Raw genomic sequence first — 57671 nt, 5'->3', positions numbered from 1 at the left:
TTGAACCAGCGCCGTGGAAATCACTGGCGTCAGGCCGCCAAAAATCGCCGTCGCCAGGCTAAAGGCCAGCGAAAATCCCACTGTACGCACATATTCCGGCATCACTTCCGTCAGCGCCGCCACCATTGCGCCGTTATACATGCCAAAGAAGAACGAAAACCACAGCAGCACCAGCGTCATGCGGGTAAAATCCGGCGCCGCCGTCAGCCACGACATCGCCGGCCAGGTCGTCAACAGCGCCAGTATGGTAATTCCCATCAACACCGCGCGCCGTCCGATACGATCGGAAATCGCGCCGCCGATCGGCAGCCAGATGAAGTTGGAAATCCCTACCAGCATGGTCACCATCAGGCTCTCCCTGGCGGTCAGGTTGAGTACCGTTCTGCCGTATGTCGGGGTATAGACGGTAATAAAATAAAATGTGGTGGTGGTCATCGCTACCAGCAGAGTGCCGGCGATGATAATCCGCCAGTTCTGCACCATGGTGGTAAAAATTTCCCGGGTATCAGGACGATGTTTACGTTGCAGAAAAGCTTCCGTTTCCTGCAGCGAACGGCGCAGCACAAAAATCAGCGGAACTATCATGCAGCCAATGAAAAACGGGATCCGCCAGCCCCACTGGGCTATCTGCTGATGACCGAGGGTAGCGTTCAGACCATAGCCAATCAGCGCCGCGACGACGATAGCTACCTGCTGGCTGGCGGACTGCCAGCTGGTATAAAAGCCTTTATGTCCCGGACGGGCGATTTCCGACAGGTATACCGAAACGCCCCCCAGCTCCACCCCGGCGGAAAAGCCCTGCAACAGGCGCCCGATCAGCACCAGCACCGGAGCGACAATGCCGATAGTTTCATAACCGGGCACCAGGGCTATCAATAAAGTGCCGCAGCCCATAATCGCCAGGGTCACCATCAGCCCTTTGCGGCGCCCTATTCTGTCAATGTAGGCGCCCAGCACAATGGCCCCTACCGGACGCATCAAAAATCCGGACCCGAACACCGCAAAGGTCAGCATCAGGGAGGCGAATTCACTACCGGCCGGGAAAAAGGTCTGCGCGATATAGGTGGCATAAAAACCGAACAGAAAAAAATCGAACTGTTCAAGGAAGTTACCGCTGGTCACGCGGAGAATAGCGCCGAAGGTACCGGCGCGGGGAGTTGCGGGTGAATGATGGTTCATAGGGTTGTCTCTCCACTACAGCACAATTGCTCGTATTAAACAGAGGGTTTTCCGGGTTTATCAGTCAGTGCCAACACCCGTGTTATTTCCGCGTCGTTTCTCAATAGCCCATTTGAGTAACGCCGCACTGCGGTAAAATCCGTGGGCAAATTTGCCGTAAGGCAGGGTCAGGAACAGCGCCATCACCACACCGAGATGCACAGCCAACAGCATCCCCATCAGTGAGGTATCGCGTCCTGCCAGTAGTGCGAGACCAGTGATACTGATAAGTAACAACAGAACAATAAAACCGCGATCCATGGTTTTCTGACGCGCGTCGCCATGCAGCGGATCGCGGCGCAGATTCAGCCACAGCAACCCCGCAGGCCCGATCACCAGGCCGATACCGCCCAGCGTGCCGAGTATCACCGGCAGGCTGAACAGCGGGTAAGGCGCCGGCATACCGCCAAAATAGTGATAGGCGGTAGCGACCACCGTCGCGGCAAAACACAACATAAAACCGTAAAAAGTGAAGTGGTGAAAACGGCGGCGCCGTAGGGTAAAAGCGTCGTTTTCGTCGTTACAACCTTTGCCATGGCCGCCGTCGAGATATTTCAGCGTCAGCGCGCTGTGTGAAGCATCGATAATCTCCTGCGACCCTGGCGCGCCGGGCGAGATTTCACGCCAGAAGCGCGCCACCCCGACCATCAGCGCCGCCACCCCGGCGACAAATACACTGCCGAACATCAGCGCCAGCAGGTTATGGGGGAAAATCTGGTAAAAATCGCCGGCCAGCGGCGGATGAATCAGGGTGCCTTTCAGCGCCATCGCCAACAGCAGGAACAGCGCGATCCCGAACCCTAACGACAGCGCCAGCGTTACGCCAGCGCGCTGGTAGAGGCCGCCGAATGCCGCCGGCCAGGCATACTGCTGGTAGGTTTCCGGCCTGACGCTAGCCATCGCCTGCGGCACGTTAATCGCGAATTCATGGGGCGGCGCGTACTGGCAGGCATGGAGACAGGCGCCGCAGTTGTGGCACAGGTTCGCCAGATAATTGATATCCGCTTTGGAAAAGTCCAGACGCTGGGTCATGGCCGGAAAAACCGCGCAAAACCCTTCGCAGTAACGGCAGGCGTTACACACCTGCATCACCCGTTCTACCTCCGCTTCCGACGCGGTGAGGATTTTGACATTAATCAGCGGGGCATCAGGCAGCTTCATGGCTTACCTCCCGTCCGGCGGCGCTGGCGGCTTCCCGGCCAGCAATACGCCCAAAAGTCGTGCCGATCGACATCCCGACGCCGGCGGTATAGCCTTTCCCCAGTACGTTGCCGGCCATCATTTCACCGGCAACGAATAAATTGCGGCTTGCCACGCCGCCAAAATGCACCGCCGCCCGCTCGTTCACTTTCAACCCCAGATAGGTGAAGGTGATACCTGGCCGCAGCGCATAGCCATAATACGGCGGCGTATCGATTGGTCGCGCCCAGTGGGTTTTCGGCGGCGAAATCCCCGCGGTGGCGCAGTCGTCAAGCCGCGTATGGTTGAACGTGCCTGGCTGGCAGGCCTGGTTATACTGCTCCACCGTCGCCACAAACTGTTGCGCATCCAGCCCCAGTTGAACGGCCAGCTCATGCAGGGTATTGGCCTGGCTGCCGGGAAATACCGGCGGCATAAAATGGCCTACGGCTTTGGCGTCAATGATCGAATAGCCAATTTGCCCCGGCTGCTGCGCCACCAGTCGGCCCCAGATGGCGTAACGCTTCGGCCAGAAATCCTCGCCTTCATCATAGAAACGCTGCGCATCGCGATTCACTACCACGCCCAGCGATACACAATCCACCCGGGTACAGATACCGCCGTCATACAGCGGCGCCCGGGCGTCGATGGCCACACAGTGCGACTGGGAAGGATCGCCGATGATGTCCGCCCCGGCCTCAATCATAAATTTCAGCAGAACGCCCTGATTGAAGCGGGTACCGCGAATCAGGAAATTATCTGCCGGCCACTCGCCGTCGGCGTTTTGCCCCCAGGCTTCGCGCAGCCACTCGCGATTCGACTCAAATCCTCCGGCCGCCAGTACACAGCTTTTGGCCTCGATACGCTCTTTATCGGTCAGCGCGGCGACAAACTGCCCGTCGCGCAGTTCCAGCGCCTGAACCGGCGCGTTATAGCGGATCTGAACGCCAAGCGCCTCGGCGCTGCGATAATAGGCGTTAACCAGCGCTTTGCCGCCGCCCATAAAAAAGGCATTCGTGCGCGCCACATGCAGAGCGCCAGACAACGGCGGCTGAAAATTGACGCCGTGGCGGCGCATCCAGTCGCGGCAGGTAGAGGAAGTGCGGATCACCAGGCGCGCCAGCGCCTCATTGGTGTTGCCGCCGGTAACCCGCCATAAATCCTGCCAGAACTCCTCTTCCGGATAGCTTTCTGTCAGCACATCCTGCGGCGCGTCGTGCATACAGCGCAAATTGCGGGTGTGCTGTGAATTACCTCCCCGCCACGCCCGGGGAGCGGCTTCCAGCAGCAGTACTGAAGCCCCCGCTTCTCTTGCCGTCAGCGCCGCGCACAGTGCCGCATTGCCCCCGCCAATTACCAGAACATCAACCATTGCAAACTCCGTAGCGTTTGTTTTGTTACTTGTTTGTAATGGAAATGTATATTTGTAAAACCCCTGCCCGCTATAGGGTCTGGCTTAACGGGGGTTTAGCTATTGTAAAGGGTGGCACCGGGCCAGTGCCCGAGCGCCACCTGACGCTGCATCACATCGCGCAACACTACCCGCGCCGCCAGACCGGCCGGGGAAAGTTCATCATCAGAAAGACTCACCAGAAAGTTCGGCCGGCTGAGTACCGGGTTATGGATATCCACCACCCGCAGTTGCGGATCGTTGAACCGCGATACCACCGCCCCGGGCTGCAGGGTCGCTCCAAGACCGCTGCGTACCGCGTCCATTAACAGCGCCAGCCCATCGATTTCCGCGACAATATTGAGCTGTAGCGCATGCTGCTGGCACAACGTGTCGAGCCGCGCCCGCAGTCCGTGGCCGGGGCTGGGCATCAGCAGAGGAATCGCCGCCAGCGCGTCCGGCTCCAGTGGGCCAAACGGCAGTCCACCCGGCATACGCCGGGTGCCGATCAAAAACAGCCGCTCTTCCAGCACCGGCTGCGCGCTCCAGCGCTGAATCAGATCCTGCTGAAAGACAATCGCCAGATCGAGTTGACGCGTGTTAATCATGCGCGCCAGATTACCCGACAGGCTCTCCACCACGTGCAGACGCACATCGGCATAACGCTCGCGCATCGCTTCGATAAACGCCACGCCAAGCACCGAAGCGGTACTTGGCGCCATCCCGACGCTGACATGGCCGGAAAGCCGCGCTTCGCGGGCGGCCAGCACCGCCGCATCGGCATAGCGCAGGGCCAGTTGCGCCTGGGAATAGAACGCCAGCCCGGCGTCGGTAGGCACAATACCGCGCGAGGTGCGCTGCATCAGGCGAATCGCCAGCTCATTCTCCAGACGGCCAATCTGTTGGCTGAGGGCCGATACCCCCACGTTGAGATCTACCGCGGCGCGCCCCATGCTGCCGGTTTCCACGATTCGAACAAAATAGCGTAATTGCCGCAGTTCCATACCTGCTCCTTGGGTGTCTGCAGTCAGGCAATACGCTCATGTTCACATCAACGCAACATTTTTGCTAAAAATCGTGATCATGGTAATAATTTAACCGCCCAGGGAAGTCGCCGTCGCCAGGGTAAGCGCCGTTTGGCGATGACCTGCCGGTGGGAAAAATATTCACCACGCGAATAAAACCACCTTTCTTTGCCGGTAGACCCCTAATTGAGAGCGCAGACTGGCGCAAAGCCGACCCGGATCACAGTATTGGCTATCGGTAGCGCCGAAAATCTAAGTCAGGCACGTAATGTAAAGCCAGTTCCCTCCCGTGGATAAATACTCATTCCATTAGCATATGGCCTTACAATTCAAAGGAGTGTGCACCATGAAGACAGTCCCACCACAGCAACGTAGTGAAAAAAACGATATGGACTTCCTTGCCCGCAGTTTCGTGATGATGGAACGATCCGGGCGCGGTATCCTGGAAGAAGCGATCACCGGGAACATGACTTCTCCACAACAGCAACGTTTTGCTGAACGCGTGGCATACTGGCGCCAGCATCTCACTCTGCCGGAAGAAGCGGTTTAATTTCCCCTCACCCGATAGTCCACGCCGGTCCCGGCCGGCTGAAACACCCCTCTGACGAACGCTGCCCGGCTGATTTCCGGGAGCTCATCCCCCTGCCGCTGAATACCGCGCTGACTCAGGCCATCAGGCACCGTAAAGCAGGAATGAAAGCGCTCTCATATTAGCGCGTAATGGTTTTATTACATTCTGTAAAAATAGTTTTACGAAAGCGCGCAATCGCTGATCCGTTGCGCAACAATGCACAGCCTTGCTTAGTTCGCTATCTTCTCAATAGCCTGAAAATAGCCACATATCGGACTAAAAACCGCTGTTTTTTAGTGAATTTTCACATTACCGATACAATTTGTTGTTATTTTGCATAGATTTATTTTGAAACGCTGTTTTTATTTTATTTCCCTGATACTTTTGACATATAATGCACCCCTGACTCAACTTGAATGGTTTCAGCACATTGGACTGCCTCTTTCGACATCCCGATTCCGCATCCTTTCCAGCGGCTGAGCCTCGAGTACACATAATTCGGCAGGCATCCTATCTGTCGCCTATCCTTAGGCAAGCGGCCTGGCGCACTCAGAACCCTGATTTACGCTCCGGAGGTACACCTTACCGCCGGAGTATGCGTATACCTATCCTCCTCAACTTAAGATCATTACTGTCATGAAAAAGACCAAAATTGTTTGTACTATCGGCCCGAAAACCGAATCCGAAGAGATGTTAACCAAAATGCTCGACGCCGGCATGAACGTGATGCGTCTGAACTTCTCTCACGGCGACTACGAAGAACATGGTCAACGTATCAAAAACTTGCGCAACGTGGTGGCGAAGAGCGGCAAACAGGCGGCTATCCTGCTGGATACCAAAGGTCCGGAAATTCGCACCATTAAGCTGGAAGGCGGTAATGACGTCTCCCTGAAAGCGGGCCAGACGTTCACTTTCACCACTGACAAATCGGTGGTCGGTAACAGTGAAATGGTGGCGGTCACCTATGAAGGCTTTACTCAGGATCTGAGCGTCGGCAATACCGTTCTGGTGGATGATGGCCTGATCGGTATGGAAGTCACGGCCATCGAAGGCAACAAAGTTATCTGTAAAGTGCTCAACAACGGCGACCTGGGCGAAAACAAAGGCGTTAACCTGCCGGGCGTTTCCATCGCGCTGCCGGCGCTGGCGGAAAAAGACAAGCAGGACCTGATTTTTGGCTGCCAGCAGGGCGTGGACTTTGTCGCCGCCTCCTTTATCCGTAAGCGTTCCGATGTCGTGGAAATCCGCGAACACCTGAAAACCCACGGCGGTGAAAATATCCAGATCATCTCGAAAATCGAAAACCAGGAAGGCCTGAACAATTTCGACGAAATTCTCGATGCGTCGGACGGTATCATGGTTGCCCGCGGCGATCTGGGGGTAGAGATCCCGGTGGAAGAAGTTATCTTCGCCCAGAAGATGATGATCGAAAAATGTATCCGCGCCCGTAAAGTGGTAATCACCGCCACCCAGATGCTCGACTCCATGATCAAAAACCCGCGTCCGACCCGCGCTGAAGCCGGCGATGTGGCTAACGCCATCCTCGACGGCACGGATGCCGTGATGCTGTCCGGCGAATCCGCCAAAGGTAAATATCCGCTGGAAGCGGTCACCATTATGGCCACTATCTGCCAGCGTACCGACCGCGTAATGACCAGCCGTCTGGAATACAATAATGACAGCCGCAAGCTGCGCATTACTGAAGCCGTGTGCCGCGGCGCGGTGGAAACCGCCGAGAAACTGGAAGCCCCGCTGATTGTGGTCGCCACCCAGGGCGGTAAATCCGCCAAATCTATCCGTAAGTACTTCCCGGACGCGACCATTCTGGCCCTGACCACCAATGAAGTTACCGCCCGCCAGTTAGTGCTGAGCAAAGGCGTAGTGCCGCAGGTAGTGAAAGAGATAGTCTCTACCGATGATTTCTACCGTCTGGGCAAAGAGCTGGCGTTGCAGAGCGGCCTGGCGCAGAAAGGCGATATCGTGGTAATGGTATCCGGCGCGCTGGTGCCGAGCGGCACCACCAATACCGCCTCTGTACACGTTCTGTAAGAAATTTGTGAAAAAGTGCGGTACCAGAAAAAGCGCCTCGCGGGGCGCTTTTTTATTTTACCGTTAGTCGGAATTAATAAAAAAGCAAATCGGCTTTTGCTATTTAAGCGCCGCTACAAGCAAGATGAATCCGATGAGAGAATCCTGTTTTAACACGTTTTTTTTAGCATTTTGAGGTAAGTCGCTGGTTCTTTGAGCGAACGATCAAATTTAAGCGTATTCCCATCAAAAAAATATTCTCAACATAAAAAAGTTTGTGTAATACTTGTAACGCTACATGGAGATTAACTCAATCTAGAGGGTATTAATAATGAATCGTACTAAACTGGTACTGGGCGCGGTAATCCTGGGTTCTACTCTGCTGGCTGGTTGCTCCAGCAACGCTAAAATCGATCAGCTGTCCTCTGACGTTCAGACTCTGAACGCTAAAGTTGACCAGCTGAGCAACGACGTGAACGCAATGCGTTCTGACGTTCAGGCTGCTAAAGACGACGCAGCTCGCGCTAACCAGCGTCTGGACAACATGGCTACTAAATACCGCAAGTAATAGTACCGTGTTTAAGATGGCGCACACCGTGCGCCATTTTTTTTGCCCTGATTTTCCCCCGCTATCCCCTGGTCACTGCGACAGCATGCGCTCTGCGCCTTCAGGATTGGTCAGCGTTGTCTGCTGCGACGCAATCCCCGCGCTCTGTAACACCGGTTGCGCAGGCCCCGGCGCCACCGCCCCGGCACTCACCTCGACCGGATAACCCGCCCGTCGGGTAAGCGCTTCGTCCACCCGCGCAGCATTGCTCGCCGGACTGTCAATAAAACGCCCCAGCGCCTGGCTGATAGCTATCGGCACCGTCTGCGGGTTTTCATAGTCATTACGCGACAGCGGCTGATGTACCTCAATATAGCGCCGCCCGTCAGGCTCCACGGCATACTTCACCGGCTCATTGATAATTTGTACCCGGGTACCCCAGGCGACCTGGCTGAACAGAGCTTTGATATCCGCGGCGCGCATCCGCATACAGCCCGAACTGACGCGCAGACCAATGCTGTCCCGCGCGTTGGTACCGTGAATCAAATATTCGCCGCCCCCCTGCTCCAGGCGCAACGCATAACGCCCCAGCGGGTTGTTCGGCCCGGCGGGGACCACCGCAGGCAGTTTTATCCCCTGAGCCAGCGAGCGGGCGCGGATATTGGCGGTCGGCGTCCATGTTGGATTGGGGATTTTCTGGATGATACGCGTCACCATTACCGGCGTTTCGCGCCCCAGTTGCCCGATACCCAGCGGATATACTTCGACGCGGTTTTGCCCGGGGGGATAGTAATACAGGCGCAGCTCGGCAAGGTTAATCACGATCCCTTCGCGCGGGGTATCCGGCAGCAACATCTGTTCCGGTATCGTTAACTGGCTGCCCGGTCGGGGTAAAAAAGGATCAACAGTATTATTGGCTTCCAGTAACAGTAAAATACCGGTATTAAATTTCGCGGCAATATATTCGAGATTTTTACCGTCGTCAGGCACCGTATATATTTGGTTTTCACCAATTAAACGACTACCCGGTGGCGGTAACAGGTAATCGACAGCCTGCGCCGACGGCGCAGCGGCCAGAACGCACAGCAGACTGGCGGATATTAAAGACAGCGCGCGTTTCATACTTAATTCCTGTATTCACCGGCGGGGAGCCGGAAAGCTGAAAGACCCGCGAGGTAAAACATTACCCCGCATGACAGGATGAAAGCTGTAAATAAAACTGCTAATTAAGTATAGGCAAATTCAGCGGCTCTGGCGCGGATCGCGCGGATCATCGCCTCCAGCCCCTGGGTGCGCGAAGGGGTAAGATGTTGCGCCAGAGACATTTTTTCAAACCACGGCCGTACGTCGAACGCCGCAATATCCTGCGCCGTCATCTGGTGATAAAGAATAAATACCACCGCAATCAGCCCTTTGACAATGGCGGCATCGCTGTCGCCCTGTAAATGAATAACACCGTCATCGCCGCGCGACAGCGTTATCCATACCTGGCTCTGGCAGCCCTGAATGATATTCTGCGGATTATGCGCCTGGGCGCAGAGCGGCGGCAGGCGCTGGCCTAGTTCAATGATATACAGATACTTCTCTTCCCAGTTGGCGCAGCGGCTGAAATTCTTCAACAATTTATCTCTATCCGGCAACCCGGCCATATTATGCCTCCCTGTTAACCCAGTAAGCGGTGAATACGCTGAAGCCCGGCCACCAGCCGATCGACTTCCTGTTGCGTATTGTACATCGCCAGCGAGGCGCGACACATGGCCGGTACGCCGTAGAACGCCATCAGCGGCATCGCGCAGTGGTGGCCGGTACGCACCGCGATACCGTAGTTGTCGAGAAAGCTGCCGACATCATAGGCATGATGTTTGCCAAGATTGAACGCAATCACTCCGCGACGCCGGGCCGGGCCGTAAAGCGCCAGATCCGGTACTTCGCGCAACGCCTGCAGCGCGTAATGCATCAGCGCTGATTCATATTCGCCGATATTATCCAGCCCAAGATGCGTCACATACTCCAGCGCGGCGCCAAACCCGATAATCGCGCCGGTATCCGGGGTGCCGGCTTCAAAACGCCACGGCGCTGCGGCATAAGTGGTCCCTTGCGTCAGGCTGACAGTGGCGATCATCGACCCGCCCCCCTGCCATGGCGGCATCTGCTGTAAAATGTCATGGCGGGCATACAGCACGCCGATGCCGGTCGGCCCGTACAGCTTGTGGCCGGAAAAAACGTAAAAATCGCACCCCAGCGCCTGCACATCCACCGCATGGTGCATGACCGCCTGGGCGCCATCCACCAGTACCTTTGCCCCCGCCCGGTGAGCGGCGTCGATCAATGTCGGCAGCGGGTTTTCGGTGCCGAGAACGTTGGATACCTGAGCGATCGCCAGCAGGCGGGTGCGTTCATCCAGCAGTTGGTGAAACGCCTCCAGTTGCAGCGTGCCGTCCTGATTCAACGGAATCACCCGCAGTTGCGCGCCGCTACGCTGGCACAGCATCTGCCACGGCACGATATTGGCGTGGTGTTCCATTTCGCTGATGATGATATTATCGCCGGCGCGCAGTTGATCGTTACCCCAGCTGTTAGCCACCAGATTGATGCCCTCAGTGGTGCCGCGTACAAACACAATCTCCTCGGCCCGCGCCGCATTGAGAAAGCGCGCCGCGCTGGCCCGCACTGCCTCCATACGCGCCGTCGCTTCGGCGCTCAGGGTATGAATCCCGCGATGCACCGCCGCATACCCTTCACGGTAAAAACGCGCTTCGGCATCGATCACCGCTTCCGGTTTCTGGGCGCTGGCGGCGCTGTCAAGATAGGCCAGCGGCTGGCCGTTAACCTCACGACTGAGAACAGGAAAATCCGCCCGTACCTGCTGCACAGGAAAACTCATGCTTTACCCTCCGCGAAACGTTCGCCAATCCGCGCCATCACCCGCTGACGCAGCGCCTCATCGCCGATGCTTTCGGTCAGTTCAGCGGCGAAGGCGTAAAGAATCATCTGCCGGGCCGCCGCTTCGCCGATCCCCCGGGAGCGCAGATAGAACATCTGTTCATCGTCGATGCGCCCCACCGTCGCGCCATGGCTACATTTCACGTCATCGGCGTAGATTTCCAGTTGCGGCTTGGTATCGACTTCCGCCAGACGCCCAAGCAGCAAATTATTGTTGGTCATCTGTCCGTCGGTCTTGATGGCGTGCGGCGCCACTTTGATAAGCCCGTTGAATACCACCCGTCCGCGATCGCGGACGATGGTTTTATGCAACTGACGGCTGTTGCAGTAGCCCTGATTATGTTCCAGCCAGGTACGGGTATCGCACACTTCATTATTCACCGGCAGCGCCAGACTGTTAACCCGCAGCGTGGCGTTTTCCCCGTCGAGCCGGGTACTGGTGTTGTGGCGCAGTACCGCGGCGCCGAGCAGAAAACTGCTGCTCAGCGCGGTACAATCCTCAGCCAGCAGCAAATCGTTATGAGCGAAGTGGTAGCTGGCGGCGTTTTCGAACGCCAGTTTATAGTGCTGCAACTGGCTGTTGGCCGCCAGGCTGGCGGTGAAGCGCGCGCCGGTAAAATGGCTGGCGCTGTCGGCGCTGACATAGTGCTCAATCACCATCGCCGAGGCGCCTTCTTCCAGCGCCAGGTGGTGGCGATAATGCGCGGTATTCATCTCTCCCTGGCGGCTGCCGCTGCTGATGTGCATCAGTATCAGCGGCCGCGCCGGCACACAGCGCCGCGCCACGCGAATATGGGTTACCGTTGCCGCCAGGCTCTCCGTCAGGTGCAAAAAGACCTCCGGCTGTACCGCCGCCGGCAGCGACTGGCGCTGATTGTCCACCTGCACCGCGTAGCCGCTATCCCGGGTATCATCGCTGAGATCCGCGTTGAACAAACCGTCGACGAATACCAGCCGCACAGCGTCGATCGGCAACGTCAGCGCGTCGCGGGCATCGCTGGCAATCTCTGTCCCCGACGGCAGCACAAACTGATGATTCAGTAGCCCGTCGAGGGGGGTGTATTTCCAGTTTTCATGCTTGCGCCCCGGCAGCCCAAGACGCAGCATCTGCTGCAGGTGCTCCTGAGCCTCCCGGGAGCGCTGACCGCCCCGGGATTCAAACAGGCGGTGCCACTGCTGCAGCGCATTACTGTTGTTCAGTAAGCCAGCCATAACCCTGCTCCTCCAGCTGTTTCACCAGGCTAAAGTCCCCGGATTTGACGATTCTTCCCTGGTACAGAACATGGACCACGTCCGGTTTGATGTAGTCGAGAATACGCTGATAGTGGGTAACGATAATGAACGAGCGCTGACCATCGCGCAGCGAGTTTACCCCGTCAGAGACAATTTTCAGCGCGTCGATATCCAGCCCGGAATCCGACTCATCAAGAATGCACAACTGCGGCTCCAGCACCGCCATCTGCAAAATGTCGTTTCGCTTCTTCTCGCCGCCGGAAAAGCCGACATTTACCGAGCGGGTCAGCAAATCTTCCGGCATTTTCAGCAGGCGGATTTTCTCTTCCATCAGATCCTGAAAATCGAAGCGGTCCAGCGCTTCCTGGCCGCGATAGTCGCGCACCGCGTTCAGGGCGGTTTGCAGGAAGAACTGATTGCTGACCCCGGGAATTTCCACCGGATACTGAAACGCCATAAAGATCCCTTCGCCGGCCCGCTCTTCCGGTGACAGCTCCAGCAGATCTTTGCCGCGGAACTGTACGCTGCCGCCGGTCACTTGATACTCTTCGCGTCCGGCCAGGGTGGCGGACAAGGTGCTTTTTCCGGAACCGTTTGGCCCCATAATGGCGTGTACTTCACCGGGGCGAACGTCAAGGTTCACGCCACGCAGAATGTCATTACCTTCAACGCTTACCTGTAAATCTTTGATACTTAACATAGTCATTCCTTACCAGGCTTATCAGCCAACGCTGTGTTCCAGGCTAATAGCCAGTAATTTTTGCGCTTCCACCGCAAACTCGAGCGGCAATTCGGAGAACACATCCTTACAAAAGCCATTGACGATCATCGAAATGGCGTCATCTTCGCTAATACCGCGCTGCAGGCAGTAAAACAGTTGATCCTCGCCGATACGCGAGGTGGTCGCCTCATGTTCCAGTTGAGCGCTGTTATTCCGGCATTCCACATACGGGAATGTGTGGGCGCCGCAATCCGGACCAATCAGCATCGAATCGCATTGGGTGTAGTTACGGGCGTTAGTGGCGGTGGGCATGATCTTGACCAGACCGCGGTAGCTGTTCTGGCTGTGTCCGGCGGAAATCCCCTTCGAGATAATGGTCGAACGGGTGTTTTTACCGATATGGATCATTTTGGTGCCGGTATCCGCCTGCTGATGGCCACTGGTCAGCGCCACCGAGAAAAACTCGCCAATGGAATTATCACCGCGCAGAATACAGCTCGGGTATTTCCAGGTGATCGCCGAACCCGTTTCCGACTGGGTCCAGGACATTTTACTGTTGTCCCCTTCGCACAGCGCTCGCTTGGTGACGAAGTTGAGGATCCCGCCGCTGTTGTTATCCCCCGGGAACCAGTTCTGTACCGTGGAGTATTTCACCTCGGCGTCGCGATGGATGATCACTTCCACCACCGCGGCATGGAGTTGATAGCTGTCGCGCACCGGCGCCGAACAACCCTCAATATAGCTGACGTAGCTACCTTCATCCGCCACCAGAATGGTGCGTTCAAACTGGCCGGTTTTTTCGGCATTGATACGGAAATAGGTGGACAGCTCCATCGGGCAGCGCACCCCTTTCGGCACATAGATAAATGTCCCGTCAGACGCCACCGCGGCATTCAGCGCCGCAAAGAAATTGTCGTTGGCCGGCACCACGCTGCCGAGGTATTTTTTCACCAGCTCCGGATATTCCTGAATCGCCTCGCCGAACGAGCAGAAAATGATCCCCTGCTCCGCCAGACGTTCCCGATAGGTAGTGGCCACCGATACAGAATCGAATATCGCATCCACCGCCACCTCTTTGCCTTCGCGCACCGGCACCCCGAGCTGTTCGAAGGCGTTTTCCACCTCGCTGGTCAGGAAAGCATTGCTACCGGTTTGCTGCACCGCGCCGGGCTGGGATGCGCAGTTATCGTCGCAGTTGCCGCAGGAAGGCGCCGAATAGTAGCTGTAATCCTGATAGTTCAGCTTATCGTAGTGCGCCTTCAGCCAGTGGGGCTCTTCCATCTCCAGCCAGGCGCGATAAGCGCTGAGGCGGAATTCCAGCATCCACTCCGGCTCATTACGCCGGGCGGAGATCGCGCGCACCACCTCTTCGCTGATGCCCTTTGCCAGCTCGTCGGTCTGTAGCCGGGTGAAAAAGCCCTCTTTGTAATTCAGGCTCCCGGTCCAGGTTTTTACATCGTCAGTGGTTTCTGTATTACGAGACATAGCACCGCCTAAACCCCAAAACTTTCGCCGCAGCCACATTCGTGGCGCGCTTTCGGGTTATTGAATTTAAAGATCTGGTTTAATCCTTCGCGGACATAATCCACTTCCGTTCCATCGATAAACGGCATGGCCTGCAAAGGTACCCACAGGCGCGCGCCCTGTGATTCAAACAATAGGTCGTCTGACGCCGCTTCCGTCACGCTATCCAGCACGTAGCCAAAACCGGCGCAACCGGTCTGTTTGATGCCCAGCCGTACGCCGAGCAGACCGGGCTGCCTGGCGACCAGTTCGCGGATATGCGCCGCCGCCGCTGGCGTCAGGGTTACCCCCTGCCAGGCCACCACATCATGCGGATTAAAGGTTTCTGCCTGCATATTGAACTTCCTCCCCTGGCGATGTCCGGGCCATTAAAGGCCAATAACAGTATGTTAGTGATAATAATTCTCACTTCAACCTCTGTCCGGTAAGGGTATTGGTGATAAGGAACGCTTTTATTAAGGATAGACCTTCCCGGCAGCCCCTGCGGGTCGCCCGTACTTTTTCTAATATGCTGAATTTAAAACTCTATTTGCGTGATGGGCAAAAGCGCGCCGCGAAAACAAAAGATGCATAGGCAATGCCTATTTATGAAACAGGAAACCTCGAAGCTGACTCAGGGGATTAAACGACAACGGGGGAATAATATTCCCCCGTCCGGTGTGGTAGTGAAGTTTTAAATAACCGACGTTGTCAGGCGCGATGTACAGCATAGCCGCTGCCGATCATCATAGATGTCAATCTGCCACACCTGATGACGACGCCCGGTATGCAGCGCCCGGCACACGCCTCTGACCAGTCCCTCGCGCACCGATCGCAGATGGTTAGCGTTAACCTCCACGCCCACCACCTTTTGCTCGCCCTCAGTACACAGGTAGCCCGCCACCGATCCCAGCGTTTCCGCCAGCACCACCGAGGCGCCGCCGTGCAACAGACCAAACGGCTGCTGCGTACGACCATCGACAGGCATGGTCGCCTCCAGAGCGTTATCATCAAGACGCACGAAGCGGATACCCACGTGCTCCACCATATTACCGGCGCCCATTGCATTGAGCGCCTCCAGGGTCACTGCCCGGCGCCAGATCATCCGAGGATCTCCAGCAGCGCCTGCAGGGGATGGCGCACGCCGTTGCCTTCAATACGCTTCACCTGGCTGCGGCAGGAGTAGCCGGTGGCCAGGCAGCGGTTGCGCGGCAGCGTTTGCAGCGCCTGATGCCAGGAGAGCTCATAGATGCCCAGCGAATTGTCGAGGTTTTTCACCTCATGGCCGTAAGTCCCCGCCATCCCGCAGCAACCGACACTGACATTTTCCAGCGTCGCGCCCAGCCGGGCGAAGATATCCTTCCACTGCGCCACCGCCGCCGGCAGCGCGGTGGTTTCGGTACAGTGGCCGAACAGATACCAGGCTTCGCCGCCGGCCGCCTGCGCCGCGCGCTGCGCCAGCGCGCCGGGCAACCACTCGTGGACCAGTTGTACGTGGAACTCGCCGCGCTCATCCCCCAGCGTCTGTTTATATTCATCGCGATAGCACAATACCAGCGCCGGATCGACTCCGACCATCGGCATACCGAGCCGGGCGATACGGTTAAGGAAATCCGACGTTTTGCGGGCGGTACGGGCAAAGCGGGTTAAGAATCCTTTAATATGCTGCGCCTTACCGTTCGGTGAGAACGGCAGCAGCACGGGTCGATAGCCGAGCTTATCCACCAGCCGCACAAAGTCCGCCACCACCTGGGCATCGTAATAGCTGGTAAACGGATCCTGGACCACCAGCACCGTTTTCGCCTGTTCATCAGCCGTGAGTTTTTCCAGATCTTCCAGCGTGGTATGGGCCGTCGCGTGACCCACCAGTTGTTGCTGCAAAGAAGGCACCGACAGGAGCGGTAAATCCACCATGCCGATATGTTTTGCCGACAGCTTTTTCACCAGCGGCTGACTGAGGAAGAAGTTAAAAGTCTTCGGCGCCCGGGCCATCAGCGGCGCATAACTTTCCACGCTCGCTACCAGATGATCGCGCACCGGGCGCAGGTAGCGGGTATGGTAAAGTTGCAGGAAGCGCGAACGAAACTCCGGCACGTCGATCTTGATCGGGCACTGGGTGGAGCAGGCCTTGCACGCCAGGCAGCCAGACATCGCTTCTTTGACCTCATGCGAGAAGTCATATTCGCCTTTACGGGCATGCCAGCTGTTGCGAGTGCGTTCCACCAGCGTCTTCAGGCTGGCGCGCCGCTCCGGCAGGGCTTCTTCCAGCTTCAGCGGATCGACGCCGCGATCGGCCAGCAGGCGCAGCCATTCGCGCACCAGCGTCGCCCGTCCTTTCGGCGAATGAATGCGGTTTTGGCTGATCTTCATCGACGGGCACATCGGGCTTTTCACGTCGAAGTTAAAGCACAGGCCGTTGCCATTACACTCCATGGCGCCGCGCCAGGCGCCGCGCACCGCAATCGGGATCTGGCGATCGAAGGTGCCGCGCTTTTCCGCATCCACTTTCATCATCGGCGCATCGCGACCCGCCGGTGGGCAAATCTTGCCCGGGTTAAGGCGGTTATCCGGGTCGAAGGCCGCTTTCACCAGCCGTAGTTCGTGATACAGCGTTTCGCCAAAGAATGCCGGGCTGTATTCAGCGCGGAATCCCTTACCGTGTTCCCCCCACAGCAGACCGCCATATTTCGCGGTCAGCGCCACCACCTCATCGGAGATCTGCTTCATCAGCACTTCCTGGTGGGGATCGCACATATCCAGCGCCGGACGCACATGCAGCACGCCGGCGTCCACATGGCCGAACATGCCATAGCTCAGCCCGTGACCGTCGAGCAGCGCGCGGAATTCGGCGATGTAATCCGCCAGGTGAGCGGGCGGCACGCAGGTGTCTTCGGCAAAAGGAATTGGTTTGGCCTGGCCTTTGGCATTGCCGAGCAGCCCCACCGCCTTTTTGCGCATTGCATAGATACGCTCAACCCCCGCCAGATCGCGGCACACCTGCCAGCCGATCACCCCTGCCGCCCCCTGCGCTATCAGCGCATCAAGCCGCTGGCACAGGGCGTCGACCTGGCCGTCAATAAAGGCTTCATCGTCGCCGGCGAACTCGACAATGTTGAGTCCCAGCATCTCTTTGCCCGGCACATCGGTAATCAGTTCGCTGACCGAATGCCAGACGATATCTTCCCGGGCAAGGTTCAACACTTTGGAGTCCACGGTCTCCACCGACAGTGCCCGGGCCTCCACCATAAAGGCGGCATTACGCAGCGCCGAGTCGAACGAGTCATATTTGACGTTGACCAGACGGCGCACTTTCGGCAGCCGGGTAATATCCAGCTTCGCTTCGGTAATAAACGCCAGCGTCCCCTCCGAACCGGTGAGAATACGGGTCAAATCGAACTGCGACAGATCGTCGTTAAATACGTGACGCAAGTCATAACCGGTCAGGAAGCGGTTAAGTTTTGGGAATTTATCAATAATTAACTGGCGCTGGCTGCGGCAGCGTTCCAGCACGGTGCGATAGATTCGCCCGGTCGCGCTGTCGTCTTTACCGATCTCCTCAGCCAGCGGCGTCGGCATCGCGCGGGTATCGAGAATATCGCCCCCCAACAGGACCGCACGCACCCCGAGAACGTGATCGGAGGTTTTACCGTAGACCAGCGACCCCTGCCCTGAGGCATCGGTATTGATCATCCCGCCGAGAGTCGCCCGGTTACTGGTCGACAGCTCCGGCGCAAAGAAATAGCCATAGGGTTTGAGAAACTGATTCAACTGGTCCTTGATCACCCCGGCTTCGACCCGCACCCAGCCCTGCTCCGGGTTAATCTCGATAATCCGGTTCATATACCGCGACATATCGACAATGACGCCCTGGTTAAGCGCCTGGCCGTTGGTGCCGGTGCCGCCGCCGCGCGGTGTGAAGGTAATCGGGGTGAAACGCGGTTCGGCAGCCAGGCGGGCAATCAGCGAAACATCCGCCGTTGAACGCGGAAAGATCACCGCGTCCGGCAGCAACTGGTAGATGCTGTTGTCGGTCGCCATGGTCAGCCTGGCGGCGTAATCGGTGGCGGTATCGCCGGTAAAACCCTGTTGCTCCAGTGTTTGTAAAAAATCGAGCACCAGTTGCACAAGCCCTGGCGCCTGAGAAATTTGTGGGATCATCAGCAATTGACCCTGTCAGTCAAAGGAATACATGTTGTGTTTTATCGTTTGCGTAGCGCACTCAAGGTTGTATCACATTTTTCCAGGGGGCGCGCTATTCTCTTTAACCCGCCAACCGCTTTATATGATTATCCTGAAATCTTTTCTCCAGCGCTGCGCCAGTGGCGCACTACCGATAAAATTCACTACAATCAGTTCCGTGGCTTATTGGCTTCCCGCGCTGCGGCGCTTTAGATAAGGTAATCGAGGTTTATGACCGAACTCCGTCAGCCCGTGGACGTTCCACGTATTTTGCTGTCCGTACTGTTTCTCGCCCTGATGATCGTCGCCTGTTTCTGGGTGGTGCAGCCATTTATCCTGGGATTTGCCTGGGCCGGCACAGTGGTTATCGCCACCTGGCCGCTGCTGCTGCGTCTACAGCGCGCCCTGTGGGGACGGCGTTCGCTGGCCGTACTGGTGATGACATTCCTGCTGATCCTGCTGTTCATCATCCCGATTGCCATGCTGGTTAACAGCCTGGTGGAGAACAGCGCGCCGCTGATCAAGTGGGTGACTTCCGGCAATATGACGCCGCCGACTTTCGAATGGCTGCACAGCGTTCCACTGGTCGGCGACAAGCTTTACAGTAGCTGGAATAGCATGGTCAACAGCGGCGGTAGCGCGCTGATGGCCAAAGTGCGCCCCTATGTCGGCACCACCACCAGTTGGTTTGTCGGCCAGGTCGCTCACGTCGGCAGTTTTGTGGTGCACTGTGGTCTGATGCTACTATTCAGCGCCCTGCTGTACTGGCGCGGCGAAAGCGTTGCCCGGGGGTTCCGCCACTTTGCCTACCGTCTGGCCGGCGTGCGCGGCGACGCGGCGATTATTCTGGCGGCGCAGGCCATCCGCGCGGTGGCGCTGGGCGTGGTGGTAACGGCGCTGGTACAGGGGATCCTCGGCGGTATTGGCCTGGCTGTCTCTGGTATTCCTTATGCTACGCTGCTCACCGTGGTTATGATCTTCTGCTGCCTGGTACAGATTGGCCCGCTACCGGTGCTGGTGCCGGCCATCATCTGGCTGTACTGGAGCGGGGATACCACATGGGGCACGGTACTGCTGGTATGGAGTTGCGTGGTCGGGACGCTCGACAACGTTATCCGCCCGGTATTGATTCGTATGGGCGCCGACCTGCCAATGGTGCTGATCCTCTCCGGGGTTATCGGGGGATTAATCGCTTTCGGGATGATTGGTCTGTTTATCGGCCCGGTACTGCTGGCCGTCTCTTACAGGCTTTACGCGGTATGGGTGAATGAAACCCCGATGCCTGAGGAAGACCCCAGCGCAGTGGTGGAGATCCTCGAAGACGCCGAGCCGAGCACCACCACTACTACTGAGCAGTGATGCGATTTTAAAAGACCGGCCCGTATAGAGATTGCGGGCCGGTTTTTTTATGGCGTAAAAACCGGGCGAAAAAATAACTAAGACAGATCTAACGGCTATATTCACCATTCAGCAGTTTATCCCACCAAATAATTTCAGGGCCGATGAAATATCGACAGATTGGCTATTAGCAGTTAACTATTGAGACGAATCCGATCGACGCAACGTAATGAGGTGCCTAGTATTAATCCCATCGTTATAAATCAATGCATTGATTTATAAGCCAGGATATCTCCTGAGATGAAACAACGAATTGCTGTGTGTAGTCTTTGCCCATCTCCCGTGATGGGCTTTTTTTTATCTCCGGGTTTCCTGCCACACCTCACATAAACTGACGCAGCGCCCCGGCGTATCAAGGATCCGGTCCGGCCCCTCAAGAGTGACCTCTCCGCTACTGCGAATGTCCATCCCCGACGTGCCGACACGAAACTCCAGCGTCGAGGAACGTACCCACCGCCGGCCGTCATCGCCTGTCACGCTCAGCATATCAACCGGAATGCGGAAAGTCAGACGCGCCTTCTCCCCGGCCTCCAGCTCCACGGGCTGGAAGCCTTTCAGCGCATGTACCAGCCGCCCCGGCTGCGCGGTCTTATCGCACACATACAGACGCACAATTTCATTAACCTTACAGGTCTGGCGATTGACCACCTCCAGCGTGACGATCACCTCTCCACTACAATTTTTCACCCGCTTACTGGCAAACGCCAGCGGGCCATAATCAAAGCCGCTTTTTACCGCATCCCGCTGCAGGTGCTGTAAAAAATGATATAACGCAGAATTAAACGTCGTCGAAAAACGCGGCGTCTGGCGAGAAGGTTCACTGGACATGGTCATTATCACCCACCTTTAGAAATTACAGGCCTGGTATCCGGTCGCGTAGTGCGCCACCGTTAATGACCGTCAGTATTGGAAAGGCGGTTACCGGGAACAATAGCCAAACTTGCCAATTTCCCGGTTCATTTTATTTTTTTAGCCTTGCCATGACCTGGGGCAAATTCATTTAAATTGCGACAATGTACTACATTATTATTAACACGCTATCGATAGCTGAAACTTTTCAGCGGTATGCTGTCGCGAGAAAATATCTCGCAGGAATGAAATTTCTGACCCACTTGCAACAACAATCATCTGCTCATCACAGGGGCCCTGGATTTGACAGCAAAACGCCCTGCAGAGTTTTGCTCTCCAGGGCGTTATCCGTAACAGCCAGTGCGCGCCGCGCGCGACGCGAATAGCTTATTGTTGTTCAGCCAGACTCAGCCAGGTCTGCACCACGGTATCCGGGTTCAGGGACAGGCTGTCGATGCCTTCTTCCATCAGCCAGGCGGCAAAGTCTTCGTGGTCCGACGGACCCTGTCCGCAAATACCCACGTATTTCCCCTGCTTTTTAGCCGCGCGAATCGCCATCGCCAGCAGCGCTTTCACCGCCGCGTTACGCTCATCGAACAGCTCGGAGACCACACCGGAGTCGCGATCCAGCCCCAGCGTTAGCTGGGTCATATCGTTGGAGCCGATAGAGAAGCCATCAAAGTACTCCAGGAACTGTTCCGCCAACAGCGCATTGGAAGGAATCTCACACATCATGATGACTTTCAGCCCATTCTCACCGCGCTTCAGCCCCTGACGCGCCAGCTCGTCCACCACCGCTTTCGCCTGTTCGACAGTGCGCACAAAGGGGATCATGATCTCAACGTTGGTCAGCCCCATCTCATTGCGCACCCGCTTCACAGCGTCGCACTCCAGCGCAAAACAGTCGCGGAAACTATCCGAGACATAACGTCCGGCGCCGCGGAAACCAAGCATCGGGTTTTCTTCCTCCGGCTCGTAGCGCTCGCCGCCCACCAGATTGGCGTATTCGTTAGATTTGAAGTCAGAGAGGCGCACAATCACCCGCTTCGGCCAGAACGCGGCCCCCAGAGTGGCGATCCCTTCCGACAGCCGACCGACATAGAACGCTTTCGGCGAGTCATAGCCTTTCATCATCTCGCGAATTTCATTCTGCAGCGCCGGCTCCTGCTGGTCGAACTCCAGCAGCGCGCGCGGATGCACGCCGATCATGCGGTTGATAATAAACTCAAGACGCGCCAGACCGACCCCTTCATTGGGCAGACAGGCAAAATCAAAAGCGCGATCCGGGTTGCCGACGTTCATCATGATTTTCAGCGGCAGGTCCGGCATGGTGTCGACGCTGGAGCTTTTGACGCTGAAATCCAGCAGCTCGGCGTACACGTAGCCGGTGTCGCCTTCCGCGCAGGAGACCGTCACCTGCTGGCCCTCGCTCATACGCTCGGTGGCGTCGCCGCAGCCGACCACCGCCGGGATCCCCAGCTCGCGGGCAATAATCGCCGCGTGACAGGTTCGCCCGCCGCGGTTGGTGACAATCGCCGCCGCTTTCTTCATGATTGGCTCCCAGTCCGGGTCGGTCATATCGGTGACCAGTACGTCACCCGGCTCAATACGGTTCATCTCGCCGATGTCGTGGATCACTTTCACCGGGCCGGCGCCGATGCGGTGCCCGATAGCGCGCCCTTCGGCGATGATTTTACCCTGGGCATGCAGCGTGTAACGCTCCATCACCTGGCCACGGGAGCGCACCGTCTCAGGACGCGCCTGGACGATGTACAGCTTGCCGGTATGGCCATCTTTGGCCCACTCGATATCCATCGGGCGACCATAATGTTTTTCAATCTGCACCGCCTGCTTCGCCAGCTCCTGGACCTCAGCGTCGCTGAGGCAGAAACGATCGCGGTCGGCCTGCGGGACATCTTCAATCCGCACCTGTTTACCGTGTTCCTGCGTGTTGGCATACACCATGCGGATTTTTTTGGAACCCATGGTACGGCGCACCACCGCTGGCCGGCCGGCTTCCAGCGTCGGTTTATGGACATAGAATTCGTCCGGGTTGACCGCCCCTTGTACCACCATCTCTCCCAGCCCCCAGGCGCCGGTGATAAACACCACCTGGTCGAAGCCGGATTCGGTATCGATAGAGAACATCACCCCGGCGGCGCCGACATCGGAGCGCACCATGCGCTGGATACCGGCGGACAGCGCCACGCCGCGATGGTCATAGCCCTGATGCACCCGGTAAGAGATTGCGCGATCGTTAAACAGCGAAGCGAAGACGTGCTTCACCGCCACCATCACCGCATCGATACCCTGCACATTAAGGAAAGTTTCCTGCTGGCCGGCAAACGAGGCATCCGGCATATCTTCCGCGGTGGCGGAGGAGCGTACCGCAAACGAGGCGTCGGCATCGTCGGCGGAAAGTAATTGATAAGCCTCACGGATCGCCTCTTCCAGCGCGGGCTGGAACGGTGTGTCGATGATCCACTGGCGGATTTGCGCCCCGGCTTTCGCCAGTTCAGACACATCATCTATGTTGGTTTTATCCAGCAATTCATAAATACGCTGGTTTACACCACTCTGGTCAAGAAACTGGTCAAACGCCCCGGCGGTAGTGGCAAAGCCGTTCGGCACGGAAACACCCATCCCGGAAAGATTGGTAATCATCTCTCCCAGGGAGGCATTTTTGCCGCCAACCTTCTCCACATCATTCATACCGAGTTGGTTGTACCAAAGCACCAGCGGTGACGAGCCATTATTGGACATCGAAACAATCCTTTTGTGATATATGAATGGGTACCAAAACAGCAGACTACATATTTAGCCTGGCATAATTCAGGCGCCGGGGAAAACGGTGAATCGTTCAAGCAAATTAAAATTAGTCACTTTTCCGACTCGCTATTTTTTCAATTAACTAATTGATTAACCACACAAATAGTAAAGAGAAAAAAATGTTACACGCTCTCATTGAAGTGAAATACCCTTTTCATAAAAAATAAAAACGTTATTTCATTTACAAAAATCACAACAAAAAGAGACGTCGCTCAGACTTTTATTTTATGCTTGAACTCACCTTTCAGCCATTCAGGATCGACTAATGGATAATAATGTTGACCGCCATGTATTCTATATTTCCGACGGAACGGCAATCACCGCCGAAGTGCTGGGCCACGCGGTGATGTCGCAGTTTCCGGTGAGCGTGAACAGCGTCACGCTGCCGTTTGTGGAAAACGAAAACCGCGCCCGGGCGGTAAAAGAACAGATCGACGCTATCTACCAGCAAACCGGCGTGCGGCCGCTGGTGTTTTACTCGATCATCATGCCGGAAATTCGCGCCATTATTCTTAACAGCGAAGGGTTCTGCCAGGATATCGTTCAGGCGCTGGTGGCGCCGCTGCAGCAGGAGCTGAAGCTCGATCCGCTGCCGGTCGCCCATCGCACCCACGGGCTGAACCCGGCGAACATCAACAAATACGACGCGCGTATTGCGGCGATCGATTACACCCTCGCCCATGACGACGGCATCTCAATGCGCAATCTCGATCAGGCGCAGGTGATTCTGCTGGGGGTGTCGCGCTGCGGTAAAACCCCGACCAGCCTGTATCTGGCGATGCAGTTCGGTATTCGCGCCGCCAACTACCCCTTTATCGCCGACGATATGGATAACCTACAATTGCCGGCGGTGCTCAAACCGCTGCAGCACAAGCTGTTTGGCCTCACCATCAACCCGGAGCGGCTGGCTGCTATCCGCGAAGAGCGCCGGGAAAATAGCCGCTATGCCTCGATGCGCCAGTGCCGGATGGAAGTGGCGGAGGTAGAAGCGCTGTACCGCAAAAACCAGATTCGCTACATCAACAGTACCAACTATTCCGTCGAAGAGATCGCCACCAAAATTCTCGATATTATGGGTCTGAACCGGCGCATGTACTGATAAACTAGTACAAAGGTGCGATTAAATATGTTAGGGTGTCCGGCATACGGCAGATGAATCTGTCCCCGCGCTTGAATTTGGCATGGATTGGTTTATCGTGATCGCCATCACTTCCCGCCATACCTGGCGCCGCGAAGCACCTGTTTCTGAGACACCCAATGAATAAAACCGATGAATTGCGCACCGCGCGCATAGAAAACCTGATCACCCCGGCGGAGCTGGCGCAGCGCAGCCCGGTTTCCCCGGCGGTGGCTGAGCACGTCACGCTTTCCCGGCGGCGCATTGAAAAGATTCTTTACGGCGACGATGCGCGCCTGCTGGTGATTATAGGTCCCTGTTCGATTCACGATCCCGACGCCGCGCTGGACTATGCGCGGCGCATTCGGACCATGCGCGACCGCTACCAGTCGCGGCTGGAAATCGTCATGCGCACCTACTTTGAAAAACCGCGCACCGTGGTGGGCTGGAAAGGGCTGATTTCCGATCCCGATCTCAACGGCAGCTACCGGGTTAACCACGGCATCGAACTGGCCCGGCGCCTGCTGCTACAAATCAACGAAATGGCCGTCCCGACCGCCACCGAATTTCTCGATATGGTCATCGGCCAGTATCTTGCCGATCTGATCAGTTGGGGGGCCATCGGCGCCCGCACCACCGAAAGCCAAATCCACCGGGAAATGGCATCGGCGCTCTCCTGCCCGGTGGGATTCAAAAACGGCACCGACGGCAATATTCGTATCGCTATCGACGCCATTCGCGCCTCGCGGGCCAGCCATATGTTCCTTTCCCCGGATAAGCACGGCCAGATGACCATCTACCAGACCAGCGGCAATCCATATGGCCATGTGATTATGCGCGGCGGTAAAACCCCGAATTACCATGCCGCGGATATCGCCGCCGCCTGCCAGTCGCTGGCCGAGCACGATCTGCCGCAGCGCCTGGTGGTGGATTTCAGCCACGGCAACTGCCAGAAGCAGCACAAACGTCAGTTGCAGGTCGGGGAAGAGATCTGCCGGCAGATTCGCGCCGGTTCGCGGTCGGTCGCCGGCATTATGGCGGAAAGTTTCCTACAGGAAGGGACCCAGCCTATCATCGCCGGCCAGCCGCTGACCTGGGGCCAGTCGATCACCGACCCATGCCTGAACTGGGAAGATAGCGAAACGCTGCTGGCGATGCTTGCCGATACGGTGGAGAGCCGCTTCTGAAAACATCAGCCCCCGCAGCACAGTGCGGGGGCTGACAGGGTAACGCGAAGGGCGTCTTTTAACCGCGGTTAGCCGTCATCTCTTCATGATGCTTTTTCTCGCCGATCATCACCACGATCAGCAGGAGTACCGCCAGCACACTGCCGCCGATCATCACGATAAAGCCGCCGTCCCAGCCAAAGAAGTCAACGGTATAACCCACAATGGCGCTGGCCGCCACCGACCCGCCCAGATAACCGAACAGCCCGGTAAAGCCCGCCGCCGTACCCGCCGCTTTCTTCGGCGCCAGTTCCAGCGCATGCAGACCAATCAGCATCACCGGACCGTAAATCAGGAAGCCGATCACGATCATACAGGCCATATCTACCCCCGGGTTGCCCGGCGGGTTGAGCCAGTACACAACGGTGGCGATAGTCACCAGAATCATAAAGAACACCCCGGTCGCGCCGCGGTTGCCTTTAAACACTTTATCCGACATCCAGCCGCAGATTAGGGTGCCCGGAATACCGGCATATTCGTACAGGAAGTAAGCCCAGGAGGATTTATCCAGCGCGAAGTGTTTCACCTCTTTCAGGTAGGTCGGCGACCAGTCGAGGATGCCGTAGCGCAGCAGGTAAACAAACACGTTGGCGATGGCGATGTACCACAGCAGGCGGTTCGGGAACACATACTGCATGAAAATCTGCTTCGCCGTCAGTTCCTGTTCGTCTTTCTCGCTGTAGTCGTCCGGATAGTCGTTTTTGTACTCCTCAATCGGCGGCAGACCGCAGGACTGCGGGGTATCGCGCATCAGAGCGAAGGCGATGAGCGCCACCAGAATCGCCGCGAAAGCTGGCATATACAGCGCCGCGTGCCAGTCGTTAAACCAGGCCATCCCAAGCAGGAACAGCAGTGGCGGGATACCGCCGCCGACGTTATGGGCGCAGTTCCATACCGATACAATACCGCCGCGCTCTTTCTGGGACCACCAGTGCACCATGGTGCGCCCGCACGGCGGCCACCCCATCCCCTGGAACCAGCCACAGAAAAACAGCAGCACAAACATGACCATAATGCTGGAGGTTGCCCAGGGCACAAAGCCCATAAACAACATCACCGCAGAAGCCAGAATCAACCCGGCCGGCAGGAAAATGCGCGGATTCGAGCGATCAGAAACCGATCCCATAATGAATTTCGAAAATCCATACGCAATCGAGATACCGGACAAAGCGAAACCGAGATCGCCACGGGAGAAGCCCTGTTCCACCAGATACGGCATGGCCAGCGCAAAGTTTTTACGCACCAAATAGTAAGCGGCGTAACCAAAAAAGATCCCCATGAAAATTTGCCAACGCAGACGGCGATAGACCGGATCGACCTGGTCGGCGGGGAGCCGAGCTTTGTGCGCTGCGGGTCGGAAGATACTCAACATAAAAGCCTCCGTGGCCGTTTTTTAAAATTATCAATAAAACAGATAAAGAAAAATAAACCATTCGCAATGTTCATATTTCCGGCCTGATAGTAGATAAACGCCACCGCACATACTGTGAAACATCGCACAGAATGTTACGGATTTATTTCAAACGAACATAAAATGAGCACAACATCACAATTTATTTTCGTTTTCACTCAAAAACGCGCTATATCAAACAATCCGCAGTAAAAGTGTGGCTTAATAAGGAAGATTTTTCGTTCCGGAGGAATAACGATGGTGAATTTCGACCATACTGATGCCGACGTCATCATCATTGGCGGCGGAGCCACAGGGGCTGGAATGGCCAGGGATTGCGCGCGGCGCGGCTTACGGGCGATTCTGCTGGAGCGCCACGATATCGCGACCGGCGCCACCGGGCGCAACCACGGCCTGCTGCACAGCGGCGCGCGTTACGCTGTCACCGATAGCGAATCCGCGCGCGAATGTATCGAAGAGAACCGCATTCTCAAGCGTATCGCCCGCCACTGTATTGAATCTACCGACGGCCTGTTCATTACCCTGCCGGAAGACGATCTGGCCTGGCAGAGTACCTTTATCAGCGCCTGCCAGCAGGCCGGCATCGATGCCAAGGCTATCGACCCGCAGGAGGCTCTGCGCATTGAACCCGGCGTCAATCCTGAACTGACCGGCGCGGTGCGAGTGCCTGACGGCACCGTCGATCCTTTCCGTCTCACCACCGCCAATATGCTCGACGCCAGAGAGCACGGAGCGCGAATATTTACCCATCATGAGGTTACCGGGCTGTTACGCGCCGGCGATCGCGTAACCGGCGTGCGCGTTTTCGACCACCAGCAGCGCATCACCCGGGAAATCCATGCTCCGGTGGTGGTGAATGCCGCCGGTATCTGGGGGCAGCATATCGCCGAATACGCCGAATTGAGCGTACGTATGTTCCCGGCCAAAGGAGCGCTGCTGATTCTCGGCCACCGCATTAATCAACACGTAATTAATCGCTGCCGTAAACCCGCCGACGCCGATATTCTGGTACCGGGCGATACCATTTCGCTGATCGGGACCACCTCGACCCACATTGATTATGACCAGATCGACAATACCCGGGTGACGGCGCAGGAAGTGGATATTTTGATCCGCGAAGGGGCCAGGCTGTCGCCGCGCATGCTATCCACGCGTATTTTGCGTGCCTATGCCGGCGTGCGGCCGCTGGTAGCCAGCGACGACGATCCCAGCGGGCGCAACGTCAGCCGCGGTATCGTACTGCTCGATCACGCCGCCCGGGACGGTCTGGAAGGCTTTATCACCATTACCGGCGGTAAGCTGATGACCTATCGCCTGATGGCGGAATGGGCCACCGACGCGGTATGTAACAAGCTCGGCAATACCACCCGGTGTACCACCGCCAGCGAACCGCTGCCCGGCTCCCGGGAAAGCAGTGAAAAAACGCTGCAAAAAATCATCTCCCTGCCCGCTCCGTTGCGCGGCTCGGCGGTCTATCGCCACGGCGACCGGACGGCAAACTGGCTGCACGATGACAAAGCAGGCCGGAGTCTGGTGTGCGAATGTGAGTCGGTGAGCGCCGGCGAAGTACATTATGCGGTACAGACGCTGGGGGTCCACTCGCTCTCCGATTTGCGCCGCCGCACCCGGGTAGGAATGGGGCCCTGCCAGGGGGAGCTGTGCGCCTGCCGGGCCGCCGGCCTGTTGCAGCGTTTCAACGTCGCCACGGCACAACAGTCGATCGCGCAGCTATCGCAATTTCTGAATGAACGCTGGAAAGGTATTCAACCGGTGGCCTGGGGAGATGCGCTGCGTGAAAGCGAATTCACCCGCTGGGTTTACCAGGGGCTGTGCGGCCTGGAGGAGGAAGAGCACGATGAAATTTGATGCGATAATCACCGGCGGCGGACTGGCCGGTTTGATGTGCGGCATTCGTCTCGCCGAAGCCGGTAAGCGCTGCGCCATTGTCAGCCGCGGGCAGAGCGCGCTGCTTTTCTCCTCCGGCTCGCTGGATCTGCTGTCGCGTCTGCCGGACGGCCAGCCGGTCACCGATATCCGGGCCGGTCTGGAAACGCTGAGCCGCCAGGCGCCGCAGCATCCCTATTCACTGCTCGGCGCCGATCGGGTTTTCGGTTACGCCGCCGACGCTGCCGCCTTACTCGCACGCTGCGGGCTGACGCTACAGGGCGAAACGGCCCTCAGTCACCAGCGCCTGACGCCGCTGGGCACCACCCGCGGCGCCTGGCTAAGCCCGCCGGAAGTCCCGCGCCAGCCCCTGGCGTGGCGGGATGTAACCATCGCGGGCATCGCCGGATTTCTCGATTTTCAGCCAGAGTTTGTCGCCAGTTCGCTGGCGAAGCGCGGCATTGTCACCCGTACTGCGGAATTACAGCTACCGGCTCTCGACCCGCTGCGCCTGCACGCCGGTGAGTTCCGCGCCGTACATATCGCCCGTAACCTCGAACAGCCGGACGTGCTGGCCGCGCTGGTTGAGGAACTGCTGCCGCTGGCCCGGGACACCGATGCTCTGCTGATGCCCGCCTGCCTCGGGCTGGAAGATGACCAGCAGTGGCACTGGCTGAACCAGCAACTCCCCTGCCCGCTGTATCTGCTGCCAACCCTGCCGCCTTCGGTACCGGGGCTGCGGATGCAGCGCGCCCTGGAGCGGCGCTTTCGCGCGCTGGGCGGCACGCTGATGCCCGGCGACGAAGTGCGGCGCATCACCGTCAACCCAGGCGAACCGATTGCCGTGGAAACCCGCAATCACGGCGATATCACCCTGCGCAGCCAGCATGTGGTGCTGGCCAGCGGTAGTTTCTTCAGTAATGGATTAATTGCCGATCGCAGCGGGGTACGCGAAGCGATCATGGGACTGGACGTGGCACAGAGCGCCAGCCGCAGCGACTGGTATCAGACCGATTTCTTTAAACCTCAACCCTGGCAGCAGTTCGGGGTTCAGGTGGATGCCCGCCTGCAGCCGACCCTTCGCGGCGCGGCGCAACCCGGGCTGCTGGCGATTGGTTCAGTACTCGCCGGCTATGATCCTATCGCTCAGGGCTGCGGCGGCGGCGTTTGCGCCGTCACGGCGCTGCATGCCGCAGAGCGCATCCTCGGCGCCGGAGGAACAGAGTTATGAAAGGTTTCAATGACAACAGCTTTGAAAGCTGCATCAAATGCACTATCTGCACCACCGCCTGCCCGGTCAGCCGGGTGAACCCCGCCTACCCGGGCCCCAAGCAGGCCGGGCCGGACGGCGAGCGCCTGCGCCTGAAGGACGCGGCGTTATACGACGAAGCCCTGAAATATTGCACTAACTGTAAACGCTGCGAGGTTGCCTGCCCGTCCGACGTCAACCCGGGAGACATTATCCAGCGCGCCCGGGCGAAGTACGCCACCCGGCAGTTTTCCCTGCGCGACACCATCCTCAGCCATACCGATCTGATGGGGTCGGTCTCCACGCCATTCGCGCCGCTGGTCAACGCAACGACCGCCCTGCAGCCGGTGCGCAAACTGCTGGACAGCGCGCTGCGCATCGATCACCGGCGCACGCTGCCGAAATATTCCTTCGGCACTTTTCGCCAGTGGTATCGCCGTCAGGCCAGCGCTCAGGCGCGCTTCAGCGAACAGGTGGCGTTTTTCCACGGTTGCTACGTGAATTACAACAACCCGGCGCTGGGCAAAGCGCTGCTCGCCATTTTTAATGCCCTTGGCATCGGGGTGCAGTTACTGAAAAAAGAGAAATGCTGCGGCGTTCCGCTGATCGCCAACGGCTTTATTGAAAAAGCGCAGAAGCAGGCGCGCTGTAACGCTCAGGCATTGTCGGAGGCTATCGAACAACGCCATCTGCCGGTAATCGCCACCTCGTCCACCTGCACTTTCACCCTGCGCGATGAATACCCCAACGTGCTGGATGTCGATACCACGCCGCTGCGCGATCGGATTGAGCTGGCCACCCGCTACCTGTGGCGTTTGCGCGAGCAGGGCCGCTCGCTGCCGCTGAAAACCACCCCGCTGAAAGTGGTGTATCACACTCCCTGCCATATGGAAAAACTGGGCTGGTCGGTGTATACCCTGGAGCTGTTGCGCGCGATCCCCGGTCTGGAACTACAAGTGCTGGATTCACAGTGCTGCGGCATCGCCGGCACCTACGGATTTAAATCCGAAAACTACCCCACCGCTCAGGGAATTGGCGCGCCGCTGTTCCGGCAAATTGAAAGCAGTGGCGCGGATCTGGTGATCACCGACTGCGAAACCTGCAAGTGGCAGATTGAAATGTCCACCAGCAAACGCTGCGAACACCCGCTGACGCTGTTGGCCCAGGCGCTGCAATAGCCGCTTTGCTGCTGAGATCAAATTACCGACCATGTCCCACCTGGGGGGTAATTTGATCTCTTCACAATTTCATCACAGATATGTCTTGATGCTGGCGCGCCATTTGTTGATAATGATTATCATTGTCATAATGAAAATTATTTAAATGCTTATGGAAAAGATTATCTCCGGCGGAAAGCCACATGCGTCCTGGACAAACCCGGCGCCGCGCCAGATAGACAGTAAAACCTTATTAGGCGATGAAGACCGGATCATCATTAGCCATGAAGGTCAGCATTATGTTCTGCGCCAGACTCAGGCGGGGAAACTGATTCTGACTAAATAATAACCCCTTGCCAGCCACCCAGGTCATCCCCAGGCAGCCAGCACTTTCTTAATTTTCATTCAGGAGAGTTGCTTATGCTTCCGCACAGCAGCGGACTTCGTGTGTCCGCCCTTGCCTTCGCCATCACCTCCGGCTGTGCCTGGTCGGCCGACGAAGACCAGATGACTATCACCGCCACCGGCAACGTTCGCAGTAGCTTTGAAGCGCCGATGATGGTCAGCGTGATTGATGCCAACAGCCCGCAGGGAGAAACCGCCAGCTCCGCCGCCGACATGCTGCGCAGCGTACCCGGCATCACCCTTGACGGTACCGGCCGCACTAACGGTCAGGACATCAACCTGCGCGGATACGATCGCCGCGGCGTACTGGTACTGGTGGATGGCGTACGCCAGGGAACCGATACCGGGCATCTGAACAGTACCTTCCTCGATCCGGCGTTAATCAAACGCGTTGAAGTGGTGCGCGGTCCGTCGGCGCTGCTGTACGGCAGCGGCGCCCTCGGCGGCGTGGTGGCGTTTGATACCGTCGACGCCGCCGATCTGCTGGAAAACGGGCGCAGCAGCGGCTATCGGGTATTCGCCAGCGGCGCGACCGGGGACCATAGCCTCGGCACGGGCGTCAGCGCTTTTGGTCGCGGCGACCAGCTCGACGGCCTGCTCGCCTGGTCAGGGCGCGATCGCGGCGACCTGCGCCAGAGCGACGGTTTCAGCGCCCCGAATGATGAAAACATCAATAATATGCTGGCCAAAGGCACCTGGCGTCCCGATAGCGGTCAATCCCTGAGCGGCTCATTACGTTACTACAACAACCGCGCTCAGGAGCCGAAAAACCCGCAGACCAGCGCGGCATCAGGCCCCAGCAACCCGATGGTCGATCGTTCCACCATCCAGCGCGACGCCCAACTGAAATACCGGCTCAGCCCACAGGATAACGACGGCTTAAATGCCGACCTCACCACCTACTGGTCGCAAGCGCGGATTAACGCCCGGACCGCGGCAAACCGCAGCGAATTTCGCACACAGACCACCAAAGGCGTGCGGCTGGAAAACCGCAGCCAGTTATTCAGCGCCAGTCCCGCCAGCCACCTGCTGACCTGGGGCGGGGAATATTACCGCCAGCAGCAGCGACCGGACGGCGCCGCCAGCGGTTTTCCGGACGCCAGAATTAATTTCAGCTCCGGCTGGCTGCAGGATGAAATCACTCTGCGCAATCTGCCAATCTCAGCGATCGCTGGCGCCCGCTACGACAACTATCGCGGCAGCAGCAGCGGCTATGCCGACGTTGATGCCGATAAATGGTCTTCCCGGGCGGCGCTGTCCATCACGCCAACGGACTGGCTGATGATGTTTGGCTCCTATGCCCAGGCCTTCCGGGCGCCGACCATGGGCGAGATGTATAACGACGCGAAACATTTCTCCATCGGCAGCTTCTACACGAACTACTGGGTGCCAAATCCGGCGTTGCGGCCGGAAACCAACGCCACTCAGGAGTACGGCCTCGGACTGCGTTTCGACAACCTGATGCTTGACAACGATGGTCTGGAGCTGAAAGCCAGCTACTTTGACACCCGGGCCAAAGACTATATCGCCACTCAGGTCAATTTCGCCAAAGCCACCACCATGTCTTACAACGTTCCGCGGGCGAAGATCTGGGGCTGGGACGTGATGGCCAAATACAGCGCCGATCCATTCAGCCTGCAACTGGCCTGGAACCGCACCCGCGGTAAAGACACCGCCACCGGCGAGTGGATCTCAAGCCTCAATCCGGACACCGTCACCAGCCAGTTGGATATTCCGCTGGCGCACAGCGGTTTTTCCGTGGGCTGGAACGGTATTTATGCGGCGCGATCCCACCATATCAGCAGCAGTTACCGCGAGCAGCCCGGCTACGCGGTCCACGATTTCTATGTCAGCTACCGCGGGCAGCAAAGCCTGCAGGGCCTGACCACCACGCTGGCGCTCGGCAATGCGTTTGATAAACGTTACTGGTCGCCGCAGGGTATCCCCCGGGACGGCCGCAGCGGCAAAGTGTTCATCAGCTATCAATGGTAATCAGTAGCCCCGCGGCGGCGGGGCATGTAAGAAGGACGAAACCATGCATCATCATTACCACGCCTGGCTGGCGCTCAGGCAGCAACACCCGGAATTATATGCCCGCGATATCGCCGCTCTGATGCACATCAGCGAAGGCGAACTGGCGCATCTGCGCGTCGGCCACGACGCCTGGCGGCTACACGGCGCGACGCGCGATATCCTTGCTGCGCTGGAAAAGGTCGGCGAAACCAAATCAATTTGCCGCAACCCGTACGCCGTCCACGAGCAGGTGGGGCAATATACTCATCAGCACCTCAGCGGCCACGCGGGTCTGATCCTTAACCCCGGTGCCCTGGATCTGCGGCTATTCCTTAATCAGTGGGACAGCGCGTTCCATATCCGTGAAACCACCACCAACGGCGAGCGCCAGAGCCTGCAATTTTTCGATTGCCAGGGAGATGCGGTGCTGAAAGTTTACGTTACCGATAAGACCGACTTGCGCGCGTGGGGAGATGTGCTGGCACGCTTTATCCATGCCGATAATCCCCCGCTGGCGCTGACCAGCCCGCCGGATAGCGCCGAACGCCACGCTCTGCCGGATGCCGTCCGGGTGGACAGCGAGTGGCGCGCCATGACCGACGTCCATCAATTTTTTGGCTTGCTTAAACGCCACGATCTCTCGCGCCAGCAGGCGTTTCGTCTGGTGGGCGACGACCTGGCCTGGCAAGTGGATAACCATGCGCTGGCGCAGGTGTTCAGCCAGGCGCAGCAGGATCGCAACGCGATTATGATTTTTGTCGGCAACCGCGGCTGTGTACAGATTTTCACCGGCGCGATAGAGCGTCTGCTGCCCATGAAGGGCTGGCTGAATATCTTTAACCCCGCTTTCACGCTACACCTGATGGACAACGCGATTGCCGAAAGCTGGGTAACCCGTAAGCCGACGGCGGACGGCCATGTCACCAGTCTGGAGTTGTTCGCCGCCGACGGTACGCAAATCGCACAGTTATATGGCCAGCGTAGCGAAGGCCAGCCCGAACAGATACGCTGGCGCCAGCAAGTAGAGGCGCTGGTCCATAAAGGGCAGCCGGCATGAAGCGGCTACTGATTGCGCTGCTGTGTCTGCCGCTGCTGGCGTGGTCGACGCCGCCGCGGGTAGTCTCGCTGGGCGGCGATGTGACGGAGATCGTCTGGGCGCTGGGGGCCGGCGATACGCTGGTGGCGCGCGACAGTACCAGCCTGCAACCGCAGGCGGTCAAAGCGCTGCCGGATGTCGGCTATTTGCGCCAGCTTAATGCCGAGGGCATTCTCGCCATGCGCCCGACGCTGGTGCTGGCCAGCGCCCAGGCGCAGCCATCGCTGGCGCTGAAACAGGTTCAGGACAGCAACGTGCCGGTCGTCACCGTACCTGCGTCACTCAGCCCGGCGGCGATTAGCGAGAAAATTGCCGTTATTGCCGCCGCTCTGGGCAAAACCGACGCTGGAGAACAGCTGATCACCGGTCAACAAAAGCTGATCGATGCCCTGCCGCGCCGGGCGCTGAACGTCAGAGTGCTGTTTATCATGAGTCACAGCGGTATCAACGCGATGGCCGCCGGTAGTGATACCGCCGCCGACGCCGCCATCCGCGCCGCCGGGCTGACCAATGCGCTGGCGAATATCCGCCGCTACCAGTCGCTGTCCCGCGAAGGGGTCATTACCAGCCGCCCGGACCTGATCGTGGTGGGCGCAGACGGCCTGCGGACACTGGGCGGTGAGAACGGCGTACTGGCCCTGCCGGGGGTTGAACACACGCCAGCCGGAAAACATGGCCGCATCATGGTGGTCGATGAGGTGGCGCTGCTGGGCTTTGGCCTCCGGACTGCGCAAACCATCCTCACCCTGCGCCGCCAGGCGGAGGCGCTGAGGTGAGCTCGCGTCGTTACCCGGCCACACGTCTTACCCTGCTGGCTGTCGCCCTGCTGCTGCTCGGGCTGCTCGCCGCCAGCCAGGGGGCGATGCGCCTGCCGCTGAATGTCGCCTGGGGCGCGGCGGACGACAGCCTGCGCCACATCTGGTGGCAGATTCGACTGCCCCGGGTGCTGCTGGCGGTTCTGGTGGGCGGCGCGCTGGCGCTCTCCGGCTGTGTGATGCAGGGGGTGTTCCGAAATCCGCTGGCCGATCCCGGTCTGCTGGGCATCAGCAGCGGCGCAGCGCTGGCGGTAGGGATCGCCGTGGTACTGTTGCCCGCCCTGCCCGCTACGCTACAGCTGTGGCTGCCGATGCTGGCGGCCTTCGCTGGTAGTCTCGGCGTAACGCTGACGATTTTCATGCTCTGCCGCCGGGCCAGTCTCTCACTGGCGACCCTGCTGCTGATGGGGATCGCCATCAATGCGCTCGCTGGCGCGGCGCTCGGGGTACTGTCATGGATCAGTAACGATCAGCAACTGCGTCAACTCTCTTTGTGGGGAATGGGCAGCCTCGGTCAGGCCCGGTGGGCAATGCTGGCGGCCTGCGCCGCGCTGATGATACCGGCGATGCTGGTAGTGCTGCGTCAGGCGGCGGCTCTCAACCTGCTACAGACCGGCGATGAAGAAGCCTGGTATCTGGGCGTCAATGTCGCGCGGGTCCGCCTGTGGCTGCTGACCGGCAGCGCGCTGCTGGTGGCGGGCGCGGTGGCGGTCAGCGGAGTGATCGGCTTTATCGGACTGGTCATTCCCCATCTGCTACGGTTGTTCGGCGGCGCCGATCACCGCTGGTTACTGCCCGGCGCCGCACTGGCCGGCGCGATGTTACTGCTCGGCGCCGATACTCTGGCGCGCACCGCCGTGGCGCCAGCGGAAATGCCGGTCGGCCTGCTCACCAGCCTGCTGGGCGGTCCCGGCTTCCTGTGGCTGATCTACCGCCAGCGTCGGGGGCGGTAATGAGTATCTCCTGCCTTGAAGCGCGCGGGTTACGCTTTCAACCCGGCGATCGACCGCTGATTGACGATCTCTCCCTGACGCTACCTCCCGGCGAAATGATGGCGCTGATTGGCCCCAACGGCGCCGGTAAATCAACGCTGCTGCGTCTGTTAAGCGGTTTTATCACCCCGGATAGCGGCGAATGCCGGCTCAACGGGCGACCTCTGACGCACTGGGATACCCGGGAGCTGGCGCGCCAGCGCGCCGTCATGCGCCAGCACAGCCAGATGGCCTTCTCCTGGCCGGTGGAAGAGGTTATCGCCATGGGGCGCGCCCCGTGGAACGACGCGGTATCCGCGCCATTACTGGATGAAATAATGACCGTCAGTGGATGCGCGGCGCTGGCGGGACGCGATGTGCGCCAGCTTTCCGGCGGCGAGATGCAGCGGGTCCAGTTGGCCCGGGCGCTGGCCCAGCTCTGGCAGGCGGACGGTCCCCGCGGCTGGCTGTTCCTTGATGAGCCGACGTCAGCCCTCGATCTGCACTATCAGCAGCATACGCTGGGACTACTGAAACGCCTGACCGCCGCTGGCGGCCTGCACGTATGCATCATTATTCACGACCTCAACCTGGCCGCTTTGTGGGCAGACCGCCTGGTCCTGCTGCACGCCGGACGTATTGTCGCCGATGGTTCACCGGGCGCAGTACTGGAAACCGGGCGGATCCACCACTGCTACCAGGCGGATGTTCACCTGACCACCCACCCGGAATACCCGGTTCCGCAAATCCTGCTGCGCCGGGAGGGTTAGCTGGAACAACTCACCTCCAGGCGCTTGCCCCAGTCCGGCGGACGGCGGGTGTAATCGTCATCGCGATCGGCGAACGGATCGCTTAACGCCTGCTCAAGGCGCGCCAGTTCGCCGCTGTCCCCCTGCTGCGCGGCGTCGATAGCCCGCTGCGCCAGCCAGTTGCGCAGTACCAGCGCCGGGTTAACCTGCTTCATGGCGTACTGGCGCTCGCTGTCGTCAATCTGTTCATCCTGCAGGCGCTGACGATAGCGCCCGAACCAGCTGTCGAAAGCGGCGCGGTCGATAAACTCATCGCGCAACGCTGAGGCACTGTCACGCTGTTGCGTCTCGCTCAGCAACCGGAAAGTGCGGGTATAATCGCTCCCCTCTTTCTCCATCAGACTGAACAGCTCCGTCAACAGGGTATTATCCCCGTGGCGCGGGGTCAGGAAGCCCAGTCGGGCGCGCATCCGCTCCCCCCACCGGGCCTGTAATACCTCCTGATAGAGATCCAGTCCTTCGTTCAGCCATTCTGGCGAGATAAACGGCGACAGCGTTTGCGCAAAACGCTGCAGATTCCACAGTCCTACCGCCGGCTGGTTATCGAAAGCATAGCGCCCCTGGTAGTCAGAGTGATTGCAGATAAAACCGGGCTGGTAGTCGTCGAGAAAACCGAACGGACCGTAATCGATAGTCAGGCCCAGCAGCGACATATTGTCGGTGTTCATTACCCCGTGGGCAAATCCTATGCTTTGCCAGGCGGCAATTAGCGCGGCGGTTCGCGCCACCACATCCCGGAACCACAGCACATAGCGATCCGGCTCCTGCGCCAGTTCCGGCCAGTGATGGGTAATCGCGTAGTCCGCCAGTTGGCGGACTTTTTCCGGCTCGCGGCGGTAGTAGAAGTGTTCAAAGTGGCCGAAGCGCAGGTGGCTGGCGGCAATACGCATCAGCATTGCGCCATGTTCCACGCTTTCCCGCTGTACCGGGGTCTGACTGGTGACGATGGTCAGCGCCCGGGTGGTGGGGATCCCCAGACCGTGCATCGCCGCGGAGGCCAGATACTCGCGCACCGTAGAGCGCAATACCGCACGGCCATCACCCATTCGTGAATACGGGGTCAGCCCGGCGCCTTTCAGATGCCAGTCAACCTTTTCCCCGCCAGGCGTCCGCTGCTCGCCAAGCAGGATCCCGCGTCCATCCCCTAACTGCCCGGCCCAGACCCCGAACTGATGGCCGCTGTAAACCTGTGCCAGCGGCGCCATGCCCGGCAGCAGCGCTTCGCCGCCCCACACGCCGGCGGCATCCGGCGCATCATTAAACTGTGTCTCATCCAGCCCCAACTCGGCCGCCAGCGCCCGGTTGTACCACAGCAAACGCGCCTGGCGCAGCGGTGTAGGCTGCTGCGCGCTATAAAATCCCGGCAGCTCGTTGCGCCAGGTATTGTCGAAATGCGGTGATGTCATGGTCCCTCCTGGCGCCAGTGTAGTGCCTTCGGGACGCGGCAAACACGGAGAAGATGGAGGGTTATTGTTGCGCCTGCCCGAAGCGGCGTAAAAAAGACTGCGCTTCCAGCGGCGGCCACAGCGCCCCCTGCATCGCGCCGAACCCGGCGCCGAGCACCCGGCGACGCGCGACATCGCTGTCAATACCGTCTACCACCATTAGCGGGCAACTGGGGGTAATCTGTAGCACCAGCGCACGCATAAACGGCTCAAACGATGGGCGAGCCATCCGTTTACGGACAAAGCTTTTATCCAGAGTAACGCGCTGGAACAGACCGTCAAATACGGCCCGGCAGGGCGCGATTCCGGCGCCGAAGCGCGTCAACGCCAGCGGGAACTGTTGACTTAAACGGCGTAACAGGCGGTGATGACGCCCTTCGCCCAACCCCGGAAAGTCTTCACCGATCGCCAGTTGTACAAAGTCCAGCCGACCCAGACGAGCCGCCAGCCCATGATTCAACAGCAGAGTTTGCGCCATCACCTCGCCAATCACCACGCTGACCGTCAGACCGCGGCGCTGAAAAATCGCCGCGCCGGCCTCCAGACGCATTAATTGCTTATCGAATAACCTGCCCTGCTGCGCTGGCGTCAGTTGATGCAGCGCCAGTTCGGCGGGCATGCACACCGAACCGTGCCGATCGGTAAAATGCGCCACGCAATCCACACCAGCCAGCGCGCCCCCGGGGTAATGCCAGGGGCTGAACCACAGCTGTAGCTGGAAAACCCTATCGTGTATGACAAACATACCGCTCCTCCGCTGCAGGAACGTTCAGGCCCAGCCATGGCCAATAAATTAAGCGGCAGACAAACAGCGCCAGCAGCGAATATATTTACCGCTTGTATATGATATTTTCAGATTATCCTGGCGCGGAAAAACTGACCAGTGCTTCTACAGGGTTCGCACTGAATCACGTTCAATAATTTGAGGGCGGAAAACCTGAACCGCCAGTTCCGGCCGGAGCAGTTTGCGGGTGGCGTAGCGCGCCATTTCATCGATGGGGAAGTGAACGCTGGTCAACGCCGGGCGCACAAATGCCGCGCGCTCGCCGCTGTCATAACAGATACAGGAGATATCCGCCGGGATTTTCAGCCCCGCTTCGGTGATAGCCAGCATCGCCCCGACCGCCATCTCTTCATTACAGCAGTACACCGCGGTAGGCTGCGCCAGACGCAAAATTTCCTGCATCCGCATATAGCCGCTCTGGATGTCATACTCGCCCGGCAGGCAGGCCACCGGCGTCAGACGCGCTTCCGCCATGGCGTCGATAAACCCCTGACGGCGCAACAGGCTGGAAATACGGGTTATTGGACCGAACAGACAGGCTACCTGCTGATGGCCTTTGGCGATGAAATAGCGGGTCGCCAGATAACTGGCGAGGCGATGGTCGAATACCACACAGCGCTCTTCAAGACCGGACACCAGTCTGTCGAGCAGAATAAAGTGACGCCCTTCCCGGGCCAGATGAAGAATGGCTTCATCGGGCAGCGCCCGCAGATGAATCAGCAGTCCATCACAGCGAAAGTTGTACAGTTGGCGCACCGCCTGAAGCTCTTTTTCCGCCGTCCCGCGCCCCTGAGTGACCAGCAGTTGTTTACCGTGCAGATCGGTCTCCGTCTGGACGGTATCCATCAGGGTTGCGAAAAAACCGCCGCGGTAGGAGCTGGTGACCAGTCCGATGGTGTGGCTCTGGCTGGAGGCCAGCGCCCGGGCCGCCGGGTTAGGCGCATAATTCAGGGCGGCGATCGCTTCTTCAACCCGCTGCCGGGTTTGCGGCTTAACTTTATTGTCGCCATTTACCACCCGGGATACGGTAGCCCGGGAAACGCCGGCATACGCGGCCACATCTTCCAGTGTGATCATCAGAGACTCTCTGAACAGTGAGGATCGACCCACGATATTAACCGATTTTTTGCCGGGCGCAGGAAGAATGAGAAAATGCGCCGCCTGCCCGGCAAAATAACCGATTGCCCGTCGCGGTGACGGGCGAGGAGATGCGGCATCAGATGCGCCGCGCCTGCCAGAATTTATTGCGCCAGTAGCTGTTATTCAGCGAGGAACGCACCACGCCCTGGCTGGTCGACGCGTGGATAAACTGGTTGTCGGTATCGTAAATCCCCACGTGCAGCCCGTTTTCACCGGAGCCGGTTTTGAAAAAGACCAGGTCGCCGGGCAGCAGTTGTTCTTTATCGATGCGGGTGCCGATTTCCGCCTGGGCGCTGGTCATGCGCGGCAGTTGCAGGGCGAATTTATCGCGGAAAGTGACCAGCACAAAACCAGAACAGTCCACGCCGCGCGAGCTCATGCCGCCATAGCGATAAGGCGTGCCGTACCAGGTCGTCAACTGATCGTTGAGCTGGGCGATAACCATGATTGAATCCGACAACCGCGCATTCGGCGGTGGAGCGCTACGGTGGCTGCTACAGCCCGCCAGGGTCAGCATAGCCACCAGCAATAACCAGTACCTCATCGTCGGGCTATCCCTCTGGTTTTATGGTTCCGATCGCCCTAATTTATCCCGCAGCCGCCGTAGCCGCAAGTTTGCGAAGCCATCAGGGTGACGCGATCAGCATGTTATGCCCATCCACGGCGACCCGGCGGAAGGCGATGTGATAAGCCTGTTGCAGATTGTGCGCCGTCAGAACTTCATCCGCCGCCCCCTGCGCCACCATCTTCCCGCCGCGTAATAGCCATACCCGATCGGCATGACGCAGCGTATGGTTAAGATCGTGACTGCTCATCACCACGGCAATGCCGGCGGCGCACAGCCCCTGTAGCTGCCGGTCCAGCGCCGCCTGCTGGGCGACATCAAGACTGTTCATCGGTTCATCAAGCAACAACAGGCCGCCCTGCGAATGACAGCGCGGATGGATTTGCAGCAGTACCGCCGCCAGACGCACCCGCTGCCATTCACCGCCGGAAAGATGGTTTACCGGGCGGGTTAATTTATCGCTCAGCCACAGGGCTTCCGCCTGCGCCAGCAGGGGCGCATCGTCGCTGTCCGGCGGCATATGCAGCCGCAGAAAGTGCCAGACCGGCATAGCGAACGGCGGCGCCTGGTGCTGGATAAGAAACGCGCGCCGCCGCGCCAGCGCCGTTCCGGACCAGTCATCCAGCGGCCGGCCGTCGAGCCGGGCCTCGCCCTCCCCGTCAGCCATCCCCGCCATGCGCGCCAGCAGCGTGCTTTTCCCGGCGCCGTTCGGCCCCACCAGATGAACCAGTTCACCGGGGCGCACCTGAGCGTTAATCGGCCCCAGCCGCCCGCTCACGCCAATATTGCGCAGATCCAGCAGCATTTACTGCGCCAGCGCCTGCTTAATGGCATCCACAATAGCGGGATCCTCCGGGGTCATATCCGGGGAAAAGCGCTGAATCACCTTGCCGTCGCGGCCTGTCAGGAACTTTTCAAAATTCCATAAAATGTCCCCCGCCTGCGCCGGCGCCCGCCCTTTACTGACCATCCGCTGGTAGAAACCACTCTCCGGCGGCGCTATCGCCTGCGGCGCGGCTGAGATCAGCTTCTGATACAGCGGATGGCGCTGCTCGCCGTTTACTTCGATCTTACTGAACATTGGAAAGGTGACGCCGTAAGTGGTGCTACAGAAGGTTTTGATTTCGGCCTCGCTGCCCGGCTCCTGGCCGAGAAACTGGTTACAGGGGAATCCCAGCACCGCAAACCCCTGTTCCTGCCAGGCTTCATGAATATTTTCCAGTTGTTGATACTGAGGCGTCAGGCCACACTGCGACGCCACGTTGACAATCAGTAAAACCTTGCCCTGCCAGCGCTCGAGGGTGGTGTGTTCGCCGTCAATGGTGGTGACTGCGGTATTCAGAATACTGGCGCTCATGATTCCTCCGTAAGAATGAATAAATGACGCGGTTAGCGTCGGGCTCTTAATAGTAGCCAGATAAACACCGGCGCGCCCAGCGTCGCCGTCACAACGCCAATCGGCAGTTCCGCCGAGCTGAGGGCCAGCCGGGCGGCGACATCGGCCAGCAGCAGGACCGTTCCCCCGGCCAGCGCGCAGGCGGGCAACAGCACGCGATGATCGGTCAGTCCGCACAGCCGAAGAATATGCGGCACCACCAGGCCAATAAACCCGATGGCTCCGGCCAGCGCGACGCTCACCCCCACCAGCCAGCCGGTAGCGGTCACCAGAATATTTCGCCACAGCCAGACCGGCAGCCCGAGCTGGCGAGCCGAACTCTCCCCCAGCGCCAGCATATTGAGCACCGGCGACAGGCGACACAGCCAGAGTAGTACCGGTAGCAGCGCCGCCATCAGCCACACTTGACGCCAGTCCACCCCGCCGAAGCCCCCCATCATCCAGTACATCAACTGGCGTAAATCGAGGCTGGAGCTGAAGTAAACCGCCCAGGTCATCAGGGCGCTACAAATAATCCCCAGCGCCACGCCGGCCAGTAACAGCCGGCTGGTGGAGATATGACGACGGGCAAAACGCAGTAATATGAAGGTGATAGTCAGCGCGCCGACAATCGCACACAGCCCGAGCGCCCAGCCGGGTAAGGTCCCTTTGCCGAACAGTACCCCGGCCACCAGCGCCACGCCAGCGCCGTTCGACACCCCCAGCAGCCCGGGTTCGGAAAGCGGATTTTCAAACAGCGCCTGCATCACCGCCCCGGTCACCGCCAGCGAGGCGCCCACCAGCAGTACCGCCAGCATGCGCGGCAGGCGAATCTGCCAGACAAATAGCTGTCCTTCGCCGCTCAGCCAGCGCCACGGCGCGATCCACAGGTCGCCGGCGCACAGGCTGAGCGTGCCGGTCAACAACATCAGTAGCGTCAGCGCCGCCAGCCAGCGACGCTCGCGGCAGCGCTGTTCCATGACAAATGCAAGCATTGGGTGTTCCGTCATAAGCACAGGCGTTTGATATTACGAATTATTCTGGCAGAGGCAAAGCAAGAAAAAGGCCGCTTGCGCGGCCTTTTGAGTTACGTCAGATTAATCGCTTTTCGGCGTTGCGTTTTCAACCCGGCTTTTCAGCTTTTGCCCGGGTCTGAAGGTCACCACCCGGCGAGCCGTAATGGGAATATCCTCTCCCGTCTTCGGATTGCGCCCGGGACGTTGGTTTTTATCGCGCAAGTCAAAGTTACCAAAACCAGAAAGCTTAACTTGTTCACCATTTTCCAGAGCGCGACGGATCTCTTCGAAAAACAGCTCTACCAGCTCTTTGGCGTCCCGCTTGCTAAGTCCAAGCTTATCAAACAGATATTCTGACATTTCAGCTTTTGTAAGCGCCATAGGTTCAATCCCTCAATGATGCCTGGAATCGCTCTTTTAGTGCCTCTACGCATTTTGCAACCGTAGCGGCAATCTCCTCTTCCTCGAGTGTACGGTAGGTATCCTGAAGGATCAGGCTAATTGCCAGGCTCTTGTAACCTTCAGCAACGCCCTTACCGCGGTACACGTCAAATAAGTTTACGCCAACTACCTGATTTACGCCAACTTTCTTACATTCGGTTAAAATATCCGCTGCGCAGACGTTTTCAGCCACTACCACAGCGATATCGCGGCGGTTTGCCGGGAAGCGAGAAACCTCGTGAGCCTGAGGCACCACGCGCTCTGCAAGCTTGTCCCAGAGCAGCTCGAACACCAGCGTGCGGCCATTCAGATCCAGCTTACGCTCCAGTTCCGGATGGATAACGCCGATGAATCCTACCCGCTCGCCGCCGAGGTAAATCGCCGCCGACTGCCCCGGATGCAGAGCCGCCGTCGATTCCGCACGGAATTCAATTTCGGATAATTTACCGGTAAGTTCCAGAATTGATTCCAGATCGCCTTTCAAATCATAGAAATCAACGCTGTTTTTCGCCAGATCCCAGTGCTCTTCATAGCGATTACCGCAAATCGCCCCGGCCAGCATCAGCTGCTGGCGGATACCTAAATCCGCCTGCTCGTCGGGCACAAAACGCAAACCGGACTCAAAAATACGCACCCGGTTTTGCTGGCGGTTCTGGTTGTAAACCACCGTCCCCAGCAGACCGCTCCACAGGGAAAGGCGCATTGCCGACATTTCGCTGGAGATCGGACTTGGCAGCATCAGCGCCTGTTGCTGCGGGTGCAGCAGTTGCTGAACTTTCGGATCCACAAAGCTGTAAGTGATGACTTCCTGGTAGCCTTTATCTACCAGCATGGTTTTTACGCGCTTCAGGGACAGCCCGGCTTCGCGATGGTCGCCCATCACCAGCCCGGCCTGAATCGGCTGATTGGGGATATTGTCATAACCGTAAATACGGGCGACTTCTTCCACCAGATCCTCTTCAATCTCCATATCGAAACGCCAGCTCGGCGCCACCGCCTGCCACTCCCCCTGGCCTTCGGTCACTTCACACCCCAGGCGGCGCAAAATATCGCTGACCTGCTCATCGGCAATATGATGACCGATCAGGCGGTCCAGCTTGCTGCGGCGCAGAGTGATTGTCGCCGGCTTCGGCAGATGCGTTTCGCTGGTAACGTCAATAACCGGCCCCGCCTCACCGCCGCAAATATCAATAAGCAGCGCGGTTGCCCGCTCCATCGCTTTGTATTGCAGCGCTGAATCGACACCGCGCTCATAGCGGTGCGACGCATCGGTATGCAGACCATGGCGGCGCGCACGTCCGGTGATCGCCAGCGGACTGAAGAAGGCGCTTTCCAGCAGCACATTACGCGTTGCGCCGTTAACGCCCGAGAATTCGCCGCCGAAAATACCGCCCATGGCCAGCGCTTTGTTATGGTCGGCGATAACCAGAGTATCGGCATTCAGGGTCGCTTCACTGCCGTCCAGCAGCACCAGTTTCTCCCCTTCTTCCGCCATCCGCACCACAATACCGCCGGCAATTCTGTCGAGATCGAAGGCGTGCATCGGCTGGCCCAGTTCCAGCAGAACGTAGTTGGTCACGTCCACTACCGCATCGATAGATCGGATACCGCAGCGACGCAGTTTCTCTTTCATCCACAGCGGCGTCGGCGCACTGACATTAATGCCTTTCACGACCCGGCCAAGGTAGCGCGGACAGGCCTGCGGCGCATCAACGCGAATCGGCAACGTGTCGCTGATAGCCGCAGTCACCGGGGCGATTTGCGGCGCGTTCAGCGGCTGGCGATTCAGTACCGCTACATCGCGGGCCACGCCGATAATCCCCAGACAGTCGGCGCGGTTCGGAGTCACGCTGATTTCAATAGTGGTATCGTTGAGTTTCAGGTATTCGCGGATGTCGGTACCGATCGGCGCATCCGCCGGCAGTTCGATAATACCGCTGTGATCGTCGGAAATGCCCAGCTCGGAGAATGAGCACAACATACCTTCAGACGGTTCGCCGCGCAGTTTCGCCGCTTTGATTCTGAAATCGCCTGGCAGCACCGCGCCAATAGTGGCTACTGCGACTTTTAACCCTTTGCGGCAGTTCGGGGCGCCGCAAACAATGTCCAGCAGACGCTCGCCGCCGACATTGATTTTAGTGACGCGCAGTTTATCGGCGTTGGGGTGCTGAGCGCACTCTACCACTTCACCGACCACCACGCTGTTGAACGCGCCGGCCACCGGCTCCACGCCGTCCACTTCCAGACCTGCCATGGTGATTTGACCACAGAGCGCTTCGCTATCGATAGCCGGATTCACCCATTCGCGTAACCACAGTTCACTGAATTTCATTGGTTTATCCTGCCCTTATTTAAACTGTTTGAGGAAACGTAAATCATTTTCGAAGAAAGCGCGCAGATCGGTGACGCCATAGCGCAGCATGGTCAGACGCTCCATCCCCATCCCGAACGCAAACCCGGAGTAGATTTCCGGATCGATGCCGACGTTACGCAATACGTTCGGATGCACCATGCCGCAACCCAGCACCTCCAGCCACTTGCCGTTTTTACCCATCACATCCACTTCCGCGGATGGCTCGGTAAACGGGAAGTAAGAAGGACGGAAGCGTACCTGCAGATCTTCTTCAAAGAAGTTGCGCAGGAAATCATGCAGCGTCCCTTTCAGGTTGGTGAAGTTGATGTTGGTATCGACGATCAGCCCTTCCATCTGATGGAACATCGGAGTGTGGGTCTGATCGTAGTCGTTACGATATACCCTTCCCGGAGCAATAATACGGATTGGCGGCTGCTGATTCGCCATGGTGCGGATCTGCACGCCGGAGGTCTGGGTGCGTAGCAAACGGGTGGCGTCAAACCAGAATGTGTCGTGGTCGGCGCGCGCCGGGTGGTGTCCCGGGATATTCAGGGCATCGAAGTTATGGTAGTCATCTTCAATTTCCGGACCGGTCGCCACGGTAAAGCCCAGCTCGCCAAAGAAGCTTTCAATACGATCTATCGTACGGGTCACCGGATGCAGACCGCCGTTTTCAATCCGCCGCCCGGGCAGCGTGACATCGATGGTTTCCTGCGCCAGACGGGCGTTCAGCGCCGCGCTTTCCAGATCTGCTTTACGGGCATTCAGCGCCTGCTGTACCTGCTCTTTCGCTTCATTGATCACCGCGCCGGCGGCCGGACGCTCTTCCGGCGGCAGGTCACGCAGGGTCGTCATCTGAAGGGTCAAATGTCCTTTCTTGCCCAGGTATTCGACGCGTACGTTATCTAACGCGGCAACATCTGAAGCATCGTTAATGGCTGCCTTCGCACTGGCAACCAGCTCTGCGAGATGTGACATGGCTTTCCTCGTTGTGTCGGTGAAGACACCGTTTTATGGTCGTTAATTTCCCGCTCGCCAGGCGGCACTGGCCGCAGCCCGGAACCAGACGAGCAAATTCAGAAACAAAAAAAGCCTCCATCGGGAGGCTTTTTGGCGCTGTTTTTCGTTTCTTCTCGCACGCGCTAGCCTCCTGATATCAGGTGCTAAAGTAAAAAAAGAAGCGGAAAATAGCAGCATTCATGCTTGCGTTACCTTGTAGGGTAAAAACCGTAACGCCTTATTGAAAAGGCTTGCCGGGATAAAGTCAACGTTCTGATAAAGTTATGCCCTAAATAATTCCGGTTACGGCAAGGTGGTCGTCAGAGAGTGAATCCTCAGCGCTTATTTAAATCGCTGACTGAGAATCGCCTGCGTACATGTCACCTGGAGAATAACGGGCAAAATGAAAAGAGGGAGCCAGGCCCCCTCTCTCAACTGGCTTATGCCAGCGCTGATTTCGCTTTTTCAACCAGAGCAGTGAATGCTGCTTTGTCGAATACGGCGATGTCAGCCAGGATCTTACGGTCGATTTCAACAGAGGCTTTTTTCAGGCCGTTGATGAACTTGCTGTAAGAGATACCGTTCTGACGTGCTGCTGCGTTGATACGTGCAATCCACAGTTGACGGAACTGACGCTTTTTCTGACGACGGTCACGATAAGCGTACTGACCAGCTTTGATAACAGCCTGGAAGGCAACGCGGTATACGCGAGAACGCGCACCGTAGTAACCTTTAGCTTGTTTCAAAATTTTCTTATGACGTGCACGTGCAATCACACCACGTTTTACGCGAGCCATATGCTCTCTCCTGTATCTATTCTGAGTGGCCCTTCATGATTCCTGCCGCAGCGTGAAATCTGGGGGCGATAAAAAAATTAAACGTTAACGAAACTTATGCGTACGGCAGGCACGCGATAACCAGACCCAGATCGCCTTTAGAAACCATGGCTTTCGGGCGCAGGTGACGTTTACGCTTAGTCGCTTTTTTAGTCAGAATATGACGCAGGTTAGCGTGCTTGTGCTTAAAACCACCTTTACCGGTTTTTTTGAAGCGCTTAGCAGCACCGCGTACGGTCTTAATTTTTGGCATCTTTTTAACTTCCACTTCGCATTGTTAATAAATGAAACGAAGGCGAACAAATCCCATGGAACCCACAGGCCCCACAGGAAATGTTACTTGACGGCCTTACTGTTTCTTCTTCGGAGCGAGCACCATGATCATCTGGCGGCCTTCGATCTTCGTTGGGAAGGATTCGACTACTGCCAGTTCTTGCAAATCGTCTTTCACGCGATTAAGCACTTCCATACCGATTTGCTGGTGGGCCATTTCACGCCCGCGGAAACGCAGGGTGATTTTGGCCTTATCGCCTTCTTCGAGAAAGCGTATCAGGCTGCGGAGTTTTACCTGATAATCGCCTTCATCTGTACCAGGGCGGAATTTAATTTCCTTAACCTGGATAACTTTTTGCTTCTTCTTCTGTTCCTTAGAAGATTTGCTTTTTTCATAGAGGAACTTGCCGTAATCCATTATGCGGCAAACTGGCGGCTCGGCGTTAGGACTGATCTCTACCAGATCAACCCCAGATTCTTCAGCCTTTTCAAGAGCTTCTCTCAGACTGACAATTCCAATCTGCTCGCCATCCAGACCTGTTAAGCGAACCTCCTGGGCACGAATCTCACCGTTGATGCGATTCGGACGCGCTGTTTGAACTCGTTTTCCGCCTTTAATACCTTATTCCTCCAGTTGGTGAAGATTGCGGCTGCGTATCTCTTGCTGCAGCTTTTCAATCACTTCGTTTACGTCCAGGCTTCCCAGATCGTTGCCGCGGCGGGTACGAACGGCCACTTTGCCAGATTCGACCTCTTTATCGCCACAAACCAACATGTACGGGACACGGCGTAATGTGTGCTCGCGGATTTTAAAGCCTATCTTCTCGTTTCTCAAGTCCGCTTTTACACGAATGCCCGCATTTTGCAGTTTTCGGGTCAATTCGTTAACGTATTCGGCCTGTCCGTCGGTGATATTCATGACCACCACCTGCACCGGCGCCAGCCAGGTCGGGAAGAAACCGGCGAACTCTTCCGTCAGAATCCCGATGAAGCGTTCCATCGAGCCGAGAATAGCGCGGTGAATCATCACCGGCACCTGGCGTTCGTTATTCTCGCCGACGTAGGACGCGTTGAGGCGCGCCGGCAGCGAGAAGTCGAGCTGGACAGTGCCGCACTGCCAGGCGCGATCCAGGCAGTCATAGAGCGTGAACTCGATCTTCGGACCGTAAAACGCCCCCTCTCCCGGCTGGTAGTCAAACGGAATGTTGTTCTCTTCCAGCGCGACCGCCAGATCCGCCTCGGCGCGATCCCACATTTCATCAGTACCGATACGCTTATCCGGACGAGTAGACAGTTTCACCACGATTTTTTCAAAACCGAATGTGCTGTACATATCGTACACCATGCGGATACAGCTGTTCACTTCATCGCGAACCTGCTCTTCCGTACAGAAGATATGGGCATCGTCCTGGGTAAAACCGCGTACACGCATCAAACCATGCAGCGCGCCGGACGGCTCATTGCGGTGACAACTGCCGAACTCCGCCATGCGCAACGGCAAATCACGGTACGATTTCAGCCCCTGGTTGAAAATCTGCACGTGACCCGGGCAGTTCATCGGCTTAATGCAGTATTCACGGTTCTCTGACGAGGTAGTGAACATGGCGTCTTTGTAGTTGTCCCAGTGGCCGGTTCTTTCCCACAGTACCCGGTCCATCATGAACGGGCCTTTTACTTCCTGATACTGGTACTCTTTCAGTTTCGAACGTACGAAGGTTTCCAGCTCGCGGAAGATAGTCCAGCCGTCGTTATGCCAGAACACCATACCCGGCGCTTCTTCCTGCATATGGTACAGATCAAGCTGCTTGCCGATTTTACGGTGATCGCGCTTCGCCGCCTCTTCCAGGCGCTTCAGGTAGGCATTAAGCTGTTTTTTATCTGCCCAGGCGGTACCGTAAATGCGCTGCAGCATTTTATTGTTGCTATCGCCGCGCCAGTAGGCGCCGGCGGTCTTCATCAGTTTAAAGTGATGACAGAAACGCATGTTCGGGACATGAGGTCCACGGCACATATCCACGTACTCTTCGTGATGATACAGACCAGGCTTATCGTCATGCGCGATATTTTCATCAAGAATCGCCACCTTGTAGCTTTCGCCACGCGCAGCAAACGTAGCGCGGGCCTCCTGCCAGGAGACTTTTTTCTTGATGACGTCGTAATTCTTTTCCGCCAGCTCGTGCATACGCTTTTCAAGCTGGTCCAGATCTTCCTGCGTCAGGGTGTGGTCGAGATCGACATCATAGTAGAAACCGTTGTCGATAACCGGGCCGATGGCCATTTTGGTGTTCGGCCACAGTTGCTTAATGGCGTGTCCCAGCAAATGCGCGCAGGAGTGGCGAATAATCTCCAGGCCGTCTTCATCTTTTGCGGTGATGATGGCCAGCTTCGCGTCGCTGTCGATGGGATCGCAGGCGTCTACCAGTTCGCCATTAACGCGACCAGCAACACAGGCCTTCGCCAGGCCCGGACCAATATCCAGCGCCACATCCATTGGGCTTACGGCATGGTCATAATGGCGTTGACTGCCATCAGGAAGGGTAATAACAGGCATTAATAAGTCCTTATTTGCAGTGGTGACCCATACGAGAGATCACATACAAAATTGCATGAATAAAAAAATTAGCAGGCTATGGCGTGTTATTTGCTTCACTCTGCAAACTCTGTACCGCGTGGCGGTGATCCACCCGCAGCACCCACAGCCGCCTGCTACTCAGACCGGATAATAGTACACGCCATTGCGCCAGGGTTAAAGCCGTCCGCAAAGATAACCCATTAGTCCCGGGGAGATTGAGCTGCCATTCCGTCTGGCCGGCTGCGGCAGTGGATACGCCGACGCCGCAGGTTCACCGGCTTCAAACCGGAATGACGCTCTCGTCCCTCGGCCCATCGCGGCGAGCGTCTGGCGGATCCAACTCAACTTTCTTGATGTCTCCATACTACCCTACCAACCTTCATCAGGCTTCCCCTTCCCTTATTTGAGCGCTTCACGCGCGCAAGTTAACACCTGATGATTGTTGAATACGGTCTCGCCAAAAAACCAGGAATTTTCTTACAAAAATAACTTTTAAATAAGACTTAAAAGCCCTAAAAATCGTCATAAAAGCGCCTTTTTCAGGCATTAAAACGCCCACCAGGAAAAGTCCCTAATTAAGCCCATAAACTGCGCCTAATAGCTGCATAAATTTAGTATATAATATCAACAAAAATGGCGTAATTAATACGTAACCATCAGATATTAATAATAATTATCACAATGAAAAAATATTACAAAATGGCCAAATAAAAAAGATTGAATCATTCTGAAAATGCCTAAATTCACATCGAAATTCGATTTAAAGCAGGGTATATTTCTTAGCGTAAAAAAAGATATACATTTCTTTTAGTTTCCAGACATGTAAACACTTACAATTTAAAGGTATCAATAATTCTTAGTCGAACCGCTCCATCAGGTAAGGAAACAGGGCGCTATGGCCACATTTAACTCACCCCAGCTGCGATATAAGTTTATCTTGCTGACCCGTAATCTTTATTACGGTATTGCCCTGCACTCGGTATTTGAGGAGGTGTACAACGATTCTCTTCTTAAGAAAAATCTTAACGAACCATTATCACTGTATCTGACTGATAAACTCGTGAATATCTACTATTTTTGTCAGTTGCATCCGTTGATTGAGCAGTTAAGTACGGAGAATGTCCTTAGTGAGTTAACGGTACAAATGAAAAGCAGCGTGCTGCGCGGCAAGAGCATCGATAACCTGCTCTTTTTCGTCGATCTGTTTGATAAAGAAAATAATAGTTTCGCCAGCCTGGACTGCGCCGCTACGCCCAGTGAAGCCGGTGATATTATCCAGCGCTTTCTGCAGCACTGCTTCGCCTGTGTCACCAGAACCAAAGAGTATTTTGACAAAGATATGATCTACACCGATCGCGAACAGCGTATCGGGTTGCTGCTGCTGCACAGTTTCTCCACTAAGGAGATAGCCCATCAGCTGAATGTCAGCGATAAATGTATCTATCGGGATAAAGAAAATTTTTTATTCAAGGTACAAAAACAGGCGGAACATCACTATGCGCTAATGCGGCGGAAAAAAGGGATCGCCCTTCCCGATAGCGTGCAGGAAGAGCGTTCCTGAACCGCCGAAAGGCCGGCGGTATGGCAGTGACTCAGATAATCACAGCCAGAACCTGCCCCATATCCAGCGAGCTTCCGGCGGCAGCCTGATGCGTCAGCCTGCCGTTGCGTGGGGCAATGACCGGAACCTCCATCTTCATGGCTTCCATAACCGCAATGGTTTCCCCTTCCGCTACCTGGTCGCCATCATCCCGCAACCAGCCGTGCAATATTCCGGTGATCGGCGCCGGCACATCGTTTTCCCCAGCGGCGGGCAATGCCGCCGTGGTAGATTGCGCCGGGCTGATGACGCCAGTACTGAACAATCCGACAGGTAGCCCCAGGGAGACCCGACGCCCTTCCAGTTCAATCCAGGTGCGGGTGATAGTATCCTGGACAGCGGGAAGCTGGCGCGGCGCGATAGTCAGGCGCTCGCTGAGTTCGGTTTCTATCCACCGGGTGTGTACCCGGAAATCCTCGCTAAAATCAGGTTCTTCAAGCACCGCCTGATGAAACGGCAACACCGATGCCACACCGTCAATACTAAACTCCGCCAGCGCCCGCCGCGCTCTGGCGATAGCCTGTTCGCGGGTTGCGCCGGTGACAATCAGTTTCGCCATCATCGAATCATAACTGCCGGGGATAACCGATCCCGCCTCCACGCCGCTGTCCAGTCGCACGCCAGGCCCGGACGGCGCTTCAAACAGGCTGATGGTGCCCGGCGTCGGTAAATAGCCCCTCCCCGGATCCTCGGCATTAATGCGAAATTCAATGGCATGACCGCGCGGCGCCGGAGTCTGCGTCACGCTGAGCGGTAGTCCCAGAGCGACGCGCAGTTGCTCAATCACCAAATCGATCCCCGCCGTTTCTTCCGTGACCGGATGTTCAACCTGCAGACGGGTATTCACTTCCAGGAAGGACAGCGTACCATCGCGACTCAGGAGAAACTCGACGGTACCGGCCCCAACATAGCCGGCGGCGGCACAGATATCGCGGGCCGCACTGTGAATCGCCTCCCGTTGAGCATCGCTGATAAACGGCGCCGGCGCTTCTTCCACCAGTTTCTGATTACGCCGCTGCAGTGAACAGTCGCGGGTACCGATCACCACCACATTACCCTGCCGATCCGCCATGATTTGCGCTTCAATATGGCGCGGTCGGTCAAGGTATTGCTCGACATAGCATTCGCCGCGACCAAACGCCGCTTGCGCCTCGCGCACCGCGGAATGGTATAGCTCAGTCACTTCTTCCATACGCCATGCGACCTTCAGGCCGCGCCCGCCGCCGCCAAACGCCGCTTTTATCGCCACCGGCAGGCCGTATGTGGCAGCAAAATCCATCACCTCCGCCGCGCTACGTACCGGATCGGCGCTGCCCTGTACCAGCGGCGCCCCCACCGCAAGGGCGATTTTACGCGCCTGCACTTTGTCGCCCAGTTGCTCAATGGTTTCCGGCGACGGCCCAATCCAGATCAGACCCGCGTTCTGTACCGCCCGGGCAAAATCAGCCCGTTCGGAAAGAAAGCCGTATCCCGGATGCACCATCGTGGCGCCAGCGCGCTGCGCGACAGCAATGATTTTTTCAATGTTCAGATAGGTATCCGTCGGGGCCACGCCTGGCAGCGCCCAGGCCTGGTCAGCCATCCTGACGTACAGCGACTCTGCGTCTGGATCGGCATACAGCGCAATGCTCTCCATGCCGCAATCGCGACAGGCGCGAATAATACGCACCGCAATCTCTCCGCGGTTGGCGATCAGGACTTTATGCTCACTGGCGGGTAACTGACAGAGGTTATGCATCGCAGGACAGGCTCCCGTTAATTTCACTGAAAGGACGAATAAGGTTAAAACGAATCCAGGCCCCCGGGGGGATCTGCCCGGCAAGATCGAGATGGTAGTGCGCGACGGCGCCAATCACCGGATAGCCGCCGGTTAAAGGATGATCGTTGAGGAACAGCACCGGCTGGCCGCTGGCCGGCACCTGTATGGCACCACAGCAGGTACCTTCGCTGGGGAGTTCCTGAAGCTGTACCCGCTCCAGCGCCTGATCGCCCTGCAGACGCAAACCGATGCGGTTAGACTGCGCGGTGACCAGCCAGGACTGCCCGGTCAGCGTCTCAAGCGCCTGGCGACTAAACCAGTCAGTGCGCGGGCCCGCAATCAAATCAATGGTGACAACGTCACCTTTCTTAGGTAAAGCGACAAATGGCCCCTCGTGCGGAAGAACCGCGTTGAGCGGTGTATTCGGTAACGCGCAGAGTACGTCGCCCGCTTTTAGCGGCGCCGGCCCCACCCCGGCCAGCGAATCCCAGGAAGCGCTGCCCAGCCCGCTCTCCACCGCGCATCCGCCGCGCACCGCCAGATAACTGCGCAGGCCGCTGGCGGGCGCACCCAGTGCAATTTCATCTCCGGCGGCAAGACTCAGCGGTTTGCCTGGCGCCATCTGCCAACGCTGCCCCTGCGCCGTCAACGCGATCGGACATGGGGCGCCGGTGATAGCAATCACCAGATCGCGCTCCGCCCGGGCGCGCAGACCGCCCTGGGTTATCTCAAGACAGGCGGTTGACGCAGGATTACCGACAATCCGGTTGGCGCAACGCCAGGCCGCTTTGTCCATGGCGCCGGATTCCGAAACCCCCATCCCCGCCTGACCTGCACGCCCGCCGTCCTGCCAACTGGTCTGTAGCCCGGGCGCCAGTATCGTTAAAACGCGTTCGCCCGCTTCCCGGGGAACCGGCGCTGTCGCGTCGGACTGCGCCAGTGAAATCCGCGGCGAAGAGTGTTTTTCATCCACAAACCACACTTCCGCACCGGGCAACAGCAGCGCTGGCTGGCTGCGGGCCATATCCCACATTTTCGCCGATGTCTGACCAATTAATTGCCACCCTCCCGGGCTGGCCTGCGGATAGATACCGCTGAACTCCCCGGCCAGCGCCACCGAGCCGGCCGGAATGCGGGTTCGGGGCGTAGAGCGGCGCGGCGTTTGCCACGGCTCGCCGCAGGAGACCATATAGGCAAATCCCGGCGCAAAGCCGGTAAACGCGACCTTCCACGGCGCCGCCTGATGGCGGGAGATCACTTCACGAACGCTGATCCCCATATGTTCGGCCACCGCGGCCAGATCTTCGCCGTCGTAGCGCACCGCAATGGTCACCCGGCACACATCGCGCTCGCGGCGGCTATCAGGACGACGCTGTGCGATAGCCTGGGCCAGCGGCTGCACCTGTTCCGGGCTCGAACAGCGAACCAGCAGGGTGCGCGCCGCCGGTACCAGTTCCTCAATCCCCGCCAGCGGCCGATCGCTCAGGGAGTCGTACAGCGCCAGGGTGTCATCCAGCGACCCCAGCTCAACCAGAAAGCTTTGCAAATTAACCGGTAAAAAACGCACGTCACGCTCCCTGCCAGGCGGCATCGGGAACATCAGTAATAAACATATGGCCGGGCGCATGGCTGATAGCGAACGGCACACCGGATTTCATCACCGCCGCCTGAGGGGTAACGCCGCAGGCCCAGAACACCGGGATCTCGCCGGGCTCAATGCGCACCGCATCGCCGAAGTCAGGACGCATAATATCGGCAATCCCCAGCCTTGCGGGTTCGCCGATATGTACCGGCGCGCCGTGGACCGCCGGAAAACGTCCGGAGATCATCACCGCATCGGCGACCCGGTCCGCCGGAATCGGGCGCATGGAGACCACCAGTTCGCCACTCAGCCGCCCGGCCGGGCGACACAGACGGTTAGTTTTGTACATCGGCACATTACAGTCATCGGTAATATGACGTACCTCGATGCCGGCTTCACGCAGCGGCGTTTCGAAGGTAAAGCTACAGCCAATCAGAAAGGTGACCAGATCGGGATGCTGCGCCCACAGCGCGCTGGCGTCGGTAATTTCATCCACCAGCTTCCCGTGTTCCCATACCCGGTAGCGTGGAATATCGCTACGCAGATCGGCCCCCTCCGCCAGCACGGTCTGGTGACCGCCGGCCTCAATCACATCCAGTACCGGGCAGCTCTGCGGGTTACGCTGGGCGTAAAGTAAAAAGTCAAATGCCCAGTCGCGCGGTAAGCAGATCATATTGGCCTGGGTCATACCGGGCGCCATCCCGGCGGTCGGTTTATCAAATCCGCCGCGAATCTGTTCACGGGCTTGCCGTGCGGCGCGAATCGCCTGCTCGCTGGCTCTCATCAATGAATTCACATTCGCTCCTTATGCCGGATCAACAAATGAACGGATCGCAATGCCGTGGGATTCGAGAATTTGACGCACCTGACGCGCCATATCGATAGCCCCCGGGCTGTCGCCGTGTACGCAGATAGAATCCGCGGCAATGGCGGTGAAGGTGCCTTCCACTGACGCGACACCCCCTTCGGTCACCAGTTGCAGCATCCGCTGCGCGACCTGTTGAGGATCGTGGAGTACCGCTCCGGCTTCCCGACGCGATACCAGGGTGCCGTCGGCGTGATAGGCGCGATCGGCGAAAGCTTCAGCGATGGTGTTCAATCCTCGTGAGTGGGCGAGCGCGATAATCGGCGCGCCAGCCAGCGCCACCAGCGGCAGTTCCGGCGC

At 57.8% G+C, this 57671-nt stretch carries 52 protein-coding genes, 1 other RNA gene and 1 other annotated feature (2 of these 54 cut by a window edge); of the genes, 18 read left to right on the top strand and 35 right to left on the bottom strand.

The features are described from left to right. The 4 genes from tcuC to AQ981_RS00805 all read right to left on the bottom strand — a co-directional run. Positions 1-1179 carry the 5' portion of an MFS transporter gene (tcuC, locus tag AQ981_RS00820; RefSeq protein WP_058909856.1) on the bottom strand. It extends 132 nt beyond the left edge of the window, so 1179 of the gene's 1311 nt are visible here — the first part of the coding sequence; it begins with the start codon at positions 1177-1179; its stop codon lies off the left edge, out of view. Positions 1180-1239: 60 nt separating this feature from the next. Continuing rightward, entirely contained in the window at positions 1240-2379 is a 1140-nt protein-coding gene (gene tcuB, locus AQ981_RS00815) for a tricarballylate utilization 4Fe-4S protein TcuB (protein WP_058909855.1), read from the bottom strand. Next, a complete protein-coding gene (tcuA, locus tag AQ981_RS00810; protein WP_058909854.1) occupies positions 2366-3769 on the bottom strand; it encodes an FAD-dependent tricarballylate dehydrogenase TcuA in 1404 nt (467 codons plus the stop codon). Before tcuA ends, tcuB begins: the two co-directional genes overlap by 14 nt. A gap of 95 nt (positions 3770-3864) precedes the next feature. Then, the gene (locus AQ981_RS00805) at positions 3865-4791 is read right to left on the bottom strand and encodes a LysR family transcriptional regulator (RefSeq protein ID WP_058909853.1); all 927 of its coding nucleotides are present in this window, start codon (positions 4789-4791) and stop codon (positions 3865-3867) included. A gap of 367 nt (positions 4792-5158) precedes the next feature. On the opposite strand from AQ981_RS00805, the gene AQ981_RS00800 reads away from it, so the two are divergent. From AQ981_RS00800 to lpp, 3 genes are all read left to right on the top strand, one after another. Next, entirely contained in the window at positions 5159-5362 is a 204-nt protein-coding gene (locus AQ981_RS00800; protein ID WP_058909852.1) for a hypothetical protein, read from the top strand. A gap of 657 nt (positions 5363-6019) precedes the next feature. Continuing rightward, positions 6020-7432, top strand: a complete 1413-nt coding sequence (gene pykF / locus AQ981_RS00795) for a pyruvate kinase PykF (RefSeq protein ID WP_058909851.1) — start codon at positions 6020-6022, stop codon at positions 7430-7432. A 310-nt stretch (positions 7433-7742) separates the two neighbouring features. Next, entirely contained in the window at positions 7743-7979 is a 237-nt protein-coding gene (gene lpp / locus AQ981_RS00790; RefSeq protein WP_002443218.1) for a murein lipoprotein Lpp, read from the top strand. A 72-nt stretch (positions 7980-8051) separates the two neighbouring features. On the opposite strand, the gene ldtE is transcribed toward lpp, so the two are convergent. From ldtE to ydiJ, 9 genes are all read right to left on the bottom strand, one after another. Continuing rightward, positions 8052-9080, bottom strand: a complete 1029-nt coding sequence (gene ldtE, locus AQ981_RS00785) for a L,D-transpeptidase LdtE (protein WP_058909850.1) — start codon at positions 9078-9080, stop codon at positions 8052-8054. Positions 9081-9184: 104 nt separating this feature from the next. Next, positions 9185-9607, bottom strand: coding sequence for a cysteine desulfuration protein SufE (sufE, locus tag AQ981_RS00780; RefSeq protein ID WP_058909849.1), 423 nt, complete (start codon positions 9605-9607; stop codon positions 9185-9187). Positions 9608-9621: 14 nt separating this feature from the next. Then, positions 9622-10842, bottom strand: a complete 1221-nt coding sequence (gene sufS / locus AQ981_RS00775) for a cysteine desulfurase SufS (protein ID WP_058909848.1) — start codon at positions 10840-10842, stop codon at positions 9622-9624. Continuing rightward, positions 10839-12113, bottom strand: coding sequence for a Fe-S cluster assembly protein SufD (gene sufD, locus AQ981_RS00770; protein ID WP_058909847.1), 1275 nt, complete (start codon positions 12111-12113; stop codon positions 10839-10841). The genes sufS and sufD overlap by 4 nt, the downstream gene beginning before the upstream one ends. After that, positions 12088-12834, bottom strand: a complete 747-nt coding sequence (gene sufC / locus AQ981_RS00765; protein WP_058909846.1) for a Fe-S cluster assembly ATPase SufC — start codon at positions 12832-12834, stop codon at positions 12088-12090. Before sufC ends, sufD begins: the two co-directional genes overlap by 26 nt. 21 nt (positions 12835-12855) lie before the next feature. Next, positions 12856-14340: a Fe-S cluster assembly protein SufB gene (gene sufB / locus AQ981_RS00760; RefSeq protein WP_058909845.1), complete on the bottom strand. Its 1485-nt coding sequence runs from the start codon at positions 14338-14340 to the stop codon at positions 12856-12858. Between the two features lie 8 nt (positions 14341-14348). Then, positions 14349-14714: a Fe-S cluster assembly scaffold SufA gene (gene sufA, locus AQ981_RS00755; RefSeq protein WP_058909844.1), complete on the bottom strand. Its 366-nt coding sequence runs from the start codon at positions 14712-14714 to the stop codon at positions 14349-14351. Positions 14715-15052: 338 nt separating this feature from the next. Continuing rightward, a complete protein-coding gene (gene menI, locus AQ981_RS00750; RefSeq protein ID WP_058909843.1) occupies positions 15053-15463 on the bottom strand; it encodes a 1,4-dihydroxy-2-naphthoyl-CoA hydrolase in 411 nt (136 codons plus the stop codon). Beyond that, a complete protein-coding gene (ydiJ, locus tag AQ981_RS00745; RefSeq protein WP_058909842.1) occupies positions 15460-18516 on the bottom strand; it encodes a D-2-hydroxyglutarate dehydrogenase YdiJ in 3057 nt (1018 codons plus the stop codon). Before ydiJ ends, menI begins: the two co-directional genes overlap by 4 nt. 36 nt (positions 18517-18552) lie before the next feature. Here ydiJ and AQ981_RS00740 point away from each other — a divergent pair, with 36 nt between their 5' ends. The 3 genes from AQ981_RS00740 to rprA all read left to right on the top strand — a co-directional run bounded on the left by AQ981_RS00740 (position 18553) and on the right by rprA (position 20236). Further along, positions 18553-18750 carry a hypothetical protein gene (locus AQ981_RS00740; RefSeq protein ID WP_058909841.1) on the top strand — a complete coding sequence of 66 codons (198 nt, stop codon included), beginning with the start codon at positions 18553-18555 and terminating at the stop codon, positions 18748-18750. Between the two features lie 18 nt (positions 18751-18768). Beyond that, a complete protein-coding gene (gene ydiK / locus AQ981_RS00735) occupies positions 18769-19896 on the top strand; it encodes an AI-2E family transporter YdiK (protein WP_058909840.1) in 1128 nt (375 codons plus the stop codon). A 231-nt stretch (positions 19897-20127) separates the two neighbouring features. After that, positions 20128-20236, top strand: an RNA gene (gene rprA, locus AQ981_RS25615) — antisense sRNA RprA. Here rprA and AQ981_RS00730 read toward each other — a convergent pair. Both AQ981_RS00730 and ppsA read right to left on the bottom strand, forming a co-directional pair. Continuing rightward, positions 20233-20769: a fibronectin type III-like domain-contianing protein gene (locus AQ981_RS00730; protein ID WP_058909839.1), complete on the bottom strand. Its 537-nt coding sequence runs from the start codon at positions 20767-20769 to the stop codon at positions 20233-20235. The two genes, rprA and AQ981_RS00730, sit on opposite strands and share 4 nt — an antisense overlap. A 402-nt stretch (positions 20770-21171) precedes the next feature. Beyond that, the gene (gene ppsA / locus AQ981_RS00725) at positions 21172-23547 is read right to left on the bottom strand and encodes a phosphoenolpyruvate synthase (protein WP_058909838.1); all 2376 of its coding nucleotides are present in this window, start codon (positions 23545-23547) and stop codon (positions 21172-21174) included. Between the two features lie 331 nt (positions 23548-23878). Between ppsA and ppsR the strand changes: the two genes are divergently transcribed. Together ppsR and AQ981_RS00715 are read left to right on the top strand one after the other, a co-directional pair. After that, the gene (gene ppsR / locus AQ981_RS00720) at positions 23879-24712 is read left to right on the top strand and encodes a posphoenolpyruvate synthetase regulatory kinase/phosphorylase PpsR (protein WP_058909837.1); all 834 of its coding nucleotides are present in this window, start codon (positions 23879-23881) and stop codon (positions 24710-24712) included. Between the two features lie 158 nt (positions 24713-24870). Then, on the top strand, positions 24871-25917 hold the full coding sequence (locus AQ981_RS00715) for a 3-deoxy-7-phosphoheptulonate synthase (protein ID WP_058909836.1): 1047 nt from the start codon (positions 24871-24873) through the stop codon (positions 25915-25917). A gap of 58 nt (positions 25918-25975) precedes the next feature. Here AQ981_RS00715 and glpT read toward each other — a convergent pair whose 3' ends face one another. Continuing rightward, positions 25976-27328 (bottom strand): glycerol-3-phosphate transporter, encoded by a 1353-nt coding sequence (gene glpT / locus AQ981_RS00710; RefSeq protein WP_058909835.1) that lies wholly within the window; start codon positions 27326-27328, stop codon positions 25976-25978. A gap of 276 nt (positions 27329-27604) precedes the next feature. On the opposite strand from glpT, the gene glpA reads away from it, so the two are divergent. The 9 genes from glpA (at position 27605) to AQ981_RS00665 (ending at position 37727) form a co-directional block, all read left to right on the top strand. Continuing rightward, a complete protein-coding gene (gene glpA, locus AQ981_RS00705) occupies positions 27605-29233 on the top strand; it encodes an anaerobic glycerol-3-phosphate dehydrogenase subunit A (protein ID WP_058909834.1) in 1629 nt (542 codons plus the stop codon). Continuing rightward, positions 29223-30482 carry a glycerol-3-phosphate dehydrogenase subunit GlpB gene (gene glpB / locus AQ981_RS00700; RefSeq protein WP_058909833.1) on the top strand — a complete coding sequence of 420 codons (1260 nt, stop codon included), beginning with the start codon at positions 29223-29225 and terminating at the stop codon, positions 30480-30482. The genes glpA and glpB overlap by 11 nt, the downstream gene beginning before the upstream one ends. Continuing rightward, positions 30479-31678: an anaerobic glycerol-3-phosphate dehydrogenase subunit GlpC gene (gene glpC, locus AQ981_RS00695; protein ID WP_058909832.1), complete on the top strand. Its 1200-nt coding sequence runs from the start codon at positions 30479-30481 to the stop codon at positions 31676-31678. The genes glpB and glpC overlap by 4 nt, the downstream gene beginning before the upstream one ends. A 151-nt stretch (positions 31679-31829) precedes the next feature. After that, positions 31830-32003, top strand: a complete 174-nt coding sequence (gene hemP, locus AQ981_RS00690) for a hemin uptake protein HemP (protein WP_071608788.1) — start codon at positions 31830-31832, stop codon at positions 32001-32003. A 74-nt stretch (positions 32004-32077) separates the two neighbouring features. Beyond that, on the top strand, positions 32078-34054 hold the full coding sequence (locus AQ981_RS00685) for a TonB-dependent hemoglobin/transferrin/lactoferrin family receptor (RefSeq protein WP_058909830.1): 1977 nt from the start codon (positions 32078-32080) through the stop codon (positions 34052-34054). 43 nt (positions 34055-34097) lie between these two features. Beyond that, positions 34098-35132 carry a hemin-degrading factor gene (locus AQ981_RS00680; RefSeq protein ID WP_058909829.1) on the top strand — a complete coding sequence of 345 codons (1035 nt, stop codon included), beginning with the start codon at positions 34098-34100 and terminating at the stop codon, positions 35130-35132. Beyond that, on the top strand, positions 35129-35947 hold the full coding sequence (locus AQ981_RS00675) for a heme/hemin ABC transporter substrate-binding protein (RefSeq protein ID WP_058909828.1): 819 nt from the start codon (positions 35129-35131) through the stop codon (positions 35945-35947). Before AQ981_RS00680 ends, AQ981_RS00675 begins: the two co-directional genes overlap by 4 nt. Next, a complete protein-coding gene (locus tag AQ981_RS00670) occupies positions 35944-36939 on the top strand; it encodes a FecCD family ABC transporter permease (RefSeq protein ID WP_058909827.1) in 996 nt (331 codons plus the stop codon). Before AQ981_RS00675 ends, AQ981_RS00670 begins: the two co-directional genes overlap by 4 nt. After that, complete coding sequence (locus AQ981_RS00665) at positions 36939-37727, top strand: heme ABC transporter ATP-binding protein (RefSeq protein ID WP_058909826.1); 789 nt, start codon at positions 36939-36941, stop codon at positions 37725-37727. Before AQ981_RS00670 ends, AQ981_RS00665 begins: the two co-directional genes overlap by 1 nt. On the opposite strand, the gene selO is transcribed toward AQ981_RS00665, so the two are convergent. From selO to thrS, 15 genes are all read right to left on the bottom strand, one after another. After that, entirely contained in the window at positions 37724-39172 is a 1449-nt protein-coding gene (selO, locus tag AQ981_RS00660) for a protein adenylyltransferase SelO (RefSeq protein WP_058909825.1), read from the bottom strand. The two genes, AQ981_RS00665 and selO, sit on opposite strands and share 4 nt — an antisense overlap. A 61-nt stretch (positions 39173-39233) precedes the next feature. Continuing rightward, a complete protein-coding gene (locus AQ981_RS00655) occupies positions 39234-39956 on the bottom strand; it encodes an EAL domain-containing protein (protein WP_058909824.1) in 723 nt (240 codons plus the stop codon). Between the two features lie 144 nt (positions 39957-40100). Continuing rightward, positions 40101-41075 carry a LacI family DNA-binding transcriptional regulator gene (locus tag AQ981_RS00650; protein WP_338031291.1) on the bottom strand — a complete coding sequence of 325 codons (975 nt, stop codon included), beginning with the start codon at positions 41073-41075 and terminating at the stop codon, positions 40101-40103. A 136-nt stretch (positions 41076-41211) separates the two neighbouring features. Further along, entirely contained in the window at positions 41212-41679 is a 468-nt protein-coding gene (locus AQ981_RS00645; protein WP_058909822.1) for an NlpC/P60 family protein, read from the bottom strand. An 82-nt stretch (positions 41680-41761) separates the two neighbouring features. Further along, on the bottom strand, positions 41762-42505 hold the full coding sequence (gene btuD, locus AQ981_RS00640) for a vitamin B12 ABC transporter ATP-binding protein BtuD (RefSeq protein WP_058909821.1): 744 nt from the start codon (positions 42503-42505) through the stop codon (positions 41762-41764). Next, on the bottom strand, positions 42506-43057 hold the full coding sequence (locus AQ981_RS00635; protein ID WP_058909820.1) for a glutathione peroxidase: 552 nt from the start codon (positions 43055-43057) through the stop codon (positions 42506-42508). Positions 43058-43089: 32 nt separating this feature from the next. Next, the gene (gene btuC / locus AQ981_RS00630; protein WP_058909819.1) at positions 43090-44070 is read right to left on the bottom strand and encodes a vitamin B12 ABC transporter permease BtuC; all 981 of its coding nucleotides are present in this window, start codon (positions 44068-44070) and stop codon (positions 43090-43092) included. 102 nt (positions 44071-44172) lie between these two features. Further along, positions 44173-44472: an integration host factor subunit alpha gene (gene ihfA, locus AQ981_RS00625; protein ID WP_058909818.1), complete on the bottom strand. Its 300-nt coding sequence runs from the start codon at positions 44470-44472 to the stop codon at positions 44173-44175. Between the two features lie 4 nt (positions 44473-44476). After that, a complete protein-coding gene (pheT, locus tag AQ981_RS00620) occupies positions 44477-46864 on the bottom strand; it encodes a phenylalanine--tRNA ligase subunit beta (protein WP_058909817.1) in 2388 nt (795 codons plus the stop codon). Between the two features lie 15 nt (positions 46865-46879). Beyond that, positions 46880-47863: a phenylalanine--tRNA ligase subunit alpha gene (gene pheS / locus AQ981_RS00615; protein WP_058909816.1), complete on the bottom strand. Its 984-nt coding sequence runs from the start codon at positions 47861-47863 to the stop codon at positions 46880-46882. 104 nt (positions 47864-47967) lie between these two features. Beyond that, positions 47968-48091: a sequence feature (Phe leader region), on the bottom strand. After that, positions 48042-48086 carry a pheST operon leader peptide PheM gene (gene pheM / locus AQ981_RS27535; RefSeq protein WP_001386830.1) on the bottom strand — a complete coding sequence of 15 codons (45 nt, stop codon included), beginning with the start codon at positions 48084-48086 and terminating at the stop codon, positions 48042-48044. Its footprint overlaps the feature before it by 45 nt. A gap of 233 nt (positions 48092-48324) precedes the next feature. After that, positions 48325-48681 carry a 50S ribosomal protein L20 gene (gene rplT, locus AQ981_RS00610; protein ID WP_058909815.1) on the bottom strand — a complete coding sequence of 119 codons (357 nt, stop codon included), beginning with the start codon at positions 48679-48681 and terminating at the stop codon, positions 48325-48327. A 94-nt stretch (positions 48682-48775) separates the two neighbouring features. Beyond that, positions 48776-48973, bottom strand: coding sequence for a 50S ribosomal protein L35 (gene rpmI / locus AQ981_RS00605; protein WP_001124225.1), 198 nt, complete (start codon positions 48971-48973; stop codon positions 48776-48778). A 96-nt stretch (positions 48974-49069) separates the two neighbouring features. After that, positions 49070-49612, bottom strand: a complete 543-nt coding sequence (gene infC, locus AQ981_RS25610; RefSeq protein WP_071608774.1) for a translation initiation factor IF-3 — start codon at positions 49610-49612, stop codon at positions 49070-49072. Between the two features lie 3 nt (positions 49613-49615). Beyond that, positions 49616-51544, bottom strand: a complete 1929-nt coding sequence (gene thrS, locus AQ981_RS00595; protein ID WP_058909814.1) for a threonine--tRNA ligase — start codon at positions 51542-51544, stop codon at positions 49616-49618. 916 nt (positions 51545-52460) lie between these two features. On the opposite strand from thrS, the gene AQ981_RS00590 reads away from it, so the two are divergent. Beyond that, positions 52461-53126: a helix-turn-helix transcriptional regulator gene (locus tag AQ981_RS00590; protein WP_058909813.1), complete on the top strand. Its 666-nt coding sequence runs from the start codon at positions 52461-52463 to the stop codon at positions 53124-53126. Positions 53127-53157: 31 nt separating this feature from the next. Here the strand turns inward: AQ981_RS00590 and AQ981_RS00585 are convergent, their stop codons facing one another. The 4 genes in view from AQ981_RS00585 to AQ981_RS00570 are tightly spaced (at most 9 nt apart) and all read right to left on the bottom strand, a layout consistent with a single transcriptional unit that may run on beyond the window. Next, on the bottom strand, positions 53158-54903 hold the full coding sequence (locus AQ981_RS00585) for an acetyl/propionyl/methylcrotonyl-CoA carboxylase subunit alpha (protein WP_058909812.1): 1746 nt from the start codon (positions 54901-54903) through the stop codon (positions 53158-53160). Further along, positions 54896-56491, bottom strand: coding sequence for a 5-oxoprolinase subunit B/C family protein (locus AQ981_RS00580; protein ID WP_058909811.1), 1596 nt, complete (start codon positions 56489-56491; stop codon positions 54896-54898). The genes AQ981_RS00585 and AQ981_RS00580 overlap by 8 nt, the downstream gene beginning before the upstream one ends. Before the next feature lies 1 nt (position 56492). Further along, positions 56493-57302 (bottom strand): putative hydro-lyase, encoded by an 810-nt coding sequence (locus tag AQ981_RS00575; RefSeq protein WP_058909810.1) that lies wholly within the window; start codon positions 57300-57302, stop codon positions 56493-56495. Between the two features lie 9 nt (positions 57303-57311). Then, on the bottom strand, positions 57312-57671 hold the final stretch of the coding sequence (locus AQ981_RS00570; protein ID WP_058909809.1) for a LamB/YcsF family protein. It continues 411 nt past the right edge of the window; the window shows 360 of its 771 coding nt (coding positions 412-771); its start codon lies off the right edge, out of view — the gene reads right to left on this strand; the stop codon is at positions 57312-57314.

It is taken from the genome of Entomohabitans teleogrylli (assembly GCF_001484765.1).
GTDB classification, from domain to species: domain Bacteria; phylum Pseudomonadota; class Gammaproteobacteria; order Enterobacterales; family Enterobacteriaceae; genus Entomohabitans; species Entomohabitans teleogrylli.
Note: the sequence above shows the minus strand (reverse complement) of the source record. Positions and strands in the feature narration are given on the sequence as shown.

Excerpts from the sequence above, each read along its gene's own strand:
- tcuB (WP_058909855.1), bottom strand. The coding sequence starts at position 2,379 with ATGAAGCTGCCTGATGCCCCGCTGATTAATGTCAAAATCCTCACCGCG.
- tcuA (WP_058909854.1), bottom strand. The coding sequence starts at position 3,769 with ATGGTTGATGTTCTGGTAATTGGCGGGGGCAATGCGGCACTGTGCGCG.
- AQ981_RS00805 (WP_058909853.1), bottom strand. The coding sequence starts at position 4,791 with ATGGAACTGCGGCAATTACGCTATTTTGTTCGAATCGTGGAAACCGGC.
- AQ981_RS00800 (WP_058909852.1), top strand. The coding sequence starts at position 5,159 with ATGAAGACAGTCCCACCACAGCAACGTAGTGAAAAAAACGATATGGAC.
- pykF (WP_058909851.1), top strand. The coding sequence starts at position 6,020 with ATGAAAAAGACCAAAATTGTTTGTACTATCGGCCCGAAAACCGAATCC.
- lpp (WP_002443218.1), top strand. The coding sequence starts at position 7,743 with ATGAATCGTACTAAACTGGTACTGGGCGCGGTAATCCTGGGTTCTACT.
- ldtE (WP_058909850.1), bottom strand. The coding sequence starts at position 9,080 with ATGAAACGCGCGCTGTCTTTAATATCCGCCAGTCTGCTGTGCGTTCTG.
- sufE (WP_058909849.1), bottom strand. The coding sequence starts at position 9,607 with ATGGCCGGGTTGCCGGATAGAGATAAATTGTTGAAGAATTTCAGCCGC.
- sufS (WP_058909848.1), bottom strand. The coding sequence starts at position 10,842 with ATGAGTTTTCCTGTGCAGCAGGTACGGGCGGATTTTCCTGTTCTCAGT.
- sufD (WP_058909847.1), bottom strand. The coding sequence starts at position 12,113 with ATGGCTGGCTTACTGAACAACAGTAATGCGCTGCAGCAGTGGCACCGC.
- sufC (WP_058909846.1), bottom strand. The coding sequence starts at position 12,834 with ATGTTAAGTATCAAAGATTTACAGGTAAGCGTTGAAGGTAATGACATT.
- sufB (WP_058909845.1), bottom strand. The coding sequence starts at position 14,340 with ATGTCTCGTAATACAGAAACCACTGACGATGTAAAAACCTGGACCGGG.
- sufA (WP_058909844.1), bottom strand. The coding sequence starts at position 14,714 with ATGCAGGCAGAAACCTTTAATCCGCATGATGTGGTGGCCTGGCAGGGG.
- menI (WP_058909843.1), bottom strand. The coding sequence starts at position 15,463 with ATGATCTGGCGCCGGGCAGTGACCCTGGAGGCGCTCAATGCAATGGGC.
- ydiJ (WP_058909842.1), bottom strand. The coding sequence starts at position 18,516 with ATGATCCCACAAATTTCTCAGGCGCCAGGGCTTGTGCAACTGGTGCTC.
- ydiK (WP_058909840.1), top strand. The coding sequence starts at position 18,769 with ATGACCGAACTCCGTCAGCCCGTGGACGTTCCACGTATTTTGCTGTCC.
- AQ981_RS00730 (WP_058909839.1), bottom strand. The coding sequence starts at position 20,769 with ATGACCATGTCCAGTGAACCTTCTCGCCAGACGCCGCGTTTTTCGACG.
- ppsA (WP_058909838.1), bottom strand. The coding sequence starts at position 23,547 with ATGTCCAATAATGGCTCGTCACCGCTGGTGCTTTGGTACAACCAACTC.
- ppsR (WP_058909837.1), top strand. The coding sequence starts at position 23,879 with ATGGATAATAATGTTGACCGCCATGTATTCTATATTTCCGACGGAACG.
- AQ981_RS00715 (WP_058909836.1), top strand. The coding sequence starts at position 24,871 with ATGAATAAAACCGATGAATTGCGCACCGCGCGCATAGAAAACCTGATC.
- glpT (WP_058909835.1), bottom strand. The coding sequence starts at position 27,328 with ATGTTGAGTATCTTCCGACCCGCAGCGCACAAAGCTCGGCTCCCCGCC.
- glpA (WP_058909834.1), top strand. The coding sequence starts at position 27,605 with ATGGTGAATTTCGACCATACTGATGCCGACGTCATCATCATTGGCGGC.
- glpB (WP_058909833.1), top strand. The coding sequence starts at position 29,223 with ATGAAATTTGATGCGATAATCACCGGCGGCGGACTGGCCGGTTTGATG.
- glpC (WP_058909832.1), top strand. The coding sequence starts at position 30,479 with ATGAAAGGTTTCAATGACAACAGCTTTGAAAGCTGCATCAAATGCACT.
- hemP (WP_071608788.1), top strand. The coding sequence starts at position 31,830 with ATGGAAAAGATTATCTCCGGCGGAAAGCCACATGCGTCCTGGACAAAC.
- AQ981_RS00685 (WP_058909830.1), top strand. The coding sequence starts at position 32,078 with ATGCTTCCGCACAGCAGCGGACTTCGTGTGTCCGCCCTTGCCTTCGCC.
- AQ981_RS00680 (WP_058909829.1), top strand. The coding sequence starts at position 34,098 with ATGCATCATCATTACCACGCCTGGCTGGCGCTCAGGCAGCAACACCCG.
- AQ981_RS00675 (WP_058909828.1), top strand. The coding sequence starts at position 35,129 with ATGAAGCGGCTACTGATTGCGCTGCTGTGTCTGCCGCTGCTGGCGTGG.
- AQ981_RS00665 (WP_058909826.1), top strand. The coding sequence starts at position 36,939 with ATGAGTATCTCCTGCCTTGAAGCGCGCGGGTTACGCTTTCAACCCGGC.
- selO (WP_058909825.1), bottom strand. The coding sequence starts at position 39,172 with ATGACATCACCGCATTTCGACAATACCTGGCGCAACGAGCTGCCGGGA.
- AQ981_RS00655 (WP_058909824.1), bottom strand. The coding sequence starts at position 39,956 with ATGTTTGTCATACACGATAGGGTTTTCCAGCTACAGCTGTGGTTCAGC.
- AQ981_RS00645 (WP_058909822.1), bottom strand. The coding sequence starts at position 41,679 with ATGAGGTACTGGTTATTGCTGGTGGCTATGCTGACCCTGGCGGGCTGT.
- btuD (WP_058909821.1), bottom strand. The coding sequence starts at position 42,505 with ATGCTGCTGGATCTGCGCAATATTGGCGTGAGCGGGCGGCTGGGGCCG.
- AQ981_RS00635 (WP_058909820.1), bottom strand. The coding sequence starts at position 43,057 with ATGAGCGCCAGTATTCTGAATACCGCAGTCACCACCATTGACGGCGAA.
- btuC (WP_058909819.1), bottom strand. The coding sequence starts at position 44,070 with ATGCTTGCATTTGTCATGGAACAGCGCTGCCGCGAGCGTCGCTGGCTG.
- ihfA (WP_058909818.1), bottom strand. The coding sequence starts at position 44,472 with ATGGCGCTTACAAAAGCTGAAATGTCAGAATATCTGTTTGATAAGCTT.
- pheT (WP_058909817.1), bottom strand. The coding sequence starts at position 46,864 with ATGAAATTCAGTGAACTGTGGTTACGCGAATGGGTGAATCCGGCTATC.
- pheS (WP_058909816.1), bottom strand. The coding sequence starts at position 47,863 with ATGTCACATCTCGCAGAGCTGGTTGCCAGTGCGAAGGCAGCCATTAAC.
- rplT (WP_058909815.1), bottom strand. The coding sequence starts at position 48,681 with ATGGCTCGCGTAAAACGTGGTGTGATTGCACGTGCACGTCATAAGAAA.
- rpmI (WP_001124225.1), bottom strand. The coding sequence starts at position 48,973 with ATGCCAAAAATTAAGACCGTACGCGGTGCTGCTAAGCGCTTCAAAAAA.
- thrS (WP_058909814.1), bottom strand. The coding sequence starts at position 51,544 with ATGCCTGTTATTACCCTTCCTGATGGCAGTCAACGCCATTATGACCAT.
- AQ981_RS00590 (WP_058909813.1), top strand. The coding sequence starts at position 52,461 with ATGGCCACATTTAACTCACCCCAGCTGCGATATAAGTTTATCTTGCTG.
- AQ981_RS00585 (WP_058909812.1), bottom strand. The coding sequence starts at position 54,903 with ATGCATAACCTCTGTCAGTTACCCGCCAGTGAGCATAAAGTCCTGATC.